This is a genomic window from Micromonospora phaseoli (genome assembly GCF_900109115.1).
GTDB lineage: Bacteria > Actinomycetota > Actinomycetes > Mycobacteriales > Micromonosporaceae > Micromonospora > Micromonospora phaseoli.
On sequence record NZ_FNYV01000004.1, the window covers coordinates 1 to 56,027 of the forward strand.

Annotated in this window: 56 protein-coding genes (1 of these 56 running past the window's edge); 25 read left to right on the forward strand and 31 right to left on the reverse strand. The window is 71.8% G+C overall.

Going from position 1 to position 56,027, the window contains the following annotated elements; all coding sequences use genetic code 11:
• Positions 1–747: 747 nt before the first annotated feature.
• The 3 genes from BMY89_RS11530 (at position 748) to BMY89_RS11540 (ending at position 2,578) form a co-directional block, all read left to right on the forward strand.
• Positions 748–1,239: a hypothetical protein gene (locus BMY89_RS11530; RefSeq protein WP_092379370.1), complete on the forward strand. Its 492-nt coding sequence runs from the start codon at positions 748–750 to the stop codon at positions 1,237–1,239.
• A gap of 216 nt (positions 1,240–1,455) precedes the next feature.
• The gene (locus BMY89_RS11535; RefSeq protein WP_092379373.1) at positions 1,456–2,064 is read left to right on the forward strand and encodes a class F sortase; all 609 of its coding nucleotides are present in this window, start codon (positions 1,456–1,458) and stop codon (positions 2,062–2,064) included.
• A gap of 94 nt (positions 2,065–2,158) precedes the next feature.
• Positions 2,159–2,578: a YchJ family protein gene (locus BMY89_RS11540; RefSeq protein ID WP_092379376.1), complete on the forward strand. Its 420-nt coding sequence runs from the start codon at positions 2,159–2,161 to the stop codon at positions 2,576–2,578.
• A 5-nt stretch (positions 2,579–2,583) separates the two neighbouring features.
• On the opposite strand, the gene BMY89_RS11545 is transcribed toward BMY89_RS11540, so the two are convergent.
• From BMY89_RS11545 to BMY89_RS11565, 5 genes are all read right to left on the reverse strand, one after another.
• Complete coding sequence (locus BMY89_RS11545) at positions 2,584–3,948, reverse strand: MFS transporter (protein WP_092379379.1); 1,365 nt, start codon at positions 3,946–3,948, stop codon at positions 2,584–2,586.
• Between the two features lie 194 nt (positions 3,949–4,142).
• Positions 4,143–5,276 carry a mechanosensitive ion channel family protein gene (locus BMY89_RS31535; RefSeq protein ID WP_092379382.1) on the reverse strand — a complete coding sequence of 378 codons (1,134 nt, stop codon included), beginning with the start codon at positions 5,274–5,276 and terminating at the stop codon, positions 4,143–4,145.
• Positions 5,277–5,434: 158 nt separating this feature from the next.
• A complete protein-coding gene (locus BMY89_RS11555) occupies positions 5,435–5,827 on the reverse strand; it encodes a VOC family protein (protein ID WP_092379385.1) in 393 nt (130 codons plus the stop codon).
• A gap of 106 nt (positions 5,828–5,933) precedes the next feature.
• Entirely contained in the window at positions 5,934–6,488 is a 555-nt protein-coding gene (locus BMY89_RS11560) for a YwqG family protein (RefSeq protein WP_092379388.1), read from the reverse strand.
• Positions 6,489–6,615: 127 nt separating this feature from the next.
• Positions 6,616–7,221: a hypothetical protein gene (locus BMY89_RS11565; RefSeq protein WP_198413993.1), complete on the reverse strand. Its 606-nt coding sequence runs from the start codon at positions 7,219–7,221 to the stop codon at positions 6,616–6,618.
• Between the two features lie 223 nt (positions 7,222–7,444).
• Between BMY89_RS11565 and BMY89_RS11570 the strand changes: the two genes are divergently transcribed.
• Positions 7,445–8,182: a class I SAM-dependent methyltransferase gene (locus BMY89_RS11570; RefSeq protein WP_092379392.1), complete on the forward strand. Its 738-nt coding sequence runs from the start codon at positions 7,445–7,447 to the stop codon at positions 8,180–8,182.
• Between the two features lie 40 nt (positions 8,183–8,222).
• Here BMY89_RS11570 and BMY89_RS11575 read toward each other — a convergent pair whose 3' ends face one another.
• Positions 8,223–9,485, reverse strand: a complete 1,263-nt coding sequence (locus BMY89_RS11575) for a PP2C family protein-serine/threonine phosphatase (protein ID WP_232521224.1) — start codon at positions 9,483–9,485, stop codon at positions 8,223–8,225.
• Between the two features lie 56 nt (positions 9,486–9,541).
• A complete protein-coding gene (locus BMY89_RS11580; RefSeq protein WP_092379395.1) occupies positions 9,542–10,453 on the reverse strand; it encodes an NADP-dependent oxidoreductase in 912 nt (303 codons plus the stop codon).
• Between the two features lie 145 nt (positions 10,454–10,598).
• On the opposite strand from BMY89_RS11580, the gene BMY89_RS11585 reads away from it, so the two are divergent.
• From BMY89_RS11585 to BMY89_RS11595, 3 genes are all read left to right on the forward strand, one after another.
• Positions 10,599–11,183 (forward strand): nucleotidyltransferase domain-containing protein, encoded by a 585-nt coding sequence (locus tag BMY89_RS11585; protein WP_198413994.1) that lies wholly within the window; start codon positions 10,599–10,601, stop codon positions 11,181–11,183.
• Between the two features lie 79 nt (positions 11,184–11,262).
• Complete coding sequence (locus BMY89_RS11590) at positions 11,263–12,279, forward strand: aminoglycoside phosphotransferase family protein (RefSeq protein ID WP_232521226.1); 1,017 nt, start codon at positions 11,263–11,265, stop codon at positions 12,277–12,279.
• A gap of 79 nt (positions 12,280–12,358) precedes the next feature.
• Entirely contained in the window at positions 12,359–12,850 is a 492-nt protein-coding gene (locus BMY89_RS11595) for a nitroreductase/quinone reductase family protein (RefSeq protein ID WP_092379399.1), read from the forward strand.
• Here the strand turns inward: BMY89_RS11595 and BMY89_RS11600 are convergent, their stop codons facing one another.
• The gene (locus BMY89_RS11600; protein WP_232521228.1) at positions 12,851–13,081 is read right to left on the reverse strand and encodes an MmyB family transcriptional regulator; all 231 of its coding nucleotides are present in this window, start codon (positions 13,079–13,081) and stop codon (positions 12,851–12,853) included.
• A gap of 201 nt (positions 13,082–13,282) precedes the next feature.
• Here BMY89_RS11600 and BMY89_RS11605 point away from each other — a divergent pair, with 201 nt between their 5' ends.
• Complete coding sequence (locus tag BMY89_RS11605; protein WP_232521229.1) at positions 13,283–13,711, forward strand: SDR family NAD(P)-dependent oxidoreductase; 429 nt, start codon at positions 13,283–13,285, stop codon at positions 13,709–13,711.
• A gap of 25 nt (positions 13,712–13,736) precedes the next feature.
• Here the strand turns inward: BMY89_RS11605 and BMY89_RS11610 are convergent, their stop codons facing one another.
• Together BMY89_RS11610 and BMY89_RS11615 are read right to left on the reverse strand one after the other, a co-directional pair.
• Positions 13,737–14,603, reverse strand: a complete 867-nt coding sequence (locus BMY89_RS11610) for a hypothetical protein (RefSeq protein WP_092379403.1) — start codon at positions 14,601–14,603, stop codon at positions 13,737–13,739.
• 58 nt (positions 14,604–14,661) lie between these two features.
• Positions 14,662–16,347, reverse strand: a complete 1,686-nt coding sequence (locus tag BMY89_RS11615) for a serine/threonine-protein kinase (RefSeq protein ID WP_092379406.1) — start codon at positions 16,345–16,347, stop codon at positions 14,662–14,664.
• 33 nt (positions 16,348–16,380) lie between these two features.
• Here BMY89_RS11615 and BMY89_RS11620 point away from each other — a divergent pair, with 33 nt between their 5' ends.
• From BMY89_RS11620 to dinB, 4 genes are all read left to right on the forward strand, one after another.
• Entirely contained in the window at positions 16,381–16,635 is a 255-nt protein-coding gene (locus BMY89_RS11620; protein ID WP_092379410.1) for a hypothetical protein, read from the forward strand.
• A 51-nt stretch (positions 16,636–16,686) separates the two neighbouring features.
• The gene (locus BMY89_RS11625; protein WP_092379414.1) at positions 16,687–18,261 is read left to right on the forward strand and encodes an FMN-binding glutamate synthase family protein; all 1,575 of its coding nucleotides are present in this window, start codon (positions 16,687–16,689) and stop codon (positions 18,259–18,261) included.
• Positions 18,262–18,345: 84 nt separating this feature from the next.
• Entirely contained in the window at positions 18,346–19,158 is an 813-nt protein-coding gene (locus tag BMY89_RS11630; RefSeq protein ID WP_092379417.1) for an inositol monophosphatase family protein, read from the forward strand.
• Between the two features lie 23 nt (positions 19,159–19,181).
• Positions 19,182–20,372 (forward strand): DNA polymerase IV, encoded by a 1,191-nt coding sequence (gene dinB, locus BMY89_RS11635; RefSeq protein ID WP_092379420.1) that lies wholly within the window; start codon positions 19,182–19,184, stop codon positions 20,370–20,372.
• Between the two features lie 102 nt (positions 20,373–20,474).
• Here the strand turns inward: dinB and BMY89_RS11640 are convergent, their stop codons facing one another.
• Both BMY89_RS11640 and BMY89_RS11645 read right to left on the reverse strand, forming a co-directional pair.
• Positions 20,475–21,179 (reverse strand): hypothetical protein, encoded by a 705-nt coding sequence (locus BMY89_RS11640; protein ID WP_092379423.1) that lies wholly within the window; start codon positions 21,177–21,179, stop codon positions 20,475–20,477.
• A 169-nt stretch (positions 21,180–21,348) separates the two neighbouring features.
• Positions 21,349–22,626, reverse strand: coding sequence for a hypothetical protein (locus BMY89_RS11645; protein WP_092379426.1), 1,278 nt, complete (start codon positions 22,624–22,626; stop codon positions 21,349–21,351).
• 108 nt (positions 22,627–22,734) lie between these two features.
• Here BMY89_RS11645 and BMY89_RS11650 point away from each other — a divergent pair, with 108 nt between their 5' ends.
• The 3 genes from BMY89_RS11650 to BMY89_RS11660 are packed head-to-tail and all read left to right on the forward strand — an operon-like array spanning position 22,735 to position 25,090.
• On the forward strand, positions 22,735–23,451 hold the full coding sequence (locus tag BMY89_RS11650; RefSeq protein ID WP_092379429.1) for a FadR/GntR family transcriptional regulator: 717 nt from the start codon (positions 22,735–22,737) through the stop codon (positions 23,449–23,451).
• On the forward strand, positions 23,448–24,275 hold the full coding sequence (locus BMY89_RS11655; protein ID WP_092379432.1) for a sterol desaturase family protein: 828 nt from the start codon (positions 23,448–23,450) through the stop codon (positions 24,273–24,275). The genes BMY89_RS11650 and BMY89_RS11655 overlap by 4 nt, the downstream gene beginning before the upstream one ends.
• A 26-nt stretch (positions 24,276–24,301) precedes the next feature.
• The gene (locus tag BMY89_RS11660; RefSeq protein WP_232521231.1) at positions 24,302–25,090 is read left to right on the forward strand and encodes a lysoplasmalogenase; all 789 of its coding nucleotides are present in this window, start codon (positions 24,302–24,304) and stop codon (positions 25,088–25,090) included.
• Here BMY89_RS11660 and BMY89_RS11665 read toward each other — a convergent pair.
• The 12 genes from BMY89_RS11665 to BMY89_RS11720 all read right to left on the reverse strand — a co-directional run bounded on the left by BMY89_RS11665 (position 25,057) and on the right by BMY89_RS11720 (position 37,273).
• On the reverse strand, positions 25,057–25,713 hold the full coding sequence (locus BMY89_RS11665) for a response regulator (RefSeq protein ID WP_198413995.1): 657 nt from the start codon (positions 25,711–25,713) through the stop codon (positions 25,057–25,059). The genes BMY89_RS11660 and BMY89_RS11665 overlap by 34 nt on opposite strands.
• On the reverse strand, positions 25,710–26,912 hold the full coding sequence (locus tag BMY89_RS11670; RefSeq protein WP_092379438.1) for a sensor histidine kinase: 1,203 nt from the start codon (positions 26,910–26,912) through the stop codon (positions 25,710–25,712). The genes BMY89_RS11665 and BMY89_RS11670 overlap by 4 nt, the downstream gene beginning before the upstream one ends.
• Complete coding sequence (locus BMY89_RS11675; RefSeq protein ID WP_139217932.1) at positions 26,909–27,478, reverse strand: hypothetical protein; 570 nt, start codon at positions 27,476–27,478, stop codon at positions 26,909–26,911. Before BMY89_RS11675 ends, BMY89_RS11670 begins: the two co-directional genes overlap by 4 nt.
• A gap of 146 nt (positions 27,479–27,624) precedes the next feature.
• Positions 27,625–29,454 carry an AMP-dependent synthetase/ligase gene (locus BMY89_RS11680; protein ID WP_092379443.1) on the reverse strand — a complete coding sequence of 610 codons (1,830 nt, stop codon included), beginning with the start codon at positions 29,452–29,454 and terminating at the stop codon, positions 27,625–27,627.
• A 199-nt stretch (positions 29,455–29,653) separates the two neighbouring features.
• Positions 29,654–30,211 (reverse strand): gluconokinase, encoded by a 558-nt coding sequence (locus tag BMY89_RS11685; RefSeq protein WP_092379446.1) that lies wholly within the window; start codon positions 30,209–30,211, stop codon positions 29,654–29,656.
• Positions 30,201–31,430 carry a D-mannonate dehydratase ManD gene (gene manD / locus BMY89_RS11690; RefSeq protein ID WP_092379448.1) on the reverse strand — a complete coding sequence of 410 codons (1,230 nt, stop codon included), beginning with the start codon at positions 31,428–31,430 and terminating at the stop codon, positions 30,201–30,203. Before manD ends, BMY89_RS11685 begins: the two co-directional genes overlap by 11 nt.
• Positions 31,431–31,457: 27 nt before the next feature.
• Positions 31,458–32,411: a sugar kinase gene (locus BMY89_RS11695; RefSeq protein ID WP_092379451.1), complete on the reverse strand. Its 954-nt coding sequence runs from the start codon at positions 32,409–32,411 to the stop codon at positions 31,458–31,460.
• A complete protein-coding gene (locus BMY89_RS11700; protein WP_175510355.1) occupies positions 32,408–33,049 on the reverse strand; it encodes a bifunctional 4-hydroxy-2-oxoglutarate aldolase/2-dehydro-3-deoxy-phosphogluconate aldolase in 642 nt (213 codons plus the stop codon). The genes BMY89_RS11695 and BMY89_RS11700 overlap by 4 nt, the downstream gene beginning before the upstream one ends.
• Positions 33,049–34,197 carry a galactonate dehydratase gene (gene dgoD / locus BMY89_RS11705; protein ID WP_092379452.1) on the reverse strand — a complete coding sequence of 383 codons (1,149 nt, stop codon included), beginning with the start codon at positions 34,195–34,197 and terminating at the stop codon, positions 33,049–33,051. The genes BMY89_RS11700 and dgoD overlap by 1 nt, the downstream gene beginning before the upstream one ends.
• Before the next feature lie 7 nt (positions 34,198–34,204).
• Complete coding sequence (locus tag BMY89_RS11710) at positions 34,205–35,020, reverse strand: carbohydrate ABC transporter permease (protein ID WP_092379455.1); 816 nt, start codon at positions 35,018–35,020, stop codon at positions 34,205–34,207.
• Positions 35,017–35,964: a carbohydrate ABC transporter permease gene (locus BMY89_RS11715; protein WP_232521233.1), complete on the reverse strand. Its 948-nt coding sequence runs from the start codon at positions 35,962–35,964 to the stop codon at positions 35,017–35,019. Before BMY89_RS11715 ends, BMY89_RS11710 begins: the two co-directional genes overlap by 4 nt.
• Positions 35,965–36,034: 70 nt before the next feature.
• Positions 36,035–37,273, reverse strand: a complete 1,239-nt coding sequence (locus BMY89_RS11720; RefSeq protein WP_092379458.1) for an ABC transporter substrate-binding protein — start codon at positions 37,271–37,273, stop codon at positions 36,035–36,037.
• Positions 37,274–37,461: 188 nt separating this feature from the next.
• Here BMY89_RS11720 and BMY89_RS11725 point away from each other — a divergent pair, with 188 nt between their 5' ends.
• Together BMY89_RS11725 and BMY89_RS11730 are read left to right on the forward strand one after the other, a co-directional pair.
• Positions 37,462–38,244, forward strand: a complete 783-nt coding sequence (locus BMY89_RS11725) for a FadR/GntR family transcriptional regulator (RefSeq protein ID WP_232521236.1) — start codon at positions 37,462–37,464, stop codon at positions 38,242–38,244.
• Positions 38,245–38,381: 137 nt separating this feature from the next.
• Positions 38,382–39,008: a CG0192-related protein gene (locus BMY89_RS11730; RefSeq protein ID WP_092379464.1), complete on the forward strand. Its 627-nt coding sequence runs from the start codon at positions 38,382–38,384 to the stop codon at positions 39,006–39,008.
• Positions 39,009–39,078: 70 nt separating this feature from the next.
• Here the strand turns inward: BMY89_RS11730 and sigJ are convergent, their stop codons facing one another.
• A complete protein-coding gene (sigJ, locus tag BMY89_RS11735; protein WP_092379467.1) occupies positions 39,079–39,963 on the reverse strand; it encodes an RNA polymerase sigma factor SigJ in 885 nt (294 codons plus the stop codon).
• A 175-nt stretch (positions 39,964–40,138) separates the two neighbouring features.
• On the opposite strand from sigJ, the gene BMY89_RS11740 reads away from it, so the two are divergent.
• Positions 40,139–40,924, forward strand: a complete 786-nt coding sequence (locus tag BMY89_RS11740) for an SDR family oxidoreductase (RefSeq protein ID WP_092379469.1) — start codon at positions 40,139–40,141, stop codon at positions 40,922–40,924.
• A gap of 21 nt (positions 40,925–40,945) precedes the next feature.
• Here the strand turns inward: BMY89_RS11740 and BMY89_RS11745 are convergent, their stop codons facing one another.
• Positions 40,946–41,968, reverse strand: coding sequence for a CehA/McbA family metallohydrolase (locus BMY89_RS11745; protein WP_170147641.1), 1,023 nt, complete (start codon positions 41,966–41,968; stop codon positions 40,946–40,948).
• 106 nt (positions 41,969–42,074) lie between these two features.
• Positions 42,075–43,748 carry a glucuronyl esterase domain-containing protein gene (locus BMY89_RS30850; RefSeq protein ID WP_232521237.1) on the reverse strand — a complete coding sequence of 558 codons (1,674 nt, stop codon included), beginning with the start codon at positions 43,746–43,748 and terminating at the stop codon, positions 42,075–42,077.
• A gap of 342 nt (positions 43,749–44,090) precedes the next feature.
• On the opposite strand from BMY89_RS30850, the gene BMY89_RS11755 reads away from it, so the two are divergent.
• From BMY89_RS11755 to BMY89_RS11770, 4 genes are read left to right on the forward strand one after another with little or no spacing between them, the layout of a single operon-like run.
• Positions 44,091–45,098, forward strand: a complete 1,008-nt coding sequence (locus BMY89_RS11755; protein WP_232521238.1) for a hypothetical protein — start codon at positions 44,091–44,093, stop codon at positions 45,096–45,098.
• The gene (locus tag BMY89_RS11760; protein ID WP_092379472.1) at positions 45,095–45,550 is read left to right on the forward strand and encodes an ABA4-like family protein; all 456 of its coding nucleotides are present in this window, start codon (positions 45,095–45,097) and stop codon (positions 45,548–45,550) included. Before BMY89_RS11755 ends, BMY89_RS11760 begins: the two co-directional genes overlap by 4 nt.
• 5 nt (positions 45,551–45,555) lie before the next feature.
• On the forward strand, positions 45,556–46,728 hold the full coding sequence (locus tag BMY89_RS11765) for a sensor histidine kinase (RefSeq protein ID WP_092379475.1): 1,173 nt from the start codon (positions 45,556–45,558) through the stop codon (positions 46,726–46,728).
• The gene (locus tag BMY89_RS11770; protein ID WP_092380306.1) at positions 46,725–47,351 is read left to right on the forward strand and encodes a response regulator transcription factor; all 627 of its coding nucleotides are present in this window, start codon (positions 46,725–46,727) and stop codon (positions 47,349–47,351) included. Before BMY89_RS11765 ends, BMY89_RS11770 begins: the two co-directional genes overlap by 4 nt.
• Positions 47,352–47,367: 16 nt before the next feature.
• On the opposite strand, the gene BMY89_RS11775 is transcribed toward BMY89_RS11770, so the two are convergent.
• Together BMY89_RS11775 and BMY89_RS11780 are read right to left on the reverse strand one after the other, a co-directional pair.
• A complete protein-coding gene (locus BMY89_RS11775) occupies positions 47,368–47,670 on the reverse strand; it encodes a MoaD/ThiS family protein (RefSeq protein ID WP_092379478.1) in 303 nt (100 codons plus the stop codon).
• Positions 47,667–48,782 carry a WD40/YVTN/BNR-like repeat-containing protein gene (locus tag BMY89_RS11780; RefSeq protein ID WP_092379481.1) on the reverse strand — a complete coding sequence of 372 codons (1,116 nt, stop codon included), beginning with the start codon at positions 48,780–48,782 and terminating at the stop codon, positions 47,667–47,669. Before BMY89_RS11780 ends, BMY89_RS11775 begins: the two co-directional genes overlap by 4 nt.
• Positions 48,783–49,023: 241 nt before the next feature.
• On the opposite strand from BMY89_RS11780, the gene BMY89_RS11785 reads away from it, so the two are divergent.
• Both BMY89_RS11785 and BMY89_RS11790 read left to right on the forward strand, forming a co-directional pair.
• Positions 49,024–49,449 carry a hypothetical protein gene (locus BMY89_RS11785; RefSeq protein WP_092379484.1) on the forward strand — a complete coding sequence of 142 codons (426 nt, stop codon included), beginning with the start codon at positions 49,024–49,026 and terminating at the stop codon, positions 49,447–49,449.
• 12 nt (positions 49,450–49,461) lie between these two features.
• A complete protein-coding gene (locus tag BMY89_RS11790) occupies positions 49,462–52,068 on the forward strand; it encodes a caspase, EACC1-associated type (protein ID WP_092379487.1) in 2,607 nt (868 codons plus the stop codon).
• 75 nt (positions 52,069–52,143) lie between these two features.
• Here the strand turns inward: BMY89_RS11790 and BMY89_RS11795 are convergent, their stop codons facing one another.
• Complete coding sequence (locus tag BMY89_RS11795) at positions 52,144–52,653, reverse strand: hypothetical protein (RefSeq protein ID WP_198413997.1); 510 nt, start codon at positions 52,651–52,653, stop codon at positions 52,144–52,146.
• Positions 52,643–54,445 (reverse strand): RyR domain-containing protein, encoded by a 1,803-nt coding sequence (locus BMY89_RS11800; RefSeq protein ID WP_170147642.1) that lies wholly within the window; start codon positions 54,443–54,445, stop codon positions 52,643–52,645. The genes BMY89_RS11795 and BMY89_RS11800 overlap by 11 nt, the downstream gene beginning before the upstream one ends.
• Positions 54,446–54,758: 313 nt before the next feature.
• On the opposite strand from BMY89_RS11800, the gene BMY89_RS11805 reads away from it, so the two are divergent.
• On the forward strand, positions 54,759–56,027 hold the 5' portion of the coding sequence (locus BMY89_RS11805) for an AAA family ATPase (RefSeq protein WP_092379496.1). 909 nt of this gene lie beyond the right edge of the window; only the first 1,269 of its 2,178 coding nucleotides appear in the window; it begins with the start codon at positions 54,759–54,761; the stop codon falls past the right edge of the window.

The window sequence follows — 56,027 nt, forward strand, 5'->3', positions numbered from 1 at the left end:
ACCGCCACCGGCTTACCGGCGACCGGGGCGGTGTCCGCGTACGCGGCCACCGGACCAGCGACCATGCCACCAGCAAACGCCACACCAGCAATACCCAGCACGCTCTTACGGAAGATCGTGTTCATGATGAAAGCTCCATTCGGGGGTTGGCACACACACCGACCGGGGGAAGGTCGACACGCACGCAAGCACCGTCAGGCACTCAAAGAACAAGGGGAAAAGAGATCCTCCGGCACGCGGGGCAGAAGAGGGGCCACTTCGCGCCGCCGGAACCATGTACAACGACCGACCGAGCCAGGTCATTCCACAAACCCGGGGCCCGACCCGCAGGCGAAGACCAGGCCCCGCACGATCGTCAGCCACATGTAACGCCCCCACCCCCGACCCGATTCCACCCGCCCGCCAACCCGAAACGGACATCCGGGTGCGATCGGCACGGCAGTCCGGCCAGGGCGGCGGCGGTACCGGACATCGCGTCCGGAACCGCGCCGACGTCGCCATCCGCACAGCCGTGACAGGGCGAACAGACCTGCCATCGACGGGATGCCGCACCCGCCGACCCCGTGCCGGCCCTTGAACGACGCCTCCGCCTCGCGGGTGAACACGGGACGGCAACGAGGATTTCTCATTTTCACCGGATCGGGTCCCAACCCCACCTAGTGTTGGGCACACCGGTGCTAGTCACGGAGTTGGCCACCCGAACGACGTCCCACGCAGTCAGCGGACGAAAAGTGAGGGAAGACGCGTATGAAGGCAATCAGAGTTCTCGTACCCGCGGCGGGCAGCATCGCCCTCGGCGCCCTGCTGCTGCCGGGCACCGCGCTGGCCGACACGACCGTGTCGCCGTCGACCACGCCGGTCGGTGGAACTGTCGTACTCACCGCCACCACCTGCAACCCGAGCTCGGGCGACGCGCTGTTCCGCGTGACCGGGCCCGACCGCGACCAGAACGTCCGCTCCACCACCGCCGCTGCCGGTGGTGGGCTGAGCGCCGAGTTGTTCACCGCCGGGTTCACCCTGGGCACCTACACGGTGGCGGCCACCTGCGGCGACGGCACGGCCGACGGCAGCGCGACCTTCACGGTCACCCCGATCGGTGGCGCCGCGGCCGGGGGCCGCGACGGCAACGACGGCGTCGGAACCCTGGCCACCGGAGCCACCCTGCTCGCCACGGCGCTCGGAGGTGCCCTGATCATGGGCCGGCGTCGTCGCCACGCGGCCACCGCCGCCACGCTCTGAGCCATCACCACTCGCTCCATCCCATCCATCCTGCGAACGGGTGCCCGTGCCGTGCTCCACGGTGCGGGCACCCGAGGCGGCCCGGCCGGGAGACACCGGCCGGACGCGCCCACCGGCGGCGGACCAGGTCCAACCACCTCGTCACCGACCGCCGGACACCGGCGAGTAGAGCCCTCTAGGTCACCAACCGCCGGACACCGGCGAACGGAGGTTTCCGTGCGCGCGTACCACCTGGGCCGGATCCTCGTCGCGCTGCTCGCGGTGGCCGGCCTCGCGCTGGTCGGCACGGGGCTCGCCCGCCTGCCGGTCCAGCCTCCGCAGCCCAGCGGCGATCAGCACCGGGCGGGCTCCGCGCCGAGCCTGCCACCGCTGGCCCGCGCCACCCCCGTCGAGGTGCGCATTGCGGCCATCGGGGTACGCGCACCGCTCGTGCCCGTCGCCGCCGACGAGACCGGGGCGCTTCAGGTGCCACCGGTGGACCAGCCGGCCGTGGCGGGTTGGTATCGGCCCGGGGTCAGCCCGGGCGAGACAGGTAACGCGGTCCTGGTGGGCCACGTGGACTCCCGCGACGGTCCGGCCGTCTTCTTCGACCTGGGACGGTTGCGTCCCGGCGACACCGTCCAGATCACCCGCGACGATGCCAGTGTGGTGCGCTTCGCCGTGGAGGGCGTCGAGGCGTACCCGAAGGATCGCTTCCCCACCGACCTGGTCTACGGCCCGGCCAACGTGGCGGGTCTTCGCCTGATCACCTGCGGCGGCCGCTTCGACCGGGGCAGCGGCGACTACGTGGACAACGTCGTCGTGTTCGCCAGTCGGACAACGTGAGCCGGTCGGACAACGTGAGCCGGTCGGACAGCTCGTCCCGGTGCCGGCCGACCCCGGTGAGCGGGGCCGACGCCCGGACCGTGAGGATGACGCAATGGCCAAGCGTGACAGACGGCCGGCCCGGCGGGCCGAGGTGACCGGGACCTGCCCGTGCGGGCGGGGTCTGCCGTACGGGGACTGCTGCGGTCGGCTGCACCGGGGCGAGGCCGAGGCGCCGACGGCCGAGGCGCTGATGCGTTCCCGGTACGCCGCCTTCGCCGTCGGCGACTCGGAGTACCTGCTGCGCAGCTGGCACACCCGCACCCGGCCGCCCCGGCTGCACCTCGATCCCGCCCAGCGTTGGACCGGGCTGGAGGTCCTCGGCACCGACCGGGGTGGCCTCTTCGACAGCACCGGCACGGTCGAGTTCCGGGCCCACTACCGAGAGGGCCGGGAAACCGGCACGCTGACCGAACGCAGCCGCTTCGCCAGGGAGGACGGCCGCTGGGTCTACCTGGATGACGACCAGGGCTGACCCGGTCATGACGCGTCGAGCCGCGCCGGACCCGGCACGGACGCTCGCGAGTCACCTGTCGAACGGCTCCGCGCGGGCGGTCGCCGGTCGCGTGCCGAATTGATCAGCACCGCCGCCACCAACAGGTACGGTACGGCGGCGACCGCGAACGCCACCGCGTTGCCGGCCATCGTGGCGACCAGGCCGTAGCCGACGTACACCGCGATGATGGTCAGGTCGGTGCCCATCCCGGCCAGCGAGGTGACGGTGGCCCGAGCGGGTCCGCTGATCCGGGCCTGCAGGCGCGCCTCGGCCAGCACCGAGGCGAGCTGGAGACCGCAGAAGGCGACCGCCACCAGCAGGAAGCCGGCCGGCTTGCCGAGCAGCGCTCCGAGCGCCAGGGCCAGTGCCGAGCAGGCCAGGAGCACCGCGTACCCGCAGCTGCGCAGCCGCTCGCCGACCGGGGCCAGCAGACCACCGGCGATCTGCCCGACCGTGACGATCAGCAGCAGCAGGGGCACCGTCGTCAGGGCGACTCCGGTGTCCCTGGCCAGCAGCGGGGTGTACTCGTCCAGGGCGCCCCAGACGGCGGTGACCGCCGCGACGAGCAGCACGGCTGCGCGTACCGCCCGGTCGCGGCGAGCCTCGGCCACGCCCGCCCGCAACTCCTGCCACCAGCCGAGCTCGTCAGCCTCGGTGTCGTCCGGCGCCCGGTCCGTCGGCCCGTCCGCCGACGCAGAGCCGGCGACCGCAGTGTCGCCGGCTGCTGCTGCGGCAGGGCGGGCGGCGGCCGGAGCGGGGTCGGGCTCGGCGGGCCGGCGGCGGTGTTCGGGGAACCGGCTGGCGACGCCGGCGGCCAGCAGGCAGGCGATGACGCTGGCCGCGCCGACCGCGGGGTAGCCGCCGAGCCCGAGTACCGGGCTGGCCAGCACGATCGCCCCGAGTACGCCGACGGTGCCGGCGGTTCGCGCCCGACCGATGACGCGGGCGTACCGGTCGGCCGCGCCGAGGCGATCAAGTTCGTCGAAGACCAGGGCCTCCGTCGCGCCGGAGGCGAGCGCACCGCCGGCTCCCCAGAGGACGAAGCCCACGGCGAACGCCGGGTAGGACGGCGCGAGCGTCCACAGGGCGAAGCCGGCGGCGGTGCAGAGCGGCGCGAGGCAGAGCATCCGCCGCCGGGAGGTCGCGTCGGCCCACGCGCCGGAGGGCACCTCCAGCACGATGCCGGTCAGCGACCAGATCACGAACAGCGACGAGATCTGGGCTATCGACAGTCCGGTGTCGGCGAACAGCAGCGCGTACACCGGATAGAGCAGGACCAGGTCGGTGAGGAACGCGTACGCGTAGAGCGTGCCGGCCAGGCGGCGGGCACGCGTCGAGGTCGGAGTCATCGAGGCCTTCCGGGCGGGGCGGGAAACGGACGCCGGTGTCACGGCGACCGCAGGCGGCCCACGGCCTCGGCTGACGCATCAATGTCGCCAGGTCATGGTGGTGATGGTAGTCGGCGGCACCGCGACCTGCCACGGTGTCGCCGCAACGCGAGCGGGACGGGACCGGCAACCGGTCCCGTCCCGCTTCTCGACCCTCAGCGCTGTTCGTCGGTCCTCGGCGGCAGCACCATCGTCGAGTCGCTGTCGTCGGAGCTACGTTGCGCCGGAACATCCGCGCTGCGTGAGGTGACCTGGGTGGCCTCCGGGTCGTCCTGGCGCGGCAGCGGCGCGGTCGGGTCGTCGCCCAGCGCCGGGTTGTGGCGGGGCAGCGGACTGGTCTGGTCGGGGTCGACGGCGGGCGCGGTGACGACCTGGGTGGCCTCCGGGTCATCCTCGACGGGGGCGGCGGCGAAGGTCGACGACGTCGCGGTCGTCGACGGCGGAGGGGTGGCAGCGGACGCCGTGGAGGTCGGCGCGCTGAAGGTGGGCGCGGCCGGCGAGGTGGGAGTCGGCGCGGAGACGGTTGGCGCGGCGGGGGCCGACTCGGCGGGAGCGGGGGCCGACTCGGCGCGACGCGCGTCGGTCTCCCGACGTTCCGCGGCGTAGGCGCGGGCGTGCTCGGCGATGGTGCGCGACTCCTGCTCGGCGCGGGCCAGCCAGGACTCCCAGCGGCCCTGCATCGGCCGGATCAGACCGCCGCCGACGCCGACCACCAGGATGCCGCCGATGGTGGCCAGCACGGCGATCAGCACCGGGGTGGTCACCGCGGTGGCGACACCGATCTGGTTGAGCGCCGCGATGATGCCCAGACCGAGGATGAACGCCGAGGCGACGGTGGCCAGCAGCCGGCCGTACGACAGGCCACCGAGCGCGCCGGAGACGATGTCCTTGACCGCGCTGGCGATGGCGGCGGCGACGACCACGATGATGATCGCCACGAAGGCCCGGGGCAGCCAGGCGATGACACCGGCGATCAGGTCGGAGATCGGGTTGGGTCCCCAGATCCCGAACGCCAGGTAGAGGGTGAGCAGCAGGACCCCGTAGTAGGCCAGCCGGGCGACGATGTCGCTGGCGTCGTAGCGGGATCGGGCCAGTGCCCGGCGGATCCCACCGCGCTCGACCGCGCGGTCGAAGCCGACCCGTTCGAGCAGCCGGTCGACGATCTTCAGGACCGCCTTGGCGATCAGCCAGCCGACGACCAGGATCGCCACGAAGGCGAGGGCCCTGGGCAGGAAGAGAAGTATCGAACGGAGGGTGTCCCCTACCGCGTCGCCGAAGTTGTCTCGCATGGGATGGGTCCTCCAGGGGCTGGTGTTCGTCAGGCCCGACCTACCCGGACGGTCCTCGGCAGAAACACGTCCGCGTCCGGGAGACGCCCCCAGACAGACGCTTCATGTCCGCCTGGATGATTGATGAACAGGCCAGACCGCCGGTGACCACGGCGGCGTCAGGCGGCGCCGAGGAGGTCCCACCGGTTGCCCGCGATGTCGAGGAAGACCGCGACCCGGCCGTAGGCCTCGGTCCGCGGCTCCCCGACGAAGGTGACACCCGCCCCGACCATCCGCTGATGAGCGGCCTCGAAGTCGTCGACGCGGAGGAAGAACCCGACGCGGCCAGCTACCTGGTCACCGATGGCGGCACGTTGGTGTTCCCCGTCGGCGCGAGCGAGCAGAATCCCGGTCTGGGCGCCGGGGGGCCGGACGACGACCCACCGCTTGGGTCGCCCGTCGTTGGTCGTCGACGGGTAGTCCTCGACGAGGTCGAAGCCGAGCACATCGGTGAAGAACGCGATCGCCGGGTCGTACTCGTCGACGATCAGGGATACCAGGTCGATCTGCACCGCGGCAGCGTATGCGAGGTCCTGCCCTGCTCGCCGCCCGCACACGCCGCGGCGGCATGAGCGGGAACTCGTTGTACTCCGTCAGACGTGGTCGGCGCCGGATGGTTCAGCCGCACTGCCAGAGAAACCTACCTTCAGCGCCGTCCGGTGAGACGAAGATGTAGCCGATTCCGGCGTCGCCGAAGTTGTGGCCCAAACGGTCGGTCAACTGTCCGATCAGCTGCCAGCCCGGCCCGGGTGTCTCCTCACCCTGCAGCCATAACGGCTCCCCACCCAGGAACTCCCACGCCTCCTCGTCGCCGTGCACCTGCTGGTGCACTGGTAGGTGATCCTTCATGGGCCAGGACGGACCCTCACCGAGGTCACGCACGGCGATGAAGGCTGGCACCGATCCGTCAGGTTGAATGACGACAGCGTTCTCGCCACCCTCGGGCTCCCAGGTGGCGTCGACGTACTCCTCGCCGTCAGTCATGAACAGGTAGGCCAGGCGGCCTCCGCCATCGCCGTCCAGGCGGAACTGACCGATGAACGTCATCGGCTCACCGAGCGAACGCGACACCGGCCACTGCGGAGTTTGCAACCACACCGGTTGTCCGCCCAACTTGGTGACCGGCATGCCGGTCGCCTCGCTGGATGGCTCGAATCGAACGGGACGACGCATGCTCGCAACTCCTCGTAGCTCTCGCCGCGGCGCGCGACGAAATCCAGGGCTAAGGCCTTGTACTTTTCCGGCAAAGTCGCGCCGAGCTGCTTCTCCAGGTCGCTGCTCAGTCGTCGACTCCCCCGCGTCATCGGGTGGCGGGCTCATACCGGAGGTCCTCACCGACCGGCAGCAGGTATCCCTCCCAGCGCGGATCTGGCGCGTGGCCGTTGATCTGGTTCGAGGAGATGCGGCCGTCCAACTCGAAGCCGATGAGGCCGAGCCGGAACGGAGCGTCCCGGAAGATGCGGGTACCAACGGCAGCGAGCCAGCCGTCCAGTGGACGACGCCAGGCCAGGGAGTCCTCACCGCTGCGGGAGTCGAAGGGAAAGCCGCCGATGCGCTGGTCGACGCGGGCCAGAGCGCCCAAGGGTAGATAGAAGTCGAGCCACTCAGGCTCCCCATCGCCGCCCAGGGTCACGCATCCGCACACCACTCGGTCACCACTTGGAAGCAGTACCGTTCCGCGGAGATGACCGAAGGCCATCAGGGACTCGACGGTGCAGGGCACCTCCTCCTGGTCACCGGGTTCGTGGCTCCGACTCCCGTAACAGCCGTCGACGGCCGCCGCCCCCCACAGGGCTGACAGGCCCCGTTGTAGGCCTTGACCATCCCGGCCGTCCCACTGGAGAGACAGCTCGTAGAACCCTCCCGACCAGTTCTCGTCGTCGGTGAACGAGGCGGGGTCTGGCATCCGGTCATCTTTCGGTGGGTCGGAGGGAAAGCGCAGACGACGGCTTCACAAGATAGCTGACCGCGCTCTCGCCACGATCGCCGAGCACTACGCCCGCCGACACGCGCAGCCGAACCCGTGGCCTCCACCTGCGGTCGGCGGCATGAACGCAGGCGCTGAGGGGCGCTGATGGTGATCGGAATGTCAGTCGCGGGCAGCACGTGTCGGTCGATACCGTCGGTCGATGCCTGATGCGATCTTCGCTCACCCTCGCCTCGCTCCCGTCTACGACGCATTCGACGGAGACCGCGCCGACCTGGTGTCATACGTCGCGATCGCCGACGAGTTGGGGGCACGCCGGGTGCTCGATGTCGGCTGCGGCACCGGATGCCTGGCGCTCCTGCTCGCTCGAAGTGGCCGTACGGTCGTGGGCGTCGATCCCGCCGAAGCGTCGCTGGATGTGGCGCGGTCCAAGCAGCACGCCACGGAGGTGATCTGGATCCACGGCGACGTCACGACGGTTCCGGCACTCGATGTCGACCTGGCGACGATGACCGGCAATGTGGCACAGGTCTTCCTCACCGACCACGACTGGACACGGGCCCTCCACCGCATCCACGCTGCACTTCGCCCCGCCGGCCACCTGGTGTTCGAGACCAGGCGCCCCGAACGCCGCGTCTGGCAGGAATGGGCGGCGGACACTGCGCCAGTCGTCCTCGACATCCCCGGCGTCGGGCAGGTGGAGCGCCGCCTCACGGTCACCGACGTCAACCTCCCGTTGATCTGCTTCCGACACAGCTACCGGTTCCTGACTGACGGAGAGGTCGTCACCTCGGACTCGACCCTTCGGTTCCGCACCCGCGACGAAGTCGAGTCGAGCCTGGCCACCAACGGCTACCGAGTCCTGGAGGTACGCGAGGCACCGGACCGACCGGGCCGCGAGTACGTGTTCATCGCCCAGCGTTCGTTCGAAAACGGTTGAAGCAATCAGAGACGCGGGCGTGCAGCTCGTCGACGCCTTGCTATCCGCGGTGAGGGTCGCTGGCCCGGTGGGGGTCGGCGCCGGCCACGGTGCGGCGGGTGTCGCCGTGCCCACCGTGCCAGTCAAGGATCATCAGGCAGGCGTCGTCGGGCAGAACAGGTCCGGCTACTTCGAGGACGAGGTCGCCGAGGACGCGGACCGCCTCCCTGGGGTGCAGTGCGCTCAGGTGCTGCAGTCGTGTGGGCAGGTCAAGGGCGGCGGCGCCGCGTTCGAGCATCCCGTCGGTGAGCAGCACCAGTCGGTCACCGGGTCGCAACTCGAGCCCGGCCACCCGGTACGGCTTGTGGCGCAGGACCCCGAAGGGCCGATTGGCGGGCAGTGCCACCGCCTGTGTGGCACCGTCGCGCAGCAGCAGCGGGGTGGGGTGCCCGGCGTTGACCAAGGCGAGGGATCCGGTGGACAGGTCGAGCCGGCCGAGAAGCCCGGTGGCGAAGGGCGACACGGCGGGGGCGTTGTCAACGAGTGCCTCGTCTGCGGCCTGTGCCTGCTCGAGCAGGGTGCCGCCGCGCCGGCGGGCGTTGCGTAGTCCGCCGACGCACAAGGTCGCGGTGAGCGCGCTGTGCACACCGTGGCCCACCGCGTCGGTGATGCTGAAATGCAGCAGGTCCCGGGCCACGCTGTAGTCGAAGGTGTCGCCACCGATGCTGGCTGCCGGCTCCAGCCAGGCCGCGAGGGTGAACGAGTCGGCTTCACAGGTGAACGATGCGGGCAGCAGCCGCCGTTGGATCTCCGCGGCGAGGGTGAACGGGCTCGTCCGTTGCCCCCATTCGAACAGGTCGGTGTGCCGACGGTTGGCGATGACCACGAACGCCAACGTGTGCGCAGCCCGCGACACCCGCTGCAGGATCCCGTCGGTCGGTGCGGCAGACAGTGCGATCTCCAACAGCCCGATGGCCTCGCCGCGCTGGGTGACCGGCGCCCGCACCACGTACTGGTCATCGGCGTACTCGACCAGTACCCGCTGCGCACGGAGCGCCTGCTCCTGGAGGCCGCCGTCGAAGGGCAGCACCATCGCGACGTCCTCGCCATGCCGACGGCCGCCGGGCACGTACCCGATCGGGACGTGGACCAGGCGCACGAGGGCGCGGCCGCTCATGTCCGCCACGAGGAAGGACATGGACAACGCGTCGAGGTTCACCCCGATGCTGCGGGTCACCGCCTCGACGGCGTCGACCGGGGCGGCCTTCTCGACCGCGAGCAGCACTTCGTTGAGATCCACGCCGCTCATCCCGTCCTCGGTCACGCGGCGGAGCATAGACCGGATGCGTGCAGGGTTCTCCCTGCACCCTGTTGCGGCGGTCAACCGATGGTGAGGACGACCTTCCCACGGCCATGCCCGATCTCGACCTCACGGTGCGCGTCGGCGGCGTCTTCCAGAGGGAACGTCCTACGCACGTGGATGCGCAGCTTCCCCTGGGTGTACAGGTCGGCCAGCTCGGCGAGTCGGGCCGCCGAACGCAGGTTGGGGGTGACCCGGATACCGAGTTCCTGGGCCCTGTCGTGCTCGACCAGGGTGAGGATCCGACCTCGGTCGGCTACCAGGGCGAGCGATACGGCCAATGAGTCGCCGCCGGCTGCGTGAAGGGCGACGTCCACGCCGTCCGGTACGGTCGCCCGGACACGATCGCCCAGGCCGTCGCCGTAGGCGATCGGGATCGCACCAAGCGAGCGGAGGTAGTCGTGGTTCTCCTCGCGGGCGGTGCCGATGACGGTCGCGCCCCACTCGACCGCCAACTGGACCGCGACGGTGCCGACCGCGCCGGCCGCCCCGTGGATCAGTACGGTGTCGCTCTTGCCGACACTCAGTTCTTGCAGGGCGATGTGGGCGGTCTGCGCTGCCGCGCTGAATCCACCGGCGATTTCCCAGGGCATGCCGGCTGGTTTGGCGGTGACGTGCTCAGCGGGTACGACCAGTTGTTCGGCGTAGGCGTTGAGCAGGTCGAAACCCAACACCTCGGCGCCAACCGGAATGCCGGTGACTCCCTCACCGATCTGGTCGACCACACCGGCGAACTCGTTACCCGGGATCCGCGGATAGTCCGGTGGCACACCGGGCGGTGTCCAGCCTGCCCGTAGGGCACAGTCGAACGGCTGTACTCCCGCCGCCTTGACCCGGATGCGCACCTGCCCGGCACTGACCTGTGGGGTGTCAACTTCCATCAGGGTCAGCACCTCAGGGCCGCCGGGCTGGACGAACGCCGCTGCTCTCACTACCGACTCCTTCTCTGCCGTGAACGGGGTCGAGTCTCTGGCCTGAACCTTGGTTGAGGTCAAGCGAACGTCGTGAGATGGAGCGGCGAATCGGCCCGGCACGCTGCCATAGGCTCGCCGTCATGAGCCATCCCGCCATCGACGCATGGGACGCCTGGCACCCGATCGACTGGCCGAACGCCTCCGCGATCTGCAGATCCCCTGGTACGTCGCGGCCGGTTGGGCGGTTGATCTGTTTCGCGGCAGGCAGACCCGCGCCCACGAAGACCTGGAGGTCGCCGTGCCGGCCGCACATTTCGCGCTGCTGCCGCCGCTCTTCCCCGAGCTTGACTTCTGGGTGCCGGCGGGCGGGGGCGTCCTGGTGCCGGCGACGGCCGACGCGCTGGCCGGCGACTGCTGTCAGACGTGGGCCTGGGACCGGCTGGCGGGCAGGTGGCGCTTTGATGTCTTCCGGGAGCCGCATGACGGGGACGTATGGGTCTGTCGCCGCGACGAGCAGCGGATCCGCCGACCGTACCGGGAGATCATCCGGCGCTCCGACGACGGGATCCCGTACCTGGGCATCGAGGTCGTGCTGTTGTTCAAGGCGAAGCACACCCGGGACAAGGACGAGGCTGACTTCACCGGCGTACTGCCCTTGCTGTCCCGGGCGGAGCGTGGCTGGCTGGATGCGGCGCTCGGCCTGACCCACCCTGACCATCCCTGGCGTGCCCGGCTGCGGTCATGTTGATCCGAGTGGGATACGGCCTGCTGTTGGCCGCCCGGAAACACCACATCGCGCATCGGACAGGCAGGGCAGAATGCCGTGCATGCGGGACAGGCCGACGGGGCTGGACGAGGATCAGCTGACAGCGGCGCTCTTCCAGGGCTGGGACATGCGGGTCGAGTCCGCGAAGTACCTACCGGTGGGTGCGGGCAGCTACCACTGGTCCGTCACCGACCAGAACGGCATCGTCCGGTTCGTCAAGGTCGACGATCTCCGTGCCGGCGAAGCCAGCCCTCGGGACTTCTGCAACGGTCTGCGGCAGTCCTTGACGACCGCGCTTTCCCTGCACCGCGACGCCGGGCTCGGGTTCGTCGTCACCGCGATCCCCGCCACGGACGGGACGCTACTGCGGCGACTCACCCCCAGGTACGCCCTGTCGGTGTTCCCCCTGGTCGACGGCACCGCCGGTGAATTCGGCCCGCACCGACGCGACGAGCTGGGCGAGATGGTGGCCGTCCTCGCCGACCTGCATGGAGCCACTCCGGTGGTCGCGCACCTCGCCTCGCGGACCGACCTGCGGCTACCCGGCCGGAAACGGCTGCGCGGGGCGTTGCGGTCGCTGGACCACCCGTGGACCGGTGGGCCGCACGCCGAGCCGGCCCGCAAGCTCCTGATCCGACACCAGGCACGTGTCCGTCGATGGTTGGCGGACTTCGACCGGCTCGTCGACGTCACCCGAACCACGGTGCCCGGCTGGGTCGTCACCCACGGCGAGCCCCATCCGGGCAACGTCATGCACACCTCCGACGGCATGCGGCTGATCGACTGGACAACCGTGCAGATCGCCCCGCCGGAACGCGACTTGTGGATGTTGACAGCGGCGTTCACCAACATGATCGGCACCGATGCGCTCGACGTCGACGACGACGTGCTGGCCGGGTACGCCGAGGCGACCGGCCGTACGGTCAGGCCAGCCGGAATCGCCCTCTACCACCGGTGGTGGGTGCTCGCCGATGTCGCCGCCTTCACCGACGACCTCCGCAGACCTCACGGCGACGGAGAGGACGCCGCGGCGGCACTGGCCTACCTCACCGGATACCTCGAAACCGCCACCGACTGAACGAGAGGGACGCGGGGCCGCCCGAGGTTGCCGCTGGCGCCCTGTTCGTACCCTGGCGGTCCAGGTGTAGGAGGTCGGCATGTCAGTCGGCAAGCGGACGAGCAACCCGTGGCTTCCGCCGCGCTGGTTCATCCATCTGGCCTGGTCGACGCACCGGAGCCTGTACCGGCTCTCCGGCGGCCGGGTCGGACTGTGGCGGCCGGGCGCCAAGGGCTGGGGCACCCTGCGATTGACCACCATCGGCCGTCGCACCGGCCAGCCGCGCAGCGTCATCCTCGGGTACGTCGAGGACGGGTCGCACCTGGTCTCGCTGGCGATGAACGGGTGGGGTGAGGGTGAGCCCGCCTGGTGGCTCAACCTGCAGGCGAATCCGGACGCGACCGTCGACCTGGTCGGAGGGCGGCGGCTGGTACATGCTCACGCGGCAACAGGCGACGAGCGGTTACGGCTGTGGGCCCACTGGCGCAAGATCGACAAGAACCTCGACGCGTATGCGGCGCTGCGGTCGGCCGAGACGGCGGTGGTGGTCCTGGTGCCCCGGGCCGGCGCGTCGGACACGTTGCCCGGCTAGCTACCCGACCGACGACCCGCCGACGACCGCCGGACGGGTCGCGTGCAACGACGCCAGCAGCTGCAGCCGGTCCGCGTCCACGCTGCCGGGCTCGGCGGTGAGGACCAGCATGACCGGCCCGGAACTGCCGGGCAGCGGGTACGTGTCCCAGTCCAGGACGATGTCGCCGGCCTCGGGGACCCGGAAGGTCTTTGTGCCGCTGACCGACTCGCGTACGTCGTGCCGGGCCACAGCCGCCGGAACTCGGCGCTGCGGATGCTCAGCTCGCCGACGATCGCGGTGGCGCGGGGATGGGTGGGCTCGGCCACTTCGCGTTGACCGGCCTGTTGCTCGGCAACCTGACCGCCGCGAGGACGCCGCGGGTGGTCAATCTCAGCTCGATCACCCACAGGAGCGCGCATCAGGAGCGCGCATCTCGACTTCGACGACCTGATGTTCGAGCGTGGCTCCCGGGTCGCTCCCGCTTACGGCAGGTCCAGGCTCGCCACCACCGTGTTCGGCATCGAGCTGGACCGCCGGCTGCGCGCCGCCGGGTCGCCGATCGTCAGCGCGCTGGCCCATCCCGGTCTCACCCGCACCAACCTGACTCCGCGTGCCTGGGAACACCGCGGCCGGGTCGGGCAGTTGGTCGCCCGGGTCGGCCTCCTGGCGACTCAGAATGTCGAGCAGGGCGCACTGCCACAGCTGTTCGCCGCGACCGGACCCGAGGTGCGTGGTGGCCAGTTCTTCGGGCCGTCCGGGCTCTGGGAGACGCGGGGCAGGGTCACCGAGGCCCGCCTCAGCCGGGAGGCGCTCGATCCGGCCGTCGGCGAGCGGCTCTGGGCGGCCGCCGAAGCGCTCACCGACGTCAGCCACCTCTGACCAGGCACTCTGCGTGCCGTCCGGCTCAGCGGGGGCAGGCGTAGCTGACCTCGGTCGCCGCCTGCACCGGTGACGGGGCGACGATGTTCACCGTCGCGGTCTCGGTGGTGCTGCCGACCCCGCTGAACGACCAGCGCAGGGTCAGCTCGACGGTGCGCTGGCCCCAGCCGACCCGCTCGGTCAGCAGGGCGCCCGGTGCGCTGCCGGACCGCAGCCACTGGTATTCGATGACGCCCGCGCGGCCGTTGGTCCGCACGGTGGCGACCACGTCGATGCTCACGTCGCACCGCTCACCGGCGGGGCGGGGCACGGCCGCATTCACCTCGACGACCTCCAGCGGGCTGAGCCGCTGCCAGATCCAGAGCCCGACCGCGGCGAGCAGAGCGAGGGTGAGCAGAGTGGACAGCAGCGAGACCAATCGCCGCCAAGCCGACCTGCGGCGCGGTGGCGGCGCCGGCGTCGGCCAGGCGGGAGCCGGCGGCGGGGCGACCGGCACGCCGGGGCCGAATCGCAGCTCCCCGCCGGGCCCGGCGGTCGGCGCGGCGAGCGCTTCCCCACCGGTATGCGCGCCGGCCGTGGCCGCCGTGGTACGTCCGGCCTCGGTCGCGCCCAGGGCAGCCGTGACGCCGACGGCCTGGGTCGGCCCGATGCGGCCCAGCGACACGGTCGGCTCAGCGCCTTCCAGGAACACCGTCGGCTCAGCGCCGCCCAGGAACGCCGTCGGCTCAGCGCCGCCCAGCGACACCGTCGGCTCGGCGCCGCCCAGCGACACCGTCGGCGCGTCCGCCGGCGCATCGGGTGATGGGGTGTGACCGGGTGGGACGTTGACGGCCGGCTCAGCCGGTACCCGTTGGGTGGGCAGGGCCTCGGTGGCGTCGTCCGGCTGGGTCACGGCTGCGTCTCCTGCGTCGTGGTGGGGCGGTGTGTGCTGGGGGCGCGCGGGCAGCCGGTCAGCCCGGCGTGCAGAAGGAGTAGAGCGTCACGTACACCGTGGAGCCGGTGGTGGTGTTGCCGGCGGCGTCGGTGGCGAGGACCGCCACCGGGATCCGGGTGGTGGAGCCAGGTCGGGGCAGCTCACCGAGCACACCCCGGAACTGGCCGCCGCGCAGCGGGCTCATGCTCTGCTCGTACGATCGCTTCTCCAGGGTGTAACGGAAGCGGACCCGCAGCTCGCCCGCGACCGTGCGGTCGTCGGCGACGAGCGCGGTGACGGTGCTCGTCGTGGGCCCGAACGGGCAACCGGTCGGGTCCAGCTCGGTCGGGCTCGCCGCGACCCGGTCGACGGTGGGCGCGGTGACATCGCGCGGCGGTGCGGAGCCGGTGCTGGTCGACGGGCTGGGTGCCGGGGTGGTCGCGCGGGCGCTGCCGGTGGGCGTCACCGACACGCTCGGCATGGCCGAGACGGTGGTGTCGGCGCTCGGATCGACGTCGCCGCCGGACGGGCCGGAGGTGGCGGTCGCTGGCTCGTCGGGCGTGGCGGTCGGCGTGGGCGGGGCGGCGGCACCGCCGGACGGGGCGATGCCGCCGGCCAGGTCCGTGCTCGCCTCGGCGGCCGTCCCCACAGCCACCGGTGGATCGTCCTTCGCGGCGTAGCTGAGCCCGGCCCCGCCGATCAGCAACGCCACCACCAGTCCACTGCCGACCAGCGCCGCCCGGGCCCGTCCGGTACGGCGGGGCACGAGAGCACCGGGGCCCTCACCTGCCGGTGGGACGGTGGACGCGCCGAGCGCCGTGTTGGCCACGCTGATGGCGCCGCCGGTGCCGTCCCGGAACGGGAACAGGGCCGCCAGCAGCGCCGCCCGTCGAGCCAGTTCGCGTAGCCCGCGCTGCTCCCAGTCCTCTCCGTACGCACCGGCGGCCACCTGCTCCAGCGTGGCCAGGAAGACCTGCGCGGGCTGTGGACGGTCGTCGGGACGCTTGGCCATCCCGTGTCGCAGCAGGCCGTGCACCGGTCGCGGAGCCGGGGTGGTGGGGATCGGCGCGCGGGCATGCTGCTGGCGCAGGGTGGCCAGGTCACGCCCGTCGTACGGAGGGTGGCCGGTGAGGCACTCGAAGAAGGTCGCGGTGGCGGCGTAGATGTCGCACGCCGGGCTGGCGGGGGCACCGGTCCACTGCTCGGGCGCCATGTAGCGCGGGGTGCCGGTGACACTGCCACCGGAGTCGGCGCCCACCGGCATGGCGATGCCGAAGTCGGCGAGCTTGCTCGCCCCCTCGGCGGTGACCAGCACGTTCTCCGGCTTGTAGTCGCGGTGCACCACGCCACGGGCGTGCGCCGCGGCGAGCCCGGCGAGGGAACCCTTGAGTACGCAGAGCGCCGACTCCGGCGTCGTCGGGCCCTGCGCTCGCAGCATCTGACGCAGCGAGACGCCGTTGACCAACTCCATCACGATGGCCGCGCCACCGGGCGCCTCGACGTACTCGTAGAGGCGGCACACGTACGGGTCGTCGAGGTCGGCCAGTAGCCGTGCCTCGTCCCGGAAGGCCGCCCGGAACAGCTCGTCGTCGATTCTGCCGGTCAGGTACTTGATCGCCACGGGGGTACCGGTGGCGTCGTGGACGGCGAGATCGACGCTGCCGGAGGCGCCGGCACCGAGCCGGCGGACCGGGGTGTAGCCGGAGAGCTGCCATCCGCTCATGTCGCCGCTTTCCGCGCTGTGCGCAGGTGGACGGTGCCGCTGGACACGCTGATCATTATCGTCACCGCCGCCGGTGGCGCCATCGGCCCGACGGGTGCTCCGCCCGACCGGGCGGCTGGCAGGTGGCTCCGGGCGATGAGCGCGGTGGCCGGCGGCCGGCGAGCGGCCACCTCGGGCGACGCACGATGGTCGGTCACGGACACCCTGCCACTGGTAGCACCCCCGGTCAACGCCTGCGCGCGGGCGTGCGCCGGCGGCCTGGTGCGGCAGTCCCGCACCCGCCGCTGAGCTGCGGCGCTGCGACGTTTGATCTTGTCCGGCAGCGGAAAGTGTGGCGGGATGAGATGGGCCCGTCACGCCGTACCCGCCGCCGTCACCGCGCTCGCCGCGATCGCCGCCCGTGACCTGCTGCAACGCGAGCACGCGCTGAGACGCAACTTCCCGCTGCTCGGTCGGGCCCGCTACCTGCTCGAGTCGATCGGGCCGGAGTTGCGGCAGTACATCGTGGCCGGCAACGACGAGGAACGCCCGTTCACCCGCGACCAGCGCCGCTGGGTATACGCCTCGGCAAAGCGCCAGAACAACTACTTCGGTTTCGGCACCGACAACGACATCGAACACACGGCGGGCTATCCGATCATCAAGCACCGCACGTTCGGTCGGGCGGTTCCGGCGTCGACCCCGACGGCCGGACACGAGGTGCGGCTGCCCTGCGCGAAGGTGCTCGGTGGCGCTCGGGACCGGGCCAGAGCGTTCCGCCCGGAGTCGGTGGTGACCATCTCGGGGATGAGCTTCGGTTCGCTCTCCGGCCCGGCGGTGGAGGCGTTGAACCGGGGTGCGGCGATCGCCGGCTGCCTGCACAACACCGGCGAGGGCGGGCTGTCGCGGTACCACCGCAACGGCGGGGAGTTGATCCTGCAGATCGGCACCGCGTACTTCGGCTGCCGCGACGACCGGGGCAGGTTCGACCTGGCGCGACTCAAGGACGTGGTGGCCGGCGCGCCGGTACGGGCGCTGGAGATCAAGCTCAGCCAGGGGGCCAAGCCCAGTCTGGGCGGCCTGCTGCCGGCGGCAAAGGTCTCGGCGGAGATCGCCGCGGCCCGCGGCATCCCGGTCGGGCAGGACTGTGTGAGCCCGTCCCGGCACGCGGAGTTCGCCGACTGCGACAGCCTGCTCGACTGGGTGGAGTTGCTCGCCGCCGAGACCGGCCTGCCGGTTGGCATCAAGTCCGCCGTCGGTGACCTCGAATTCTGGACGGAGTTGACCGACCTGATGCGGGACACCGGCCGGGGCGTCGACTTCGTCACCATCGACGGCGGCGAGGGTGGCACCGGCGCCGCACCGTTGATCTTCACCGACTCCGTCTCGCTGCCGTTCCAGCTGGGCTTCGCCCGGATCTACCCGATATTCGCCGAGCGCGACCTGCACGAGCAGGTGGTCTTCATCGGCTCCGGCAAGCTCGGACTGCCCGACAACGCCGTGGTGGCGTACGCGCTCGGCTGCGACATGCTGGCCGTCGGGCGGGAGGCGATGCTGGCGATCGGCTGCATCCAGGCCCAGAAGTGCCACGCCGACACCTGCCCCACCGGCGTCGCCACCCAGAACGCGTGGCTGACCCGGGGTCTGGATCCGGCGTCCAAGGCGGTCCGCGCCGCGCACTACGTGAAGACCCTGCGACGGGACCTGGTGAAGGTCGCCGAGGCGTGCGGAGTGGAGCACCCGGGGCTGATCGACCCCGATTCCGTCGAGATTCTCGGCGGGCGGACCAGTGCCACCCCGCTGCGCGAGGTGTACGGGTACCGCCCGGGCTGGGGTCTACCGTCGACGGCCGACCAGAAGGCGATCGTGGAGTTGATGGCCACCGAGGCGCCGCAGGGCGGCAGCGCGCCCCCGTCGCCGACCGCCCAGCGCTGACCGCTCGCTCACACCCCCGGGCGGTCACCGGATCCACGTCCCCGCCGGGCCGACGCACTTGGGCGCGGGCCCTAACCTGAACGCATGTCGATCACGGATAGCGCCGTCGCCGTCGCCGCAGCCAGGGCCGGAGCGGCCGTGGTCCGCACCTGCTACGGAAAGGCGCTCGCGCGGCTGGACAAGGGCTCGGGCGACTTCGCCACCGCCGCCGACATCGAGGCCGAACGGGAGATCCTCGACGTGCTCGGCGCGGCCCGTCCGCACGACGGGGTGCTGGCCGAGGAGAGCGGGCGCACCGGTCCCGACGGCGCCCAGCGGGTGTGGCTGGTCGATCCGCTCTGCGGCACGCTGAACTTCGCCGCCCGGACGATGCTCGCCTCAACGAACGTCGCCCTGCGGGTGGACGGCACGACGACGGTGGCCGCCTGCGCCGACCCCTTCGCCGACGAGGTGTTCTGGACCGACGGCACCCGGTCCTGGGTACGCCACGGTGGGACCGACGAGCCGCTGCTGCCGTCGGCCAAATCCGGACTGGTCGACGTCAACCTCGATCCGCCGTTCCCGAACGCGCCCGCGTTCCGGGCCGGTCGATTGCTCACCGATCCGGGCTTCACGCCGCCTTTCCGGCCCCGCGTCGTCTCCACCGCCCTCGCGGTGGCCTGGGTCGCCGCCGGCCGCCGGGCCGCGTACGTCACCGATGGACGGATGTGTGACAGCGTCCACTTCGCCGCCGGCATCGCCCTGTGCCGGGCCGCCGGCTGCGTGGTCACCGGCCTCCACGGGCAGCCGCTGGACAGCGGGGTGGGCGGGTTGCTGGTGGCGGCCGACGAGGAGACGCACCGCGCCCTGTCGGCCCTGATCGCCAAGCAGTTCGCCGCAGGCCACGACGAGTTTTAGTACATCCGTGCGATGATGGTCGCGTGTCGGGCGAGGCCACCATCCTGCATGCCGACCTGGACGCGTTCTACGCCTCGGTCGAGCAGCGCGACGACCCTCGGCTGCGCGATCGACCGGTGCTCGTCGGCGGTGGCGTGGTGCTGGCCGCGAGCTACCAGGCCAAGGCCCGGGGCGTGCGCAGCGGGATGGGCGGCGCGCAGGCCCGCCGGCTCTGCCCGGACGCGGTCGTCGTCCCACCCCGGATGTCCGCCTACAGCGCGGCCAGCCGGAAGGTGTTCGAGATCTTCCGACAGACCACCCCGCTGGTCGAGGGGCTCTCCATCGACGAGGCGTTCCTCGACGTGGGCGGACTGCGCCGGCTCGCCGGCCCACCGGCCGGGATCGCCGCCCGGCTGCGCCGGACGGTCAGCGAGGAGGTCGGCCTGCCGATCACCGTCGGAGTGGCCCGGACCAAGTTCCTGGCCAAGGTGGCCAGCGGCGTGGCCAAGCCGGACGGACTGCTGGTCGTGCCGCCCGACGGGGAGTTGACCTTCCTGCACCCGCTGCCCGTCGAGCGGCTGTGGGGCGTCGGGCCGGTGACCGCCGAGAAGCTCCGCGCGCACCGGATCCGCACGGTCGGTGACGTCGCCCGGCTCGGCGAGGCGACCCTGATATCGCTGCTCGGCGGCGGTGCCGGCCGCCACCTGCACGCCCTGGCACACAATCGGGATCCCCGCACGGTGCAGGTGGGTCGGCGGCGCGGGTCGATGGGTGCCCAGCACGCACTGGCCCGGACCGGGCACCAGCCCGCCGAGTTGGACGCGATCCTCGCCGGTCTGGTCGACCGGGTCACCCGCCGGATGCGGGCGGCGGCCCGCACCGGGCGGACGATCACCCTGCGGCTGCGCTACGCCGACTACACCCGCGCCACCCGCTCCCGCACCCTGGCCAAGGCGACCGCGGACACGGTCACCGTGCTCCGCACGGCCCGGACGCTGCTGCGCGTGGCGCTTCCCGAGATCGACCGACGGGGTGTCACGCTGATTGGCGTGGCCGTCGGCAATCTCGGCGACGGGCACGTTCAACTGCCGCTGTCCTGGCAGCCCGACCCGGCGGCGGACCTGGACGCCGCGATGGACGCGGTCCGGGAGCGCTTCGGATCGGCGGCGGTGACCCGTGCGGCGCTGCTCAACCACGACACCGGGCCGGAGATGCCGATGCTTCCCGAGCTGTGAGGGGCCGGGCACGCAGTCGACACCCGCGCCGAGTGTGGTGCGGTACGGGCGGGCCGACGAGTGCCGTCCCGCCCGCACCGGACCGCGTGGCGGCGCGACAGGTCAACAGCAGAGCGGCGCACCTCCGCCTGGATCCGCCATCACCGCCAGGCGAGGCAGCGGGCCCGCCCCGCCGGAGTCCAGTTGCTGCGGCGGCCGGCTCGTGTTGACGCCCCGGAACGATGGCGCGGCCCGCCAGAGGAGTTCGACCGCAGCTCCGTCGGGCCGCGACACCCGGTGCAGGTTGCGGTAGCCGAGCCGGCGGTACAGGCGCAGGTCGGCCTTGCTGTGCACCTCGGCGTAGGTCGGCAGCCCGAGGTTGTCCATCCACCGGTGACTGCCGGCGAGGACCGCGGCGGCCTGGCCGGCGCGGTCGACATCCGGCGGCGCGGCGAGGAAGGCGAGGTGGTTGTGTGCCTCGTCGGGCCGCCGCGCGGCGAGCATGTGCTCAAGCCGGCGGAAGCGTACGGCGTGGTCGCCGCAGGCGTCGTCGAGTCGCTCGTCGTAGCGGGGCGGCGGTGGAATCGGACGGTACCGGTGGAACCAGACTGTGGCGGCGGTGCCGTCCTTGAGCAGGAACGCGTCACCGAACAGCAGGGCGTGCTCGACCCAGATTCGGGCCACCGCGGCGATCATCCCGGGCCGTTTCCGCTGGTCGGAGACGAGCCACGACCCGAGGGGGGTCGGGACGGCGGTGGCGGTGACGAGGTCGACGATCCAGTCGATGTCGCACCATCGGGCGCGGTTGACCGGCAGGGAGACGGGCATGAGAACTCCTGATGAGACGAAAGTCAGCGAGGCAGGGTCCGGCCGGGCCGCGCGGACGAGCGCGGGCGGCGGACGGGGCGGTGACGGGCAACCGGGTACGACACCCGGCATCGGGCGAGCCGGCCGGCCACCACGGTCGTGGCGGCGCGGCGCATCACGTCCCTCGCGGTCAGGCCGGTCTGCTCCGCGGGCGTGGGCATCGGGAGGGGCGATGCCGAGTACGGGCGGGTCGGGTCACCCGGCCGCTGGCCGGAGGCGGCGCCCAGCCGGCCACGACGGCGTCGGCGGTGCCGCTGTGGGAGGTCGGGCTCGAATCGACGCCGCCGGTGCCGGGCGCGGGCGAGACGGGCGGCTGACCCGGAGCGCGCTCGGTCTGCCCGTCCGCGCTGTTCGTCGTGCTGTCGGCGGTATCCGCCCCGACTCGGGGCCCCGCTGCCGCCGAAGGAGCTGACCCGAAGGGGGCGGTGCCCACATCGGCCCGGACGGGTCGCACCACGCCGGTGCGGTCCGGTTCGGCCGGCGGCACCCCGTCGACCGGCGACACGACGTCAGCCGGTGGCACCGTCACCGGCGGCGACGTGGGAACCGGGGTGGGTTGCGGCACCGGGTCCGGGTCGGGCGGGATCGGGGCCGGTTGAGGCAGGGTGACGACAGGATCCAAGAGGTCGAGTATCGGATCGAGCGGGCCGAGGACCGGTGTCAGCTCCTGCAGGATCGGATCGAGATCGGCCACGATCGAGTCGAGCAGTGGCGACGCGGGATCCAGCAGTTGGCTCAGGGCGGCGATGAGCGGTTCTGCCAGCGGGCCCAGGGTGGCGGCCACCGGCGCGACGAGCCGCGCCACCGCGTCGCGCACCTGCTCCTCGTCGACCGGGGAGCGCGACTCGGAGCGCCGCTGCGGCGTCGGCTCATCGGCGGACGGGCCACGGGCGACGGGAGGTGCCGTCGGCTCCGGCCCCACAGGTGACCGGCCGGCAGGTGCCGGCGCGGCGTGAGTCGGGGTGCGCTCGGACGGCGGAACCGGAACCGGCGCGGGCGCTTCGGTGGACGGCGGCCCGGGTTCGACCGGGGCCGGCGGGCTGGCGGGCGGTGCGACCCGTTCCCCCTGTGTGTCGTCCACCGGTGGCGCCTGCTCGACCGGTGCTGCCGGCCGGGAGGGTTCGCCCTGCGGCCGGTCGGGGGCGAGCACAGGGGCGAGGATGGCGCGGATCAGGTCGGTAGCGGGTGTGGCCGCCCGGCCCGGGCTGCGCGCCGGCTGCTCTCCGGTAGCCGGCGGCTGCTCGGCGGCGTACGCGGGAATCGTCGTCGCCATGTCGTAGGCGCACCAGGACACGCCAGCGACCACGGTCAGGAATCCCAGCCGTAGCGCGGCGTGGCCGAGGCGGCCACGCCGTCGACTCGTCACCGGCACCTCCACGTGCCCGACCACCACCATCTGCGCACGCACCCTAACCCAGAGCGACGCCTGTGCCACAGCGTGCCGGGCGTGTCGCCACCGAACCGGAGCTGGTCCAACCAGTTGACGAGTGGATGTGCCCTCCGCCACACTGCCGGCATGGCATTCGTCCCCGTCGTCCGCGCCTCCGTCTCCGACCTCGTCTTCGGTCAACTGCGCGACGCGATCGTCAGCGGCGACTACCGCACCGACGACCCCCTGCCCGGTGAGCGGGAACTGGCCGCGGCGTTCCAGGTCAACCGGCACGCCGTACGCGAGGCCCTGCGCCGCCTACAGCAGTTGGGCCTGGTCCGGGTCAGCCAGGGCGGGGCGACCCGGGTGCTGGACTGGCAGGTGCACGCCGGCCTGGACCTCGCCCTGTCGCTGGTGCAGTCCGGCGACGTCCTCCCGGTCGCCACGCTGGTCCGCGACATGATGGACATGCGGGCCTGCATCGGCGTGGACGCCGCCCGGCTCTGCGCTCGACGCGCCGACGCCACGGCACGCCGACGGATCGTGCAGACGGTCGAGGATTTCGCCGACCTCGCGCCCGATCTGACGGCGATGGGTGAGGCCAACATCGCCCTGTGGCGACAGATCCTGCAGGGCTGCGGCAACACCGCGTACCTGCTGGCCTTCAACAGCCTGGTGGCCGGCGCCCTGGCGGTGGCCGAGGTGCCGCCGGCACGACGCGCCGCCGAACTGCTCGACGTCACCGGGCACCGTCGGCTGGCCGACGCCATCGCCGCCGGTCGCGACGCCGAGGCCGCCGAGCAGGCCAGATCCCTGCTCACCGCCGCGCTCACCGCCCCCACCAGAAAGGACAGCCGAGCATGATCCCCGCCGTGCTCTACGCCGTACCGGCGTTCCTGCTGCTGATCACCGTCGAGGCGCTGTCGTACCGGTTCGCGCCCGACGACGCGGAGCGTGGTTACGAGGCCCGCGACACCGCCACCAGTCTGACCATGGGTGCCGGCAGCCAGGTCATCGGTGTGCCCTGGAAGCTGCTGACGATCGGCCTGTACGCCCTCGCGTACACCATCTCGCCGTTCCAGCTGTCCCCCACCGACTGGTGGGTGTGGGTGCTGCTCTTCTTCGCCGACGACTTCGCCTACTACTGGTTCCACCGGGCACACCACGAGGTCCGCATCTTCTGGGCCGGACACGTGGTGCACCACTCCAGCGTCTTCTTCAACTTCTCCACCGCCCTGCGGCAGAGCTGGACGCCGATGACGTCACTGCCCTTCTGGCTGGGTCTGGCCCTGATCGGCATTCCACCGTGGATGATCTTCCTTCAGCAGTCGATCAGCCTGCTGTACCAGTTCTTCCTGCACACCGAGCGGATCAACGTGCTGCCCCGGCCGATCGAACTCCTCTTCAACACACCGTCGCACCACCGGGTGCACCACGGCTCGAACGCCGAGTACCTGGACCGCAACTACGGCGGAATCCTGATCATCTGGGACCGGCTGTTCGGCACCTTCCAGCCGGAGGGCGCCGCCGTCCGGTACGGCCTGACCAAGAACATCGGCACCTACAATCCGCTGCGGGTGGCCACCCACGAGTACGCGGCGATCTGGCGGGACCTGCGCACCGCGACGACCTGGCGGCACCGGCTCGGCTACCTGCTGCGCCGCCCCGGCTGGCAGCCGGCCCGATGAACCGCCCAGCACCGCAAGCCGACCCGGTGAGCGGCCGACACCTCCAGACCGGCCCGAAGGACCGCTCCGACCCGCCTGCCGGCCCGGCATGGGGCCATCGGCGAACGGGTCGGCCGCGACCGAAGACGGCGCTGCTGTGGACGTTCGTGGCGGTGGCGTGCATCGAACTGGTCGCGGTCGCCACCTCCGCCACCGCGGTGCAGTGGCTGGCCAAGCCGCTGTTGGCGCCGCTGCTGCTGGCCTGGCTGTGGTGGGCCCACGGACGCACCGGCCCGGTCGCGGTCGGGCTGGTCTTCGCCACCGCCGGGGATGTCGCGCTGCTGGTGCCGTCCGACACCGCGTTCCTGATCGGGATGGGCTGCTTCCTCGGTACCCAACTGGCGCTCATCACCGCGTTCGTCGGTCACCGGCGACCGCGCCTGGCGGCAATGGCGGGGTACCTGGCACTGTGGGCGGCGGCCAACGCACTGCTGTGGTCGCAGCTGGGCCCGCTGCGACTGCCCGTGCTCGGGTACAGCCTGGCGTTGAGCCTGATGGCGGCGGTCGCGGTCGGCGTCAACCGGCGGGTCGCGATCGGTGGTGCGCTGTTCCTGGTCTCGGACCTGCTCATCGGGGTCGGCGCAGCCGGGACGACGGTGCCCGGGCACGGCGTGCTGGTGATGTCGACCTACAGCGCCGCCCTGCTGTTGATCACCACCGGCTGGGCGGCGCGGGCCGGCGACAGCACCCGCCGACCGGCGGGCGGCGACACCGGCGCGGCGACGAGCGACGGCACCGACGGTCAACCGGGTGGCGGCATCAGCCCACCCCGGTAGGCGGCGGCGACGGCCTGGGCCCGGTCCCGTAGTCCGAGCTTCATCAGCACCCGCCCGACGTGGGTCTTCACCGTCGCGTCACCGATGTGCAGCCGGACGGCGATCTCCGCATTGGACAGTCCGTGCGCCATCTGCACCAGCACCTGCCGCTCCCGGTCGGTGAGCCGCCCCAGCTCGCCGGTGGTGGGTCGGCGGTGCTCGCCGAGCGTGGCGAACTCGGTCAGCAGCTTCCGGGTCACCGCCGGGTCCAGCCACGCCTCACCGGCCGCGACCGCCCGGACCGCCATGGTCAGCTCGTCGGGGACGGCGTCCTTCAGCAGGAACCCGGAGGCGCCGGCCAGCAACGCGGCGCGTACCGCGTCGTCGACGTGGTAGGTGGTGAGGACCAGCACCCGCACCCCGGCCTGGGCGGCGGTGATGTCCCGGGTGGCGGTGACGCCGTCGGTGCCCGGCATCCGCACGTCCATCAGCACCACGTCGGGCCGCTCCCGGCCGGCCAGCTCGACGGCGCTGGCCCCGTCGGCGCACTCGCCGACGACCTCGATGTCCGCCTCGGCGGCGAGCAGCATGGCGATCCCGGAGCGCACCAGCGGCTGGTCGTCGGCGAGCAGCACCCGGATCACCCGGCCACCGCCGCCTCGACCGGCGGCAACGGCAGCCGGGCACGGACCCGGAAGCCCTCGCCGGCCACGGGTGCGGCGGTCAACTCGCCACCGGCGACCGCCACCCGCTCGCGCAGACCGGCCAACCCACGGCCGGTGGAGAGCGGTCCGTCCGGTACGCCGCCGTCCCCGCCGGTGTCGCGTACCTCCACCTCCAGCTGGTCGGCCCAGGCCAGCCGGACGGTGACGCCCGCCTGCGGGCCGGCGTACCGGACCACGTTGGTCAGCGCCTCCTGGACCGTCCGGTAGGCGGCCAGGCCCACGCTGGGGTCCACCGGCCGGGGCTCGCCGTCGACGGTGAGGCTCACCCGCAGCCCGCCGGCGCGCATCCCGGCCACCAGTTCGCCGATCTCGGCGGGCCCCGGGTGCCGGGGATCGTCGGGCGCGGTGGTGTCGCCGGGTGCGATGACGGCGAGCATCCGCCGAAGCTCCTCGACGGCCTGGCGCCCGGCCTGCTCGATGTGGACCAACGCCTGGCCGGCCCGGTCGGGGTCGGTGCCCAGGACGCGCCGGGCGCCGCCGGCCTGCAACAGCATCACCGTCACCGTGTGGGCGACGATGTCGTGCAGCTCGCGGGAGATGCGGGCCCGCTCGTCGGCCACCGCGCGTTGCGCCTCGACCGCCCGGAGCCGTTCGGCGGTGGCGAGGCGGCGTCGGCTGCTCCCCGCCCACCAGCCCAGCGCCCAGGTGCCGGCGACGATCAGGACGTAGACGAGGGTGAGGCCGATGAAGACGGCGGTGCGCCGACCGGCGTCGTCCCGGCCGGCCAGCCACGCCTCGTTGGCGGCGATGACCAGGTAGGGCGCGAGCGCCGGGACGATGACCCAGGCGCGGGCGGCCGGCGCGTGAGCACCCACCGCGTAGAGGGCGACCAACACGCCGAGCACCGGCTGGTAGCCGGGGACCAGGGCGGTGCCGACGAGACCGAGCGCCCACACCACCGCGAAGACCGCGACCGGCGAGCGTCGTCGCCAGAGCAGGGCGACGGGGCCGAGGGTGGCGAAGGCCAGTAGTCCGGCGGTGGAGACACCGGGATCACCGGCGCCCGCGAGGTCGGTTCCGGCGGTGGAGAACAACGCCAGGTCGAGCAGCCAGACCGCCACCGCGACCGGCACGTCGCGGCGGGACGGCCCGCTCGGGGGTACGGTCGCGGCGGTCATCGTGAGCCGTGCGGCTCGCAGAAGCAGAACAGGATGCAAAAGCCGCCGGTCAACTCACGCAGCGAGCCGAACCGGTGCTCCGCCACCCGCGGCTCCCGCTGTGCGTGTTCCAGCTCGCCGGCGCGGCGCAGCAGGTCGTCGTCGACGAGGTGCACGTCTGCGCCGACGACCTGCTGCCGGCGCAGCGCCTCCCACAGGTCGCCACCGGCGCCGTCGATCGCCTTGGCCAGGTCGGTGGCGTCGGCCCGTCCGATCTGCGCGCTGTAGCCGGAGGTCCGGCCCAGGGAGGCGATCACGGCCAGCGGCGCGGCGTCGGTCAGGGCGAAGCGCCGCCACTTCCACACCGGGGCCACCTCGACGGGCAGCCGCGTCTGGAGACCTGCCGGGAAGACGACCACCTCCAGGTCGGCGTGCGGGTCGAGCAGTTCCTTGGGCGGGTTGGGTACGAGCACCTGGTCGCCGTCGATCAGCACGCCGACGGCGAGGTGGCCGGCAGCCCGGTCGGACGCGCGACGGTCCTGGATGGAAACTCTGATATCAGCTCGGATGGCCGTGTCGACGCACATCTGATCCTCCGGGGGCAGCAAGTGCGTGAACCGTAGACCGGAAACGATCAAACAACTGTCGGACAACCATGGCCGCCCCGTCCGCCTGACGGTTGACAACATCACCGGCGTACGCCATGGGGTGGACGGCCGGGCCGGCGGTCCGCTCAGTGGCCGCGATACAGGGCGGCGACGTCGTCGGCGAAGTGGTCCTCCACCGTCTTGCGCTTGACCTTGAGGGTGGGGGTGAGTTCGCCGTCGGCCTCGGTGAGGTCCCGGTGCAGGATCTGGAAGGTCTTGACCTGCTCGGCATGGGAGACGCTCCGGTTGGCCCGGTCGACCGCGTCCTGGATCTCGTTGCGCAACTGCGGGCTGTCGCGCAGTTGGGACACCGACGCCCCGGGATGCCCGTGCCGATCCCGCCACCGTTGCCATGCCTGCGGGTCCACCGTGACCAGCGCGGAGACGTACGGACGACCATCGGCCACCAGCATGACCTGGCTGACCAGCGGATGCGCCCGGATGTTCTCCTCGATCGGCGTGGGCGCGAGGTTCTTGCCGGCGGCCGTGACCATGATCTCCTTCGCCCGCCCGGTGATCCGCAGGTAGCCGTCGTCGTCGAGTTGGCCGAGGTCACCGGTTCGCAGCCACCCGTCGTCGGTCAGCGCCTCCCGGGTCGCCTCCGGGTTGTTCCAGTAACCGGTGAACACCACCTCGCCCCGGGCGTGGACCTCCCCGTCGTCGGCGATACGGATACGTACCCCGGGCAACGGCCGGCCGACCGTGCCGATCCGCAACGCCGTCGGCAGGTTGGCCGTCAACGCCGGCGACGTCTCGGTCAACCCGTACCCCTCCAGCACCGTGATGCCCACCCCCCGGAAGAAGTGTCCCAGCCGCTCACCGAGCGGGGCGCCGCCCACCATGGCCAGCCGGCACCGTCCACCGAGAGCAGCGCGCAACCGGCGGTACGCGGCGAGGTCGCACACCAGGTGCGCCAGGCGCAGCGGCAGCCCCGGTCCGGCCCCGGTGTCCAGGGCCCGGCTGTAGCGCAGGGCCACCCGTTCGGCGAATGTGAACAACCATCTCCGGTGGGCGTCCTCGGCGCTCTGCCGTGCCTGGTCGTGCAGCTTCTCGAACATCCGGGGCACGGCGAGGATGAAGGTCGGCCGGAACCGGCGCAGCTGGTCGAGGACCCCGGAGACGTCGGCGCTGTGCACCATGGTGGCGCGGGTATGCACCATGCCGACCTGGATGAGCCGGGCAAAGGCGTGCGCGAGCGGCAGGAAGAGCACCGTCGACGCGCCCGGATGGAGCAGCTCCGGTAACACGGCGGTGGCGTTGCCGATGTCGGCGGAGATGTTGCGGTGCCGCAGCACGCAGCCCTTCGGTGGACCGGTGGTGCCGCTGGTGTAGACGATCGTGGCGATGTCGGCGCCGGAGACCGCGCGGCGGCGGGCGTCGAGGTCGCCGGCGCTGACGGCACGTCCCTGGGCGGCCAGCGCGATGAGGTCGCCGGCATCGATGCGCCAGGTCTGCCGCAACGCCGGCAGGTCGCGGCGCAGGCCCTCGACCGTGACCAGGTGGTCGGCGGTCTCCAGGACAGCGCCGACCGCGCCGGAGTCGGCGAGCATCCAACTGATCTGTTCGGCGCTGGAGGTCTCGTAGATCGGCACCGTCACCGCGCCGATCGCCCAGAGCGCGTAGTCGACGAGCGTCCACTCGTAGCGGGTACGGCTGAGCAGTCCGACCCGGTCGCCGTGGGCGACTCCGGCGGCGAGCAGACCTCGGGCCACGGCGGACACGTCGTCGCGGAACTGCCGACAGGTCACCGGCAGGGCGCCGCCACGCCCGGAACGACGGACCGGCCACGACCGGGGATCCGGATCCGGGCGGACGAACTGCACCGCGTCCGGATCCTCCGCCGCGTTGCGCCACACCTGCTCGGCCAGGCCGGCATCGTCGCCGCTGACAATCGGGTCAACCGCTGTCTCCCGCACGCCCCGCCCACCTGCCGTCGAATGCCGTCGCGCTGCGTCTGATGGTCACCCTTAGACCTGCCGGCAACCCCCGAAACACGAAAACTGCCCCACCCGGACCCGAATCCTGGTACGGAACCGCCCTCCGAGGCGGGCCCCGGGGGGCGGTTCCGTATCAGGATCTGTGCGGCGGGTGGGGTGCCGGCAGACGGTCAGGCGGCTACGGCTGCGGTTGAGCGGCCGGCGTCGGCGTACCGAGCACCGGCAGGCCCAGGCGGTCGACCGCGGCGGCGGCCAGCACGTCCGAGGGCAGCTGGAGGTCGAGGACCAAACCCTGCTCCTGCGGCCACAACGGTTCCAGGGTGGCGGTCTGCGAGTCGAGCAGGCTCGCCGGCATGTAGTGCCCGGCGCGCAGCGACATCCGCTCCCGGATGACCTCCGTCGGCCCGTCCAGGTGCACGAAATCCACCCTCGGCGGGCCCTCGCGCAGCAGGTCGCGGTAGGAGCGGCGGAGCGCCGAGCAGGCCAGCACGGTCGAGACGCCCTCCCGGTGGCGCGCGGCCATCCAGTCGGCCAGGGCGCGCAGCCACGGCCAGCGCGCCTCGTCGTCCAGCGGCACGCCGGCCCGCATCCGGGTCACGTTGGCCGCCGAGTGGAACTCGTCGGCCTCGGCGAAGGTCATCCCGGTGAGCGCGGCGACGCCACGGGCCACGGTCGTCTTTCCCGCGCCGGACACGCCCATCACCACGACGTGCCGGGTCGGCAGGTCACCAGTCATGGACGGTGCCGTCCTTGAGCCGGTTGAACGGCAGGTACGCCGGCTGGTACGGGAACCGCGCGGCGGCCTCGGAGTCCAGCTCCACGCCGAGGCCGGGCTGCTCTCCGGGGTGCAGGTAGCCGTCGGTGAAGGTGAACGACTGGCGGAACACCTCGTCGGTGAGCGACCCGTGCCGCATGTACTCCTGAATGCCGAAGTTGTGGATGGCCAGGTCCAGGTGCAGCGCGGCGGCCATCCCCACCGGTGAGATGTCGGTGGGGCCGTGGATGCCCGACTTGATCTGGTACTGGGCGGCGAAGTCGAGCAGCTTACGCATGGCGGTGATGCCGCCGGTGTGGGTGACGGCGGAACGGACGTAGTCGATCAGTTGCTCGGAGATCAGCGTCTGGTAGTCCCAGACGGTGTTGAAGACCTCGCCGATGGCCAGCGGCGTGGTGGTGTGCTGACGGACCAGCCGCAGCGCCTGCTGGTTCTCCGCCGGGGTGCAGTCCTCCAGCCAGAACAGGTCGTACGGTTCGAGGGCCTTGCCCAGCTTGGCGGCCTGGATCGGGGTCATCCGGTGGTGACCGTCGTGCAGCAGGGGCAGCTCCGGGCCGAACTCGTTGCGGACCGCCTCGAAGACGTCGGGCAGGTGCCGCAGGTACGCGCGGGTGTCCCAGTCCTCCTCGGCCGGCAGTGGGATGCGCTGGGCCGGCTCGTAGTCGTACCGTTTGCCGTCGGCGCTGGTCTGGGTGGCGACCCCGTAGACGGCGTTGATGCCGGGCACCGAGGTCTGCACCCGGATCGACCGGAAGCCCTGGTCGAGGTGGGCGCGGATGGAGTCGAAAAGCTCCGGCAGGTCGCGCCCGGAGGCGTGGCCGTACGCCATGATCCCGGTCCGCGACGCACCGCCCAGCAGCTGGTAGAGCGGCATGCCGGCGGCCTTGGCCTTGATGTCCCAGAGCGCGACGTCGACCGCGGCGATGGCGGCCATGGTGACCGGCCCCCGCCGCCAGTACGCCGAGCGGTAGAGGAACTGCCAGGCGTCCTCGATGCGGTGCGCGTCCCGCCCGAGCAGCAGCGGCACCACGTGATCGCGCAGGTACGAGGCCACGGAGAGTTCACGTCCGTTGAGGGTGCCGTCGCCGAGCCCGGTGATGCCGTCCTCTGTGGTGATCTTCAAGGTGACGAAGTTGCGGTCCGGACTGGAGACGATGACGTCGGCAGCGACGATCTTCACGAGGGGTGCCTTTCTCGCAGGATGTGCTCAGCGGAGGGTGGTGCCGGCGGCGCTGCCGGTGATGAGGGACAACTCGTCGCGGCGGGGCAGGCCCTCCCAGTCGCCGTGACCGGCGACCGCGAACGCCCCGAGGGTCACCGCGCGTCCGAGCCGGTCGACGAGGTCCAACCCGTCCAGGTGCCCGGAGAGGTAGCCGGCGGTGAACGCGTCGCCGGCACCGACAGTGTCCACGGCGGTCACGGGTACCGCCGCCACGTGCCTGACCCCCTCGGCGGTGTACGCCCGGACGCCGTCGGCGCCGAGCTTGACCAGCACCGTCCGCACCCCCCGGCGGAGCAGGCCGGCGGCCGCGGCGGCCTCGTCCGCGCCGGCCTGCGCGACCAGGTCCAGCTCGTCGGTGGAGGCGACGACCACCGAGGCGTACCCGGCCAGCGGGAACAGGGTCGCGCGGGCCGCCTCCCGGGACCACAGTCCGGCCCGGTGGTTCACGTCGAGACAGACCGGGATGCCCGCGTCGGCCGCCGCCCGCGCCGCCCAGCCGGCAGCCTCGCGGGCGCTGTCGGACAACGCCGGGGTGATGCCGGTCAGATGCACCATCCGGGGGCCGGCGGCGAGCGGGCCGCGCAGGTCGTCCACGGTCAACGCCGAGCCCGCCGAACCGGCCCGGTGGTACTGCACCCGGGACACGTCGGCGGTGCGCCGTTCCAGGAACATCAGGCCGGTGGGGCGGGCCGGATCCCGGCGCACGGCGGTGGTGTCGACGCCCTCCGCCCGCAGCTGGCGCAGCACGAACTCACCCAACTCGTCCCCGCCGACCCGACCGACCCAGGCGGCCCGGTGGCCGAGCCGGGCCAGGCCGATCGCCACGTTCGACTCCGCGCCGGCCAGGTGCATGCTCAGCGGCCCGCCGGCGAGAAGCGGCCCGGACGAGCGCAGCGACACCAGCGCCTCGCCCACGGTGAGCAGGTCGACTCCGCTCATGACGCCGCCGGGGCACCGACCACCGCGAGGTGGGCGCGGGCCCGCTCGCGCAGGGCGTCGAGGTCGCCGCCGGACGCGGCGTCGCCCACCAGCGGGCCGCCGACGCCGACCGCGATCGCCCCGGCCGCCAGGTAGGCGGGCAGTTCGGCCAACCCCACCCCGCCGACGGCGACGAACGGGATGTCCGGGAACGGGTCGCGCACCGCCCGCAGGTACGCCGGCCCGCCGACCGACGCCGGGAACAGCTTGACCGCGCTGGCGCCCCGCCGCACCGCCTCGTACGCCTCGGTGGGGGTGAGCGCGCCGGCGGCAACCGGCAGACCGCGACGGGCCGCCTCGCCGATCGACTCGACCACGGCCGGGGTGACCACGAACTGGGCACCGGCCGCGGCCACGTCGGCCACGTCGGCGCTGGTGAGCACCGTGCCGGCACCGACGAGGCCGCCCGGCGGCGCAGCCGCCCGGAGCGCCTCGACGGCCCGCAGCGCACCGGGAGTGGTCAGCGCCACCTCGATGATCGACACCCCCTCGGCCAGCAGGGCGGTACCGGCCGCGATCGCGGCGTCGGTGTCGGTGCCACGGATGATCGCCAGCAGGCGGGTCGCGGCGAGTTGGGCGGTGAGGTCCAGGGTCATCATCACCACTCCGCGTATGAGCCGTCGGGGTGTCGGAAGGTGGGGCTGCGCCAGGCGTGGCCACGCTTGTCGGCCGCCCGTACCGCCTGCTCGTCGATCTCGATGCCCAGCCCCGGCGCGGTGAGCCGCTGCACGTACCCGTCGACGAAGCTCAGCGGCTGCTGGTCGACGCAGTAGTCGAGCACCTCGGCGCCGAGGTTGTAGTGGATGCCGATGCTCTGCTCCTGGATCAGGTAGTTCGTGGTGGCGAAACCGACCTGGAGGCAGGCGGCCAACGCGATCGGTCCCAGCGGGCAGTGCGGTGCGAGCTGCACGTCGTAGACCTCCGCCAGCGCGGCGATCTTGCGTACCTCGGTGATGCCGCCGGCGTGCGCGAGGTCCGGCTGGGCCACCGCGATGCCGGCCTGGAGCACCGGCAGGAACTCCTGGCGGTTGTAGAGCCGCTCCCCCGTGGACACGGGCGTGCTGGTGGAGCGGACGAACTCGCCGATCAGGTGGGAGTTCTCCGGCACCACCGGCTCCTCCAGGAACAGCGGCCGGTACGGCTCCAGCAGCGGCGCCACGCGGCGGGCGTTGGCCAGGGTGAACCGGCCGTGGAAGTCGACGGCCACGTCGCGGTGCTCGCCGAGCACCTCGCGGGCGGCGGCCACCCGCCGCACCACCGCGTCGAGTTCGGCGACGGAGGCGAGCGGGCTCATCCGCCCGGAGGCGTTCATCTTCACGGCGGTGAGCCCCGCCTCCACCCGGGCGGCGATCTGGTCCCGGACCTCCTCGGGTTCGTCGCCGCCGACCCAGCCGTAGACCCGGATCCGGTCCCGGACGGGCCCGCCGAGCAGTTGGTGCACGGGTGCGCCGTACCGCTTGCCGGCGATGTCCCACAGGGCCTGGTCCAGGCCGGCGACGGCGCTGGCCAGGATCGGGCCACCCCGGTAGAAGGAACCCTTGGTCATCACCTGCCAGTGGTCCTCGATGCGCAGCGCGTCCCGGCCGATCAGCAGCTCACTGAGCTGTTCCACGGCGGTGCGTACGGTCTCGGAGCGGCCCTCGCAGGTCGCCTCGCCCCAGCCGACGATGCCGTCGTCGGTCTCCACCCGGACGAACAGCCAGCGGGGTGCGACGAGAAAGGTCTCGACGCGGGTGATGGTCGTCATGGTCGGCTCAGCCCTTCGTCGCGCCGGCGGTGAGCCCGGAGACGATGTACTTCTGCACGAACAGGGCGATCACCATGATCGGCAGGGTGACCACTGTGGTCGCCGCCATCAGCCCGCCCCAGTCGATGCTGGCGTAGCCGACGAAGTCGAAGATCGCCACGGGCAGCGTCTTCGTGTCCGCGCCGGAGAGCACCAGGGCGAACATGAAGTTGTTCCAGGAGAAGATGAAGGACAGGATGCCGGCGGTGGCGATGCCGGGGACGGACAGCGGCAGGGTGATCCGCCGGAACGCGCCGATGTGGGTCAGGCCGTCGACGAGCGCGGCCTCCTCCAACTCGTCCGGCAGTCCGTCGAAGAAGCCCATCATGATGTAGACGATCAGCGGCAGCGACACGAACATGTGGCTCAGGATCAGCACGCTGAAGCCGCCGACCATGCGCAGGTTGGAGAAGACGTAGTACCAGGGCACCAGCAGCGAGACGCCGGGAATGACCCGCGCCATCAGCACCACCAGCGCCGACTTGCGCATGTTGAACCGACTCATCGAGTACGCCGCCGGCACGCCCAGCAGCAACGACAGCGCCGTCGCCGCGAAGGCCACCCAGAGGCTGTTGACGATGAACTGGACGTAGTTGGCCTGCTGCAGAACCGTGTCGTAGTTGTCCAGGGTAGGAGTGAATACCAGTGACTTGCCGGAGTCGTAGATGTCGACGTTGGTCTTGAACGACGCGGCGATCATCCAGAGCAGCGGCGCCACCAGCGCGAGCACCACGAGCACCAGCGCGACGGTGCGGAAGACCCGGAATCCGGTACGCGGCTTCATCGGTCGGCCCCCTTCCGGCGGGAGGTGAGCGCCCACATCGAGCCGATGATGATCAGGAAGAACAGGATCAACACCGTCGAGGACAGGCCGTACTCGTTGTAGTCGAAGCTCAGGCCGTAGGCGTACACGTTGAGGGTCTCCACCTCGTTGAACGAGCCACCGCCGCGACCCTTGGTCGCGTAGAGGATGTCGAAGGTCTTCAGCGCGTCGATGCCGCGCAGCAGGATCGCGACGATCACGGTGGGCATCAGCAGCGGCAGCGTCACGTGCCGGAAGCGCTGCCAGGCACTGGCCCCGTCGATCATCGCCGCCTCCTGCGGTTCGTCGGAGAGCGAGGTCAGCCCGGCGAGCAGGATCAGTACGACCATCGGCGTCCACTGCCAGATGTCGATGAAGATGGTGGTGGGTAGCGCGGTGTGCTGCCCGGCGAGCCACGGCTGCGGGCCGATGCCGAGCCAACCGAGCACCTGGTTGGCCATGCCGATGTTCGGGTCGAAGATGAGGCGCCACATCATGCCGACGGCCACCGGGGTGGCGACCAGCGGCAGCAGGATGGCGACCCGGACCCACTTCTCGCCCCGGAACGGCCGCCACAGCAGCAACGCGATCGCCATGCCGAGGACGACCTCGAAGAAGAGCGCGACGCCGGTGAACGCGGCGGTCCGCCCCACGGCTGGCCAGAAGCGGTCGGTGTCACCGAGGACGTCGACGTAGTTCTGGAATCCGATGAACTCCGACTCCGCTCGAACCGACCCCGAGGAGTCGGTGAGGCTGAGGTAGCCGGTCCAGGCGAGCGGAAAGATGATCAGCGCGGCGACGAAGGCCATGGCCGGGGCCGCGAAGAGCCACTTGCGATGGTCGTTGGCCCAGCGCGCCCAGCCGGGCGTGTCGGGCATGACGGAGGCGCTGCGAGGCGCCCTGCTGGGGGCGGTGACTGCTGGCATCAGATCTCCGTGGTGGGGAGGCCGGGCGGGGGTGGCGGGGCCGGCGGCCCCGCCACCCCCGCGCTCGGACTTAGCGGGCCTCGTCGTCCAGGAACTTCTGGAAACCCTCGTTTGCGGCGTCGGCCGCCGCAGCCGCGTCCTTACCGGTGATGGCGTCGACGATCGGCTGTCCGACGATCTCCCGGGCCTGCGCGACCCGCTCGACCACCGGTCGGTCGTGTCCCACGCCGTTGGCGAGGCTCACGGTGATCGCGTCGGCCATGTCCTTCGGGTAGGTGGCGATGCCCTCCGGGTTGTCCCAGACGGAGGTGCGGGCACCGGGCACGCCGGCCTTCTGCTGCTCCAGCGTCTGCTGCTTGCCGGCCGCCCACTCGATGAACTTCCAGGCGTTGGTCTGGTTCTCCGAGGCCTCGTTCACGGCCAGGCCCCAGGAGGGGATGTTGTACGGCTTCGAGCCGGCCGGGCCGGCCGGGAACGGTGCGAACCCGACGGTCTCGGAGACCTTCGACTTGCCCGGGTCGGTGGCGTTCTTGTAGAGCGAGTTGGCCTCGGGGTAGAAGGCAGCCTGGCCCTGGGTGAAGATCGCCATCGCCTCCGACCAGCTCATGTCGGTGCTGATGTTGGCCGGGCCGTTCTCCCGGAGCAGCCCGCCGTAGAAGGCGTACGCCTGCTTGGCTGCCTCCGTGTTGACGGCGGCCTTGCCCGAGGCGTCGACGAAGTCGCCGCCGAAGCTGTAGAGGAAGCTGGAGAACTGGGTGACGGCGGCAGCCTTGCCGGTGCGGGCCACGAAGCCGGCCACGCCCGGGTTGTCCGCCTGGATCTTCGCCGCCTGCGTCTTGAGCTCGTCGAGCGTCTGCGGCGGGGCGGTGAAGCCGGACTTCTCCAGCAGGTCCTTGCGGTAGTAGAGGACCTGCTGCTCGGTGATGATCGGGATACCGACCACCTTGTCCTCGTACGTGGTGGCGCCCAGCGGCGTCTCCTGGAAGTCGTCCAGACCGAAGTCGGCGCTCTCCTTGGCCTTGTCGGTCAGGTCGGCGAGGTACTCGTTCTTGGCGAACAGCTGCCCCTCCTGCAACGGCCGGTACATCATCACGTCGATGTCGCTGGAGCCCGCGTTGAGCTTGACGTTGTACTGGTCCGAGAGCTGGTCCTCGCCGAGCTGGGTCACCTCGACCTTGAGGCCGGTCTGCTGCTCGAACTCCGGCAGCGCCTTCCGGATGTTCTCGGTCCAGACGTGGTTGACCAGCGTCACCCGCACCGTGTCCGAGGCTCCGCTGTCCTCACCGCCGCCGCAGGCGGACAGCGTCATAGCGGCCACGACCGCCAGAGATGTCCCAATTATTGATCGACGTCCCACGTCCGTCTCTCCTTCTGTCCTGGTCGCCACCCCGGGGGGACCGGCACGACCTCGGCCTGTTACATCCGCTTAACGTCCGGATGCTAGGCCGAAAAAGCAGACTTATACAAGGGGTAGACCTAACTGATATGATTCGAAGCGTGGATCTGACCTTCCCGGGGGCTGCGCCCGCCCAGACCGCCCCTGTCGAGGCTGGGCTGCACGGACGCGTCCTCGACCACCTCGGCACCGCCATCTGCGGTGGCGAGCTGGCTCCGGGGGCGGTGCTCAACATCGACGACCTGGTCGACCGCTACGCGGTGTCCCGCTCGGTGATCCGCGAGGTGCTCCGCGTCCTGGCGTCGATGGGGTTCATCGAGACCCGCCGGCGGGTCGGCGTCATGATCCGTCCGGCCGGCGACTGGAACGTCTTCGACCCGCAGGTGATCCGTTGGCGGCTGGCCTCGGCCGGGCGGATCGCCCAGCTCCGCTCGATCACCGAGCTACGTACCGCCGTGGAACCGCACGCCGCCTGGCTCGCCGCCCGTCGGGTCGACCACGACCAGGCGAGCGACCTGGTCGGCCTGGCCGCCAAGATGTGGGCCGCCGGCAAAGCCGGCGACGAGGAGCGCTTCCTCAGCCTGGACATCGAGTTCCACCGGCGGGTGCTGCGCGCCTCGGGCAACGAGATGTTCGTCAAGCTGCAGGACCTGGTGGCCGAGGTGCTCACCGGCCGTCACCACTACCACCTCATGCCGCACCACCCGCACGAGCAGGCGCTCCAGCTGCACGCCGACGTCGCCCAGTCCATCCAGCGAGGCGACGGGGACGCCGCCCGCCGGGCCATGGTGCAGATCATGGAGCACGCGTTCGACGAGATGGCCGCGATATGGGAGCGGGAACGCAGCGGTGGCCCGGCGGTGGCCGGCCCGGCCGCTGGCTGATTCCCTCCGGCAGCCACTGTCGAGCTGATCCGCCAGTGCTGTCCGGCGAAGCGTCTCGGCCGCCGGCCCGGACCCCGCGCCCCGATCGCGCCACCAGCTCGACAGTCGGCGTCGGGGTGATGCGTACGATGCGGCGTATGGCGTTGTTGCACCGGGCGGAACTGCACCCCACCAAACTGGAACTGTTGGCGGCCTGGCTGCCGACCCGGGAGTGGTACGAAGGCGAGGCCGACGCCGAGGTGGTGCGGGTCGCCGCGTACCGGTTCGACGACCCGGCCGGTGAGGTCGGTATCGAGACGCTGCTGGTGCGCGCCGGTGACGGGCCGGTACACCAGGTGCCGCTGACCTACCGCGGGGCTCCGCTGGAGGGCGCCGACGACCGGCTGGTGGGCACGATGGAGCACTCGGTGCTCGGCCGGCGCTGGATCTACGACGCGCCCGGCGACCCGGTGTACGCCGCGGCGCTGGCCGGCGCGGTCCTGGCCGGCGCCGGTCAGGCCACGGAGTACTTCGAGTTCGACGGCGGTCGGGAGGTGCGTCCGCCCAGCATGGACATCACCAGTGACGCCCCCGCGGGTGCCCTCGCGCCCGCCGCCGGGGCGGTACGTCGGGTGGTCGACGGCGACCCGACGGTCATCGTCACCGACACCGTCGAGCTGGCCGTGGTCCGCCGGCCCGGCACCGCGCCCGCCGCCGGCGACGCGACGTTGACCGGCACCTGGGGCGAGATCAGCGCGCCGCTGGCGTACGCCTGCCTGCGCTGACGTAGGACGCGGGGCGGGCCACGCCCCGCGTCGATCCGACCGGGAGATCCGCGGCTGGAGCGGAGCGCCGTCAGTCGGTGAAGGCGGCGAGGTCCATCCGGCGCAGGCGTTCCGGGTCGGCGATCACGTCGATCTCCGCGATGCGGCCACCGCTGACGGTGAAGGCCATCACGGAGAGCGGACGACCGGCCGCGGTGACGACCACGCCGGCCGCCCCGTTGATCACCGCGTCCCGGGCGAACGGTGCGAAGCGACCGAACGTGGTGGCCTCCGCGGCCACGGCCGCCGCACCGGTGATCACGGTGGTGTGGCGGGTGCGCGTGACGCCACCGTCGGAGCGCAGCACGACCTCCGGGTGCAGCACCGCCACGAGCCCGTCGAGGTCGCCGTCGCGGGCGGCGGCCAGGAACGCGGTGACGACGGCGCGCTGACGGGGCAGGTCCGTGTCGACCGGCGGCGCCTGGCCGCGTACCCGGCGACGGGCTCGGCTGGCCAGTTGCCGCGCGGCGGCGGGCGACCTGTCGATCATGGGGGCGATCTCGTCGAAGGGCACCCCGAACATGTCGTGCAGCACGAACGTGAGCCGTTCCGCCGGGGTGAGCGTGTCGAGCACCACCATTAGCGCCAGCCCGACCGAGTCGGCCAGCACAGCCGCGTGCTCGGGATCCTCGGGGCCGGCCGGGGTGATCACGGGGTCGGGTACTCCCACGTCGAACGGCTCCTCGCGACGGCGCTGACGGGTGCGCAGGATGTTCAGGCACACCCGGGCGACCACCGTGGTCAGCCACGCGGCGAGGTTGTCCACCTCGTCGGCGTCGGCCCGGGACAGGCGCAGCCAGGTCTCCTGCACGGCGTCGTCGGCCTCGCCGAGCGAACCGAGCATCCGGTAGGCAACCGCACGCAGGTGCGGCCGCCGCTCCTCGAACCGCTCGACCAGCCAGCTGGACTCCGCCATGCCTCTCCCCCTCCCCGCCGGTCCCCTGCCCGGCCGGCTGCACCATCCGACCCCGCCGAGCCCACCGATGTGACAGCGGACCGGTCACATCGAGCGTGCCGGCGGGGTCGAGACGGTGAGGCAACGAACGGTAACCGGCCGCAGGCGCGGCGCGGTCCCGACGCAGGGAGACGCGATGAACTCACCGATTCTGGTCACCGGCGGCACCGGCACCCTCGGGCGGCTGGTCACCCCACTGCTGCGCGACGCCGGCCAGCCGGTGCGGATCCTCAGCCGACACGGCGGCTCCCCCGCCGCCGGGGTCGAGCAGGTCACCGCCGACCTGGCCACCGGAGATCAGGTCGATGACGCGGTACGCGACGCCGAGATCGTCCTGCACCTGGCCGGTGGGCAGAAGGGCGACGACCAGGTGGCCCGGACGCTGGTGCGGGCCGCGCAGCGGGCCCGGGTACGCCGTCTGGTCTTCATCTCGGTCATCGGGGCCGACCGGGTGCCGCTCGGATGGCTGCGCACCAAGCTGGCCGCCGAGGAGGCGATCGTCGGCTCCGGACTGCCCTGGACGATTCTGCGCGCCGCCCAGTTTCACGAACTGGTGCTGACGCTTGCCCGGAAGATGGCTGCGCTACCGGTGATCCCGGCTCCGGGGATGCGGCTGCAACCGGTGGACGGCCGCGACGTCGCGGCCCGGCTGGTCGAACTCACGCTGGCTCCGCCGGCCGGCCGGGTGCCCGACCTGGCCGGCCCCCGGGTGTACACGATGGGCGAGCTGATCCGCGGCTACCTGCGCGCCACCGGCCGGCGTCGGCTGCTACTGCCGGTCCGGATGCCGGGGCGGGCGGGTCGCGCCTACCGTGCCGGAGCGAACCTGACCTCCGACGGCGCCAGCACGGGCACCCGGACGTGGGAGGCGTTCCTCGCCGAACAGGTCGGGATTCCCGGATCGTCGAGGATGGCCCGGTAGCGCCGGGGGGGGCACGAGCACTCAGCTCAGGATCACGGGGTTGGTGAGGGCCGCCATGCGCCGGTTCGGATGACGTATCTCGACCCGGACGAAGCCGCTGTCACCGGCGGTGGTGCGCCACTCGACGGTGCCCGTCCCGTCGGCCGGGAGCGGTTGGCGGTGTGCCACGCCCTGCTCGGTGTGCAGGCTGACAATGCCCGACGGCACTCCGGCCACCGCTACGCGTACCACGATCGGGGCGCCGCCGGAGTGCAGGCGTTCGCCGATGCCGGCGGCGCGGTCGCCGGTGGTCGCGGTGACATCCAGGCTGACGGTGGTCGACTCGGCGATCCAGCTCCGGCCGGTACGCAGGCCGGCGAGCACCGCCTCGACGCTCAACTCCGCGGCGAAGACCACGGTGTGCGGGGTGCCGAGCTGGCCGGCAAGGTGGACGTCGCTGTTGCCGAGCACCGGCCACCACCGTCCCTGGTGGATGTCGTGGGCCAGGTTGCGGCCCCATTCGGCCAGCGCCGCCTCGTTGTCGGCGTTCCACGGCAGCTCCGATGTCCACTGTCCGTTCCACACCTCCACCGCGTCGAACCAGCGGTACGGGTAGGCCAGCGTCCCGGACGGGTACGGCGCGTACGGATGCGCCGCGACGCAGAGACCACCCGATCGGCGTACCTGGGTCAGGTGCCGGTCGATGGCGTCGTCCCGGACGCCGTACCGCCAGTCGACCAGTTGTCCCGGTTCGAGGCCGAGCGCCAACCAGTGGCCGGTCCGGGTGGTGACCTCCTGACCCAGGATCACCAGCAGGTCGTCGCCCGCGTACCGGCCCCAGTCGCCGTGACCGGCGGCGGTGTTGTGCTCGGTGGTGGCGATGACGTCCAGCCCGACATCGCGGGCGGCGGCGGCGAGGTGCGGCGTCGTCAGCTCTCCGCCGTGGGAGAGCACCGTGTGCGTGTGGAAGTCGCCCCGGTACCAGCCGCGCCCCCGGCCGGACGCCCGGCGGGCCGGGAAGCTCACCCCGGCACCCCGCGCCGGCACCTCGGGCCCGCTCGTCATCCCGGCAGGATACCGGGGTACCCGCTGCCGTCCCCCCTCGTGCGTCGAGGGGGACGGCAGCGGGTCGTGCTCGGCGTCGAGAGCTCCGCTCAGTGTGGGACGTCCGTCATCTGGCGGAACACGTCGGAGTCATGCCGGTTCCCGTCCCGGTGCCCTGGAAACCGAACTCGGTCGACTGGCCGGCGGCGACAGAGCCGTTGTAGTTGACGTTGTTGAACTGGACTGCCCCGGTACTTCCACTGCGGTTGGCGTTCCACGCGTTGGTGACGCTGGATCCGGAGGGAAGGGTCACGCTGACGGTCCAGCCGCTGATCGGTGATGCCCCGGCGGTCACCCGGATCGTGGCGACGAATCCGCCGTTCCACTGGTTGAGCGACACCGACGCGGCGCAGCCCGCCCCGGGCGGCGGGGTGGTCGGGGGCGGGGTCGTCGGCGGTGGAGTGGTCGGCGGCGGGGTGGTCGGCGGCGGCGTGGTCGGCGGCGGCGTGGTCGGCGGCGGCGTGGTCGGGCCGTCCGTCAGGGTCGGGGTCTGCCAGTCCCGCCACTGGGCGAGATTGCCCGCCTTGCGGCTGGAGATCCGCATCGTGCCGGCGGCGTTGCCGGTCTTCAGCAGGAACTTCTGGATGTTCTGCTGCAGGGGGGTACGCCACTCGGTCCGGCTGGCGCAGTGGTTGCCGTCCGTGACGTCCGACCAGTAGGTGATGTTCTCGCTGGCACCGAGGGCCCGGTAGACCTCGGCGCCACCCAGGGCGGCGACACTCCCGGACAGCGAAGCCAACCAGTCGATGTGCGGGTTGTCCATGATGAACAGACCGCGCGGCGCGACCATGCCGACCATCTGGTGGGTGTCGACCGGCAGGGCGTTCGGGTTGCCGGTGTACGAGCTGAACGCGTCGCCGAGCCAGGGCTGCTCGCCGTACGCGCTGCTCAGTGGCTGGGCACCGCTCTCCTGGGCGATGCTGCGGAACGCGGAGACACCGCCGCTGCCCGACTCGATCGGCATGGTCAGCGCGACCCGCTGGTCGAACACGCCGGCGACGAAGGCGCCCTTGCCGTAGCGGGAACAGCCGGTCACGCCGATGTCGGTACGCAGGATGTTGCCGCCGGACTGCTCGATGACGTCGATGATCCGGCTCACCCCCCAGGCCCAGGCCATCAACAGGCCGGTGCTGCTGGACGAGCCGTAGATGCTGTAGAAGGCGCCCTGCTTGTTGTTGCGCGGGGTGCCTTCCCGCCCGACGGTGAAGGGGTCGAAGCTGATCACGGCGGCCCCGGCGGACCTGATGGTGGCGGTGTCGGCCCCGAATCCACCGTAGACGATTACCGCCGGGTGAGGTCCGTTGCCGCTGGGCAGTTGGACGCCTGCCGAGAAGCTGGCACTCCTGCCCTGGTGTGACACGTCCACCGTGACGGTGGAGTTGGAGACCGTACCGGTGACGGTGGCCGGCTTCGCCGGCTTGTCGCCGTAGACGTGCCGCTCGGCCAGTTCCCTGGTCTCGGCCCGTAGGCACCGCCAGTCGGCCTTGGTGGAGATTCGCGTGCCGTTGGCTCTCCTGAACGGGTCCGGGAGCCGGGAGTTGGCGGTCGACGAGCCGGGGTTGGGGACCGGGCAGTCGGCACCCTCGTCCTCGACCGACGAGGCGACCGCGATGGCGCTGGTGGCGGCTTCGGCGACCGGGATTCTTGATACGCCCACGATCGAGGCGGTGACCGCGAGCGCCGTGGCTGTCAGGACCGCGATCGGCGTACGGATTCGGAAGTGACCCAAACTGGGGATCACGAGGTTCTCCTTCACGTGGTGGCGGTGAGGAATCGCCGTCGACGAGGCGTCAACCTGTCACCGACAAGGCTCGCCCGGACCTACCTCGCATGCCCCCAAGCTCCGACGCAGAGATTAACGCGAAAACGTTGACACAGGCAACTATTCGACGCCCCGATGCGCTCTTTTCTATTGTCGAGTATCAATGTGACGGACCGGGCGAGCGGTTGCTGGGCGCGGACGGCCATCGAGTCTCGCGGCCCTTCCTCCTACCTCGGGAGGAGGTGTGGCTACGACCGGCGGCCGCAGGTGGGGCTTGCGGTCGGGCGCGGTCGACGGGCCGGCCCAGAAGCATCTACAGGCATGACTACCAACCTTCCTCGGCGGGCCCACTGGCACCGCCCGCTGCTGGTGTTCGTCTCGGCGATGGCGGTGCTCGCCGTCGTCAGCGCGGTCGGCATCGTCGCCGATCAGCGGGTCCTGACAGGTGTGCCGATCTGGCTCAAGCCGTTCAAGTTCTCGGTGTCCTTCGTGTTGTACGGCCTCACCCTCGCCTGGCTGCTCACCCTGCTGCGCCGCCGCAGCCGGATCGCGGAGTGGGCGGCCACCGTCGTGGTCGCCATGGGGACGGTGGAGATGGCCATCATCGTCGGACAGGTGCTGCGCGGCACGGCCAGCCACTACAACGAGACCAGCCCGCTGAACGCGACGCTGTGGCTGCTGATGGGTGCGGCGATCATGGTGCTCTTCGCCGCGCACCTCGTCATCGGCATCGTGGTGCTGCGCCAGCCGATCGCCGACCGGGCCGCCCGGTACGCGGTCAGCCTGGGAATCGGCCTGGCCCTGCTCGGCATGCTGGTGGCGATACCGATGACGCTGCCCGGCCAGGCGCCCGCCGTCGAGGGGATCGCCGGGGCGCACAGCGTAGGGGTAAGCGACGGCGGCCCAGGGCTGCCGCTGGTCGGCTGGAGCACCACCGGCGGGGATCTGCGGATCGGGCACTTCGTCGGGCTGCACGCCCTGCAGGTGCTGCCGATCCTGGCGCTCCTGCTGAGCCGGTTCTCCGGCGGCCGGCTGGACGAGCGCACCCGGGCGCGGCTGCTGGTCGTCGCGGGCGCCGCGTACGGGGCATTCACGCTCCTGCTCACCTGGCAGGCGCTGCGCGGGCAGCCGTTGCTGCGCCCGGACGCGCTCACCCTGGCCGCCACGGCGGCGCTGGTGGCCGCGACCGCGACCGCGACCCTCACGGTGCTGCGCCGGCACCGCCGCTTGGCGACCGCGCCGAACACTGCGACCGCGCCCGGCATGGCGACCGCGCCGAACACGACTATGGTGCCGGGCACGGTGGACCACTCGGAGGTGACGGGATGAACGCCACGTTGTTCACGCTGACGTTCGCGGTGGCCGCCCCCTTCTGGGCGATGATGATCCTGCTGCCGAAGTGGTCGGTGACCGCCCGGATCATCCGGTCGCCGCTGATCGTGCTGCCCGCCGTGACGATCTACGCCATCCTGGTGCTCCCGGCGCTCGGAGAGGTGCTGCCGGCAGTGGCCTCCCCCACTCTGGACGCCGTGCGGGACCTGCTGGGCACCGACGACGGCGCGGCGGCAGCCTGGGCGCACATGATCGCGTTCGACCTGTTCGTCGGCCGGTGGGCGTGGCTCGACAGCCGGGAGCGGAAGGTGCCGTCGCTGGTCATGGCGCCGGTGCTGGTGCTGACGATCCTGCTCGGGCCGCTCGGCCTGGCCGCCTACCTGGCGGTGCGGCCCAGGTGGGGCCGGTCATCGGCCACTCGTGGCACCGACCCGCAGCGCCTAGGCTGACTGCCGTGAGCTGGGTGGGACGGCTGTTCGACGCGCGCGACACCCTCGTGCGGATGGGGCTGGTCGTGCTCGCCGGCATCGGGTATCTGATCTTCGGTGCTCCGGTCACGCCGACGACCACACAGTGGATCCTCGCGGTGCTCGCCTTCGCCGTCGGGCTGGCGTTCCACCACCGGACGTTGGTCAACCTGGTGGCCCAGACCGCGCTGCTGGCGGCCGCCATCTGCCTGATCGACGACTTCATGATCAATCAGGTCGGCGCCAGTTGGGCTCTGCTCGAGTTGACCATACGGGCGCGCGGTACCCGGACCATCTGGCTGGCCGCCGGGCTACTGGCCGCGGTCGACCTGACCGACTCGATCGGCGACCCGCTCCCGCGCTTCCTCTCCGGTGTGTTCGGGCTGCTGATCGAGGTCGGCATCCCGCTGCTGCTGGGACTGGTCATCCGGACCACCCGGGAACTCGGCCAGCAGGCGTACCAACGGGCGGCGGAGGAGCAGCGTCGACGCGAGTCGGAGAGCCGTGCCGCGCGGGCCGACGAACGCAGCGCCATCGCCCGCGAGTTGCACGACGTGGTCGCGCATCACGTGGCGTCGATGGTGCTGCGGGTCGGTGTGGCCCGGCACGTGCTGACCGACCTGGATCCCCGGGTCGGCGCGGTCTTCGACGACGTGCACACCACCGGCAGCGCGGCACTGGCCGACCTGCGCCGGCTGGTCGCGGTGCTGCGCGACCCCGACGGCGTACGCGGCGACGCGGCGCTGACCGCGATCGAACCGTCGGCGCTGCCGGCCGCCCTCGGCGCGGCGATCGACCGGGCCCGCCAGGCCGGCGTCACCGTGGAGGCCGACATCGACCCGGCGGTCGGCTCGCTCGACGCGGTGCGAGGGCTGGCGGTGTTGCGCCTCACCCAGGAGTCACTGACCAACGTGGCCAAGCACGCCGGCACATCCAGCGTGGCACGGTTGTCGGTCGGCGTGGTCGACGGGGCCGTGCACTGGGAGGTCGTCGACGACGGGCACGGCCGGGTGCCGGCGACGCTGCCGGCCGGCGGCGGTCACGGCATCACCGGGATGCGCGAGCGGGTCGAGGTGCTCGGCGGCCGGTTGGCGGCCGGCCCCGACGGCACAGGTTGGCGGGTGGGTACCGTCCTGCCGGCACCGGCGGAGCCGGCATGATCCGGGTCCTGCTGGTCGACGACCAGCACCTCATCCGTGCCGGGTTGCGCATGCTCTGCGAGGCCCAGCCCGACATCGAGGTCGTCGGCGAGGCCGACAACGGTCGGGACGCGATCTCCCTCGCCGCTCGGCTGGTGCCCGACGTGGTGGTGATGGACCTGCGCATGCCGGGCGTCGACGGAATCTCCGCGACCAGCCGCATCCTCGCCGACCGGCCCGGCACCCGCGTGCTGGTGCTGACCACCTTCGGCGACGACGACCACCTCTATCCCGCGCTGACCGCCGGCGCCTGTGGCTTCCTGCTCAAGGACGCGCCACCCGCCGACCTGCTGGACGGCGTACGCCGGGCCGCCGCCGGCGACAGCCCGTTCAGCCAGGAGGTGCTGAGCCGCCTGGTGCACCGCGCGATGCACGCCCGCACCGGGACGCCCCCACCGGTCGACGGGCTGACCACCCGCGAGCGGCAGGTGCTGGACCTCATCGCCGAGGGTCTGTCCAACGCCGAAATCGCCGAGCGGCTGCACATCGGCGTGACCACGGTGAAGACCCACATCACCAGCCTGATGAGCAAGACGGGCAGCCCCAACCGGGTGCGCCTGGCCCTGTTCGCGCGCGGCGTGTGAACGGGTCGCCGCCGGTCTATCCGCCGGCCATCGCGCCGAGGACGATGAAGGGCTCCTCCCCGGCGACGACCCGCTCGGGCAGGGGGATGTCGGGGGCGGCGTTGGAGAGATCCTCCTCGCAGGCGTAGAAGCGGACGAAGGCGCGGCGCTCGCCGCTGTGCCGGTCGCGGATGGTGCCGAGCAGCATCGGGTACCTCGCCTCGATGGCGTCCAGCAACCGGCGCTGGGTGGCCGGCCCGGGGCCGGCCACCTCGATCCGCACCTCGCCGGTCACCCGGGCGAGGGTCTTCAGGTGAGCCGGGAGGACGACCCGGATCACGGCAGCACCTGGACTTCCACGGAGAGCACGGGCGGCAGGTCCCGGACGATCGGCGCCCAGTTGTCGCCGCCGTCAGCGGAGTGGTACACCTGGCCACCGCTGGTGCCGAAGTAGATCCCGCAGGGGTCCAGTGTGTCGACCGCCATCGCGTCGCGCAGCACGTTGACGTAGCAGTCGGACTGCGGCAGCCCGCTGGTCAGCGGCTCCCACTCGTCTCCACCGGTGCGACTGCGGTAGACGCGCAGCCGGCCCTCCGGCGGGTAGTGCTCGGAGTCGCTCTTGATCGGCACGACGTAGATGGTCTCCGGCTCGTGGGCGTGCACCGCGATCGGGAAACCGAAGTCCGACGGCAGGTTGCCGCTGACCTCGCGCCAGTTCGCGCCGGCGTCGTCACTGCGCAGCACGTCCCAGTGCTTCTGCATGAACAGCGTGTCCGGCCGGGACGGATGCTGGGTGATGTGGTGCACGCAGTGACCGACCTCGGAATCCTGGTCGGGAATCTCCCCCGAACGCAGCCCCTTGTTGATCGGCAGCCAGCTGGCGCCGGCGTCGTCACTGCGGAAGGCGCCCGCCGCCGAGATGGCGACGTAGATCCGGCCCTGGTGGGCGGGGTCGAGGATGATGGTGTGCAGGCACAGGCCGCCGGCGCCGGGCTGCCACGACGACCCGCTCGGGTGGGTACGCAGTGCGGTCAGCTCGGTCCACTTGCCACCGCCGTCGGCGGAGACGTAGAGCGCCGCGTCCTCCGCGCCGGCGTACACGGTGTCGGGGTCGTCGCGGGACGGCTCAAGGTGCCAGATGCGCTTGAACTCCCAGGGCCGTGGGGTGCCGTCGTACCAGAGGTGATCGCCGACGTCGCCGGCGTAGGCGAAGTCGTTGCCGACCGTGCTCCAGCTGCGGCCACCGTCGTCGGAGCGCTGGATCACCTGGCCGAACCAGCCGCCGGACTGGGAGACGTAGAGCCGGTCCGGGTCGGCCGGCGACCCGGTGAGGTGGAAGATCTCCCAACCGCCGAAGTGCGGCCCGTCGACCGTCCAGTCGTCGCGGCTGCCGTCCGAGGTGAGGAGGAACGCACCCTTGCGTGTCCCCACCAGCACCCGTACACCGGTCATCGTCTTGTCCTCTCGTCGCCGGCCGGCGGGCGCTCGGTGACGGCGCCGCCACGCCGATGTTCGTCGGTCCCCATCGGTCTACTCCCCCGGTACGACGAATTGGTCACACCGGAACGGACAACCACCAACGCCGCCGGTCGGCTCCCCTGACTTCTGTCGGATGTACGTCACACCGGCCCCTCGCGTACATCCCACCGCCGGGCCCCTTGCACAGCGTAGTGACACCGACCACGATGGGATCATGGTCGATGGATTGATCTTGCATGTCGGGTCCGACGGTCCGGTCACCGACGAGGAGTTGGCCGAGCAGACACGTCATCTCAAGGACCACCTGAACCAGCTGCCGGGTGTCGAGGCGACCGAGCTCACCGGGGCGGCCGAGCCGGGCACCCGGGACACCGTCAGCTACCTCTTCGGGCTGCTCGCCCTCGCGGTCTTCACCGTGCCGACGGTCAAGCGGGCGGCGGCGGACATCCGGCACCTTGCCGAGGTCATCAAGCGCTATCAGGAGCGCAACAAGGGCAAGCGGCTGCGGATGACCCTTCCGGACGGCACCGAGATCGACGTGCGGGACGTTTCGGAGAAGACCCTGGCCGAGCTGATCAAGTCGGTGTCGGTACCCCGGCAGGGCACCGCCGCGATCCCCGAGAAGGTCGACGGTGACTGACCCGGGCACCCGGTGAAGCGCGCGCTCCTGATCGGGGTGGGCAGCTACACCAGCGAGGCTCTGCCCGAGCTGGACTCCCCCGCCAGTGACCTCAAGGACTGGGCCCGGCTGCTGCGGGACCCGGCCCTCGGCGCCTTCGACGAGGTGCGGGACACCCTCGACGCCGACTCGCGCACCGTGCAGCTCGTCCTCTACGACTTCCTGACCCGCGCCGATCCCCACGACTTCCTGCTGGTCTACTACTGCGGCCACGGGCGCCTGCACAACGGTCACCGGCTCTACCTGACCGCCACCGACACCGACCCCGACCGCCTGCCGCCGACCTCGGTGCCGACCGACGAGCTGCGGCACTGGATCGACGAGTGCCGGGCCCGCGAGATGGTGCTGATCCTCGACTGCTGTCATGCCGGCGCGTTCGGCGACCTCAAGCAGCGCGGGGACCGCAGCCGCATCGTGGTGGTCTCCGCCGGCGCCACCGAGCTGGCCCACGAGGGTGACGGCCACAAGCAGCACGCCCTGCCGTCCGTGTTCTCCGGGCCCTTCCTCGAGGGGCTGCGTACCGGCGGCGCCGACCGCGACGGCAACGGGATCATCAGCGTCCGGGAGGCGTTCGAGTACGCGGCCGTGCGGATGGTCGACCGGGAACGCCGGCAGACACCGCAGATGCGGGCCGCCGGCGTCGGGGACCTGATCCTCAGCAACGCGCCGCGGCGGCCCGAGCTGGTCCCGGGCGAGCTGCTCGCACTCACCCGCAGCAGCGTCCCCTCGGCCCGGGTGCTGGCCGTGGACGAGCTGAGCAACTGGGCGTACGGCAACCAGCGGAGCCGCGAGCAGTTGGTGGCCGCCTTCGAGACACTGGAGACCCTGGAACGGGATCCGGCGGAGCGGGTGGCCGAACGGGCCCGCCAGGCCCTGTCGGGCCGACTTCGGGTCACCCGCGCCGAGGTCGACCAGGAGCCCGGACCGGCACCGCCGGACGAGCCGGGCTGGGCGGCCGGCAGCACCTTCTACGAGGTCAACGTCCGGTTCTTCTACGACTCCGACGGCGACGGCCACGGCGACCTGCGCGGCGTCACCGAGAAGCTGGACTACCTGCGCCGGCTGGGGGTCGACTGTCTGCTGCTCAACCCGATCATGGCCGCTCCGTCGCCGGGCGACGGCCGGGCCGCGTCGGACTTCGAGGCGATCGACGAGGGCCTCGGTCAGCCGTCACATCTGCTGGAGCTGCTCAGCCTCGCCCACCGGCAGGGCCTGCGCGTGGTGCTGGACCTGGTGCTCAACCACACCAGCGACCAGCACCCATGGTTCCAGGCGTCCCGCAGCGACCCGGACGGCCCGTACGGCGACTTCTACGTGTGGAGCGACACCGGCGAGGACTACGCCGAGGCCGACGACCCGCTCGGCAGTCACGGCGCGGGATGGACCTACGACGGGCGGCGGCGACAGTACTACTGGCACCGGTACGGCCGGGCAGAACCGGACCTGAACTACGACGCGCCCGAGGTGCGGGCCGCGATGCGCGACGTGATGGACTTCTGGCTCCGGCAGGGCGTCGACGGCCTGCGCCTGCTCACCGTCCCCTACCTGTTCGAACGCAGCGGCACCTCCAGCAAGGGCCTCGACGAGACCCACGGCTACCTGCGGGACCTACGGTCCTGGCTGGACTCGACGTACCCCAACCGGATCCTCATCGCCTGGAGCGAGGACTGGCCCGAGGGCGCCGGTTCGTACTTCGGCACCGACGAGCAGCCCGAATGCCACCTGGTGACGTACGCCTCGCTGATGCCGAGCCTGCTGCTGGCCATGCGGCGTGAGACGCACCGGCCGGTGTCCCGGGTGCTGTCGCAGATGGGTGACCAGCCGGCCGACCGGCACTGGGCGGTGTTCCTGCGCAACGGCGACGAGATGCCACTGGGCCTGCTGCACGAGCGGGAACGCGACGACCTGCTGCACGCGTACGCGCCGCTGGCCCGGCAGCGGGGCGCGACCGGCATCCGCCGCCGGACGGCGACGCTGCTCAACGACGACCGGGGGCAGCTGGAACTCGCCTTCGCGTTGCTGCTGTCCATGCCCGGCGTGCCGGTGCTGTACTACGGCGACGAGATCGGCATGGGCGAGAACCTGGCGCTGCCGGGCAACCTGGCGTTCAACACGCCGATGCAGTGGGCACCGGACCGCAACGGCGGCTTCTCGGTGGCGCAGCCGGAGAACCTGCCGGCACCGCCGATCCACGAGTCGATCTACGGCTACATGGCGGTCAACGTGGAGAACCAGCTCCGCTCGCGCTCCTCGCTGCTGCACGTGATCGAGAAGCTGATCGAGACGCGGCACGCCTGGCCGGCCTTCTCCCGCCCCGGCTGCCGGATCGTCCGGTCGACCAACCCGGCCGTCCTGGCCTTCCTGCGCGGCGAGCCCGGCGACGAGGTGCTCTGCCTGTTCAACTTCTCGCGGTACCCGCAGACGACGACGCTGACCCTGGTCTCGCACCTCGGGCACCGTCCCCGGGAGCTGATGGGCGGCGCCGAGTTCCCCCGGGTGCCCGACTCCGGCGAATACGACATCGGCGTGGCCGGCCACGGCGTCTTCTGGCTCTCCCTGGCGACGGTGCCGGCTCACTAGCCGCCCGGACCGGCCAGGAGCAGGTCGACCGACCGCTCCGCCGGCACCGCACGTCCCGTCCGCCACGTCGTCTCGTCAGGGCTCGCGGGAGGCCCGCCGCGAGTTGGCGGGCCAGAGGACCGTGGTCGGGATGCCGCGCGCCCGGGCCAGGGTCACGGTCCGGTCGGTCGACGCCGCATGGCAGCCCGGCTCGCCGTCCCAGACCGCCAACAGCCGCTGTACGCGCAGCAGCAGCTCCCGGTTGGCGGCCACGTACGCGGCGGTGCCGGAGGTGCGGTAGCCGGTGTGGATGACCTGGGTCGCCCGATTCAGCAGCTCGTCGAAGTCGGCCCGGCTCGCCGGCCTGATCGTGTCCCGGTAGTCCCGGGCCGGCAGGATCACCTCGTAGGTGCCGCCGCTGTCCAGGACCGCACGGGCGAAGATCTGGTCGGTGCCGGCCGCCAGGCAGGTCACGCCGTGCACCGGCCGGTCGCTGGTCCGGCGCAGTTCGACGCGCAGCGCGTCGGCGACCAACCGCTCGGTGGCCGGCGTCAGGTTGATGTGCCCGGTGACCCCGACGCGCACCGGCACGCGATCAGGCGCCATCGGCCACTCCTTCCCGCTGGGCGGGTACGGCCGGACCGAGCCGGATCAACTCGAACCCGCTGTCGGACAGTACGTCGGGCAGCGCCCGGATCTCCTCACGGTTCTGCTCCTGAACGGCAGGGGTCAGCTCGTCCCACGGCCGCAGCGCCGGGTGCCGCCGCCGGACCTCGTCGCGCGGCCTGCCGTACGTCCAACCCTCACCGCGCCGTTCCCGGCACCACCGTTCGTGTTCGAGTCGGGCCAGTTGGTCGATCCGGTCGTCGATGGCCCGCCCGGCGGCCGAGGCGTCACCGGCGCTGCCGTGTCGGGGCGCCACCACACAGCCCAGCCGCAGCAGCTTGGCGGCGATGTCCTGGACATGGCTGCGGTTGGCCCGGCGCAGCGACTCGGGCAGCCGGGACCAGGGCACCATCGCGGGCGCGTCGCCGAGGCCCACCCCGGCGCGCTGCTGGGCGTGCAGGTACCGGTCGTGGATCTGCTGGGCCAGCCGCTCGGTGAGGTCCTCGGCGATCAGCCGGGCCTCGCAGGCGTGGGTCAGCACCGGGTAGAGGCGCAGCTTTCCGTGCACCTCGTCGAGCAGGTCGTGGCGGGAGTCGCCGTGGAAGGCGGCGGCCAGCGCCGCCTGCCGGTAGACCGGCACGAATATCGAACTCTGCGGGCCCCGCCAGAGCGCCGGCGTGTCCAGCGCCATTCGCAGCCCACTTATCTCGTCCGGAGCGCAGATGTAGATCCGGTCGTAGCCACCGGCGCCGAACTGGTCCAGCCCGATCAGCTCGTCGACGTCCCGATCGTACGCGGCGAGCCGGCAGACCCTGCCCAGGAACGGGTAGCGGGAGGCGGCGAGGGCGAGTTCGGTACTGGCGTCCGGCGCCACGAGGTCCACCTGCAACGGTCGGCTCGGCCGGCCACCGTCGGTCCGGCCGGCCCGCCAGTGCCGGGCGGTCTCCACCAGCAGCGCTCGCCGGAAGCTGCCCCCGCCGGCGATGAGGACCTTCGTCCGCCGGCCGGGAACGGACGGCAACGGGTGGTGCCGGTGCAGCGCGCGGGCGGCGATGTCGTCGACGTGGAAGTAGTCCAGCCGCAGCCGGCTGGATCCGGCGGCGCCGAGCCGCCGGGCCTGCAGCGACAGGCACATCTCGGGATCGTGGACCTGGACGTAGACCCGGGACGGGTGCCGCCGGTCCTGGATCAGCCGGTTGGCGGTGTTGGCGATCGCGTGGTTCCGGTCGTCGTCGTCGGTGCAGGCGTAGATGGTGTGCGCCTTGGGCAGGCCGGCGCCGCGCAGCACCTCGGCGCTGGTGGCGTCCCCGACGACACCGAGGTACCGACGCCGCCGGTACTCCAGCGGACCGAACGGCTCGGAACGCACCACGACCACCCGTTCACCGTCGGCGTAGAGCCGATCGGCGAGCATGTGGGCGTACTGGGAATCGCCACAGACCACCGCGTGGCCACTGGCCCGCCGGGCGCGTTGCCGGCGGATCTCGGCGGCCAGCAGCAGCCGGCCCGCCTCGGCAACGGCCGCCAGGGTGAACAGCGGGGCGACGAACCGGGCGACCTGAAGCTGCCACGGATAGGGGCCCGGGTTCTCGAAGAGTTCGGCGCTGAGCAGGAAGAGCTGCAGGTCGTAGTAGAGGATGTCGTACCGGTCCCCGATGGCCTCCGGCCGTACCTCCGACAGGCGGTCCAGACCGATGTAGCCGAGGATCAGGGCGAACAGCCCGATCGCCGCGAACACCACCCGCAGCCACCAGGCGGCGGGGCGGGCCGCACCGGGAACCGGGTGCGTCATCAAACGGCTTCCGGGGCCGTCGGACCGAGGGGGTGGACACCCAGCGGGTCGGGCCGCCTGGGCCGGCGCCGCGGCCACCGGTTTGCGACCATGGGCCATATGCTATGGGACGCGGTCGATCCGACCGGTGCCCGGCGTGCCCGCCGATCGGCCCTTTTTCGCAGGTGAGACCGATCTGTCGCCTGGTGAGGTCCGCCGCGATGGCTACTGACGGCTACGATTCGAAGACGGCCCGAAGGCGCGGAGGAGCATTGCCGGCCCGTGCCGTGGGAGTTCCTGGTGCCCAGACCAGAGCTACCGGAGGATCAGAAAGATGGATGCAACCGAAGATCCACCGGCGGTCGGTCCGGTCAATCCGTTCTCCCCGACGGCTGTCGCCAGGGTGACCGAGGGCGGGGCGCCGGCGACCACGGTCACCACCGCCGCCATCCGCGACGCGCTCGCCCACCTGGACCACTACCTGCGCAGCGGCGACGGTGGCACGGTCGCGGTGGTGGGTGACTACGGCACCGGTAAGACGCACCTGGCCGCCGAATTACTGGCCCACGTCCGTGAGGCCACCGGCGGGACGGTCCGAGCGATCTACCTCGACGCGCCCGCCGACACGTTCCTGTCACTGAGTCGCCAGTTCCTCGGCCGGCTGTCCCGCGACGCGGTGCGGACCATGCTCGACGAATACCGGGCGGAGTCACCTACCGTGGCCACGCCGGGTGACAGCCTGGATGGGCCTTCGGGAGCCGGGTGGCTCGGCGAACGGCTGCGGGCGGAGCTGGCCCAGGTCACCACCGACCCGTCCGCCGGCACGGTGCTGGCCATGCTGCTCGACCCCGCCACCGAGGCGGCAGCCTGGGACTGGCTGATGGGTTACCCGCCCGGGCCGGCCCTGGAGGCGGCCGGCGTCCCGGCCCGGGCCGATGTGGAGTCCGACGCGGTGACGACGATGGGGGTGCTGGCCCTGCTGTGCTGGCACCGCCGGGAACGCTTCGTGCTGGTGCTCGACGAGCTGGACAAGATCCTTTCCGCGGCGGGCCGTCCGGGCGACGACACGATGGCCCGGTTCTCCCGGATGATCGAGATCTTCGCGTCCGCCGGTGCCTTCCTGGTGATTGCCGGGCTGCCCGACATGCTGCACCTGCTCAGCCCCGACGTGCGGCAGCGGATCGGCCCGATCGTGCGGATGTCCGCGCTGAACGCGCAGGACGTACGGGACTTCATCCGACGCAGCCAGCTGCGCACGTTCGGTCAGGCACGGTTGGCACCGTTCACGGTGGAGACCACCGAGTACCTCACCAACCTGACCGACGGGGTGCCCCGCCGGCTGATCCGGCTGTGCTACCACCTCTACCAGCGGGCGGCACAGGCCGACACACCCGTCACCCACCTCATGGTTCGTGAGGCGGTACGGGTCCAGTTCGACCTGGCCAGCAGGCAGGATGTCGCCGCCGACGTGCGGCGGGTGCTCACCCAGGACGGCTGGTCGTACCAGCGGGACCATCTGGTCGGTTCGCTGCGGGACCTGCCGGTCGACTTCTGGGTGCCGCTGGAGGAGCAGGGGGCCGGCTGCTGCGTGCTCCTGTCCGAA

Bases quoted from the DNA above. Each gene is read 5' to 3' on its own strand.
- BMY89_RS11795 (WP_198413997.1), bottom strand. From the start codon at position 52,653: ATGGCGCCTGATCGCGTGCCGGTGCGCGTCGGGGTCACCGGGCACATC.
- BMY89_RS11800 (WP_170147642.1), bottom strand. From the start codon at position 54,445: ATGACGCACCCGGTTCCCGGTGCGGCCCGCCCCGCCGCCTGGTGGCTG.
- BMY89_RS11590 (WP_232521226.1), top strand. From the start codon at position 11,263: ATGCGGGACAGGCCGACGGGGCTGGACGAGGATCAGCTGACAGCGGCG.
- BMY89_RS11650 (WP_092379429.1), top strand. From the start codon at position 22,735: ATGGCATTCGTCCCCGTCGTCCGCGCCTCCGTCTCCGACCTCGTCTTC.
- BMY89_RS31535 (WP_092379382.1), bottom strand. From the start codon at position 5,276: ATGCGAGACAACTTCGGCGACGCGGTAGGGGACACCCTCCGTTCGATA.
- BMY89_RS11770 (WP_092380306.1), top strand. From the start codon at position 46,725: ATGATCCGGGTCCTGCTGGTCGACGACCAGCACCTCATCCGTGCCGGG.
- BMY89_RS11700 (WP_175510355.1), bottom strand. From the start codon at position 33,049: ATGATGACCCTGGACCTCACCGCCCAACTCGCCGCGACCCGCCTGCTG.
- BMY89_RS11780 (WP_092379481.1), bottom strand. From the start codon at position 48,782: ATGACCGGTGTACGGGTGCTGGTGGGGACACGCAAGGGTGCGTTCCTC.
- BMY89_RS11630 (WP_092379417.1), top strand. From the start codon at position 18,346: ATGTCGATCACGGATAGCGCCGTCGCCGTCGCCGCAGCCAGGGCCGGA.
- BMY89_RS11740 (WP_092379469.1), top strand. From the start codon at position 40,139: ATGAACTCACCGATTCTGGTCACCGGCGGCACCGGCACCCTCGGGCGG.
- BMY89_RS11755 (WP_232521238.1), top strand. From the start codon at position 44,091: ATGACTACCAACCTTCCTCGGCGGGCCCACTGGCACCGCCCGCTGCTG.
- BMY89_RS11785 (WP_092379484.1), top strand. From the start codon at position 49,024: ATGGTCGATGGATTGATCTTGCATGTCGGGTCCGACGGTCCGGTCACC.
- BMY89_RS11710 (WP_092379455.1), bottom strand. From the start codon at position 35,020: ATGAAGCCGCGTACCGGATTCCGGGTCTTCCGCACCGTCGCGCTGGTG.
- BMY89_RS11745 (WP_170147641.1), bottom strand. From the start codon at position 41,968: ATGACGAGCGGGCCCGAGGTGCCGGCGCGGGGTGCCGGGGTGAGCTTC.
- BMY89_RS11685 (WP_092379446.1), bottom strand. From the start codon at position 30,211: ATGACTGGTGACCTGCCGACCCGGCACGTCGTGGTGATGGGCGTGTCC.
- BMY89_RS11545 (WP_092379379.1), bottom strand. From the start codon at position 3,948: ATGACTCCGACCTCGACGCGTGCCCGCCGCCTGGCCGGCACGCTCTAC.
- BMY89_RS11715 (WP_232521233.1), bottom strand. From the start codon at position 35,964: ATGCCAGCAGTCACCGCCCCCAGCAGGGCGCCTCGCAGCGCCTCCGTC.
- BMY89_RS11560 (WP_092379388.1), bottom strand. From the start codon at position 6,488: ATGCGTCGTCCCGTTCGATTCGAGCCATCCAGCGAGGCGACCGGCATG.
- BMY89_RS11655 (WP_092379432.1), top strand. From the start codon at position 23,448: ATGATCCCCGCCGTGCTCTACGCCGTACCGGCGTTCCTGCTGCTGATC.
- BMY89_RS11730 (WP_092379464.1), top strand. From the start codon at position 38,382: ATGGCGTTGTTGCACCGGGCGGAACTGCACCCCACCAAACTGGAACTG.
- BMY89_RS11640 (WP_092379423.1), bottom strand. From the start codon at position 21,179: ATGCCCGTCTCCCTGCCGGTCAACCGCGCCCGATGGTGCGACATCGAC.
- BMY89_RS11695 (WP_092379451.1), bottom strand. From the start codon at position 32,411: ATGAGCGGAGTCGACCTGCTCACCGTGGGCGAGGCGCTGGTGTCGCTG.
- BMY89_RS11670 (WP_092379438.1), bottom strand. From the start codon at position 26,912: ATGACCGCCGCGACCGTACCCCCGAGCGGGCCGTCCCGCCGCGACGTG.
- dgoD (WP_092379452.1), bottom strand. From the start codon at position 34,197: ATGACGACCATCACCCGCGTCGAGACCTTTCTCGTCGCACCCCGCTGG.
- BMY89_RS11570 (WP_092379392.1), top strand. From the start codon at position 7,445: ATGCCTGATGCGATCTTCGCTCACCCTCGCCTCGCTCCCGTCTACGAC.
- sigJ (WP_092379467.1), bottom strand. From the start codon at position 39,963: ATGGCGGAGTCCAGCTGGCTGGTCGAGCGGTTCGAGGAGCGGCGGCCG.
- BMY89_RS11625 (WP_092379414.1), top strand. From the start codon at position 16,687: ATGAGATGGGCCCGTCACGCCGTACCCGCCGCCGTCACCGCGCTCGCC.
- BMY89_RS11675 (WP_139217932.1), bottom strand. From the start codon at position 27,478: ATGTGCGTCGACACGGCCATCCGAGCTGATATCAGAGTTTCCATCCAG.
- BMY89_RS11720 (WP_092379458.1), bottom strand. From the start codon at position 37,273: ATGACGCTGTCCGCCTGCGGCGGCGGTGAGGACAGCGGAGCCTCGGAC.
- BMY89_RS11605 (WP_232521229.1), top strand. From the start codon at position 13,283: ATGTTCGAGCGTGGCTCCCGGGTCGCTCCCGCTTACGGCAGGTCCAGG.
- BMY89_RS11585 (WP_198413994.1), top strand. From the start codon at position 10,599: ATGGGACGCCTGGCACCCGATCGACTGGCCGAACGCCTCCGCGATCTG.
- BMY89_RS11540 (WP_092379376.1), top strand. From the start codon at position 2,159: ATGGCCAAGCGTGACAGACGGCCGGCCCGGCGGGCCGAGGTGACCGGG.
- BMY89_RS11760 (WP_092379472.1), top strand. From the start codon at position 45,095: ATGAACGCCACGTTGTTCACGCTGACGTTCGCGGTGGCCGCCCCCTTC.
- BMY89_RS11530 (WP_092379370.1), top strand. From the start codon at position 748: ATGAAGGCAATCAGAGTTCTCGTACCCGCGGCGGGCAGCATCGCCCTC.
- BMY89_RS11615 (WP_092379406.1), bottom strand. From the start codon at position 16,347: ATGAGCGGATGGCAGCTCTCCGGCTACACCCCGGTCCGCCGGCTCGGT.
- BMY89_RS11565 (WP_198413993.1), bottom strand. From the start codon at position 7,221: ATGCCAGACCCCGCCTCGTTCACCGACGACGAGAACTGGTCGGGAGGG.
- BMY89_RS11595 (WP_092379399.1), top strand. From the start codon at position 12,359: ATGTCAGTCGGCAAGCGGACGAGCAACCCGTGGCTTCCGCCGCGCTGG.